The following is a 56,975-nucleotide window of genomic DNA, read 5'->3' as shown; positions in this document are numbered from 1 at the left end:
CCACGAACACCTTCTGGTCGGGCAGCGGCATGAGCTGGTACTGCGACATCGGTACGCCCTCGGCGCGCAGCAGTCGCCGCAGAGCAGAGCGCAGAGCCTGAGGCCGCACCCCGTCCAGACCGAACGCGGCCGGGTCGAACCGGAACCGCAGGATGTGCCAGGCGTGGGTGGTGTCCGGCAGCGCGGTCGGCACCTGCAGGCCGGGCAGCTGCGAGAGCCGCCCGAGGAACTCGGTGACGTTGCGCTGCCGCGCGCGCTCGTACCCGTCGAACCGGGCGAGCTGTGCGTCGGTGAACGCGGCCTGGAGGGCGTTCATCTTGTAGTTCCAGCCCAGACCGTAGGACACGTAGTCGCGCTCGCGACCGCTCTCGATCACCTCGCCGAACTGCCGGCCCCTGCGCATCGCCTCGGCCAGCCCGGCGTCGCGGGTCACCAGCAGGCCGCCTTCACCACAGGTCGGAATGTTCTTGCTGACCTGGAGGCTGAAGGCACCCGCGTCGCCGATCCCGCCGACCGGCCGCCCGCGGTGGGTCGCTCCGGGAGCCTGTGCGGCGTCCTCGATCACCGCGATGCCGTGCTTGCGCGCGATCTCGGTGATCCGGTCCATGTCGGCGGGCGCGCCGTGCAGGTGCACGGGGATGATCGCCTTGGTCCGGTCCGTGATCCGGCGCTCCACGTCGTCCGGATCGATGTTGAAGGTGACCGGGTCGATGTCTGCGAACACGGGAACGGCCATCTGGTGCACCGGTGCGAGCCCGGTGGCGATGAAGCTGAGCGCGGGCACGATCACCTCGTCCCCCGGTCCGACGCCGAGCGCGGCCAGCGCGAGGGCCAGGGCCGCGGTGCCGTTGGACACCGCGACGCAGTGCTCGAAGCCGAAGCGCCGGGCCCAGTTCTCCTCCAGGACGGACACCGGATTCACACCGTCCGTGTCGGACACCAGTCTTGCGCCGTCGAGCGCGTCGAGGACGGCCTTGCGGTCCTCCTCCTCGACCAACGGCCACTGCACACGGCGCCGGTCCCTCGGTACGGTCGCCGTACCGCCGAACGCTGCCAGCTTGCTCATCACTCTCCACTCCACTCCGGTCACGGTGGTCGATGCCTGCGCGGTCACAGCCGCGCCGCCGCCGCGCCGACGGCGTCCACCGCACGCGCGTACGCGCCGCGCAGCAGCGTCGCGTGGTGCGCGATGTCGGGTGCGACCGCGCGCGGGTCCTCGAGCCCGTGCGCACCGGTGAACCGCAGTCCGGTCCACGCGTGCGCGACGGCCTCGACCGCGCGTCCCGCTCCGGCGAGCGCCGGATCGTCCCACTGGCGGCCGCAGCGGCGCAGCAGTTCACCGTGGAGTGACGCCTGCGCCTGCATGCCCCAGCCGAACGGATACAGCTCGCGCAGCGCGCCGGCATCCGAGGCCCGGCACCGGTCGAGGAGTTCCGCGGCGAACTCGTCGTATCCGGCGAGACCGGTACGGGCCGAGCCGGCTGTGGTGAAGCCGTCGACGTCGGTGCGCAGGAAGCCGCCGAGCAGTTCGGGCGTCAGGGGCGCGGGCGGGGCGTCGAGGCGGACGTCGAGACAGCGTCTGCCGATCCGTGCGTCGCTGAAGAACGCGTCCTGGACGTCGGTCGGGTTCGCCGAACCCCAGCTCCGCAGGAACTCCTCGATCGGGACGGCACCGCGGAACGCGGGCGGCATCGCGTCCGAGACGTAGACCACCCCGCGGGTCTCGTCCAGGCCGTAGACCACCACGAGGTGCGCGGCGTGCACGTCCCCGTACGCGGGCCGGAACGGCAGGTGGTAGTTGTCCACGGCGGCGATGACGAGCCGGTCGTCGGCCAGCGTCTCGCGCACCTCCCGCCACACGTCGTCCTCGTCGGCGGGCTGCCACCAGCGCGCGCGCAGTGCGTGGTGCGGGGCCAACGCGGCACCGAGGTCGGCGCCGCCGGACTCGTCCGGGGGGCAGGGGTAGTAGAACTCCTCGGACCTGACGTCGCCCGGCAGGTGCAGGAACCGCCAGCCCGCGCCGAGCACGGACAGCGGGTCGGCGCCCTCCCGTATCAGGAGTGAACCGAACGTGGCCTGGAGGCAGCTGACGAGGTCGCGGTACCACCACTCGGGTTCCGGTCCGGTGATCATGTACGTCCGTGCCGTCACGTCGACGGTCATGTCAGGGCTCCGTCCGCTGGAGGGTGACCGCGAAGACATGCACCGCGACGTTGCGGGGCAGCAGGATGCCGGTCAGGCTGGCGCGCCGGGTGACCGGCACGCGCTGCGCCCACATCACCGCCGGAACGCCTCGTTGCACGTGGTGCGGGTAGTGCATGACGAGGCTCTCGAACGCCTTGACCTCGCCGAACCACGCGGGCGCCGACCAGAAGTCGGAGACTCGCAGCGGTTCCGCGTCGACCGAGCCGTCGGCGAAGTTCAGCTCGACGGTCTCCTCGCAGCGCCGTTCGGACGCCGCCAGGACATGGATCCAGTCGTAGCGGCCCTCGGGGACGCGGATGAACTGTCCGGCACAGCGGACATTGTCCGGTCCGTCGCAGACCGGAGGAAACTCGAAGGGAACACCGTCCACGTGGACGAGGCTCTTGCCTTCGGGCAGGTATTCGGCCGCAAACGAGTTTCCCCACACGTTGAAGGCCCCCGCCTTGGTCTCCGTCGCCGCGGAGATGGCCGTGTTGTTGCGATGGCCGGATATGTCGACCGGATCGCACAGCCGGGTTCTGGCGGAGGACACCGAAATGCCCGTCAAGTGATCCACCTCACTGAAGCGCAGTTTTGCATTTCAAACCTAGACCGCTGGATCTCGCTGTTCGTCCGTCTCGCGATTACCGGGGTACTCGCCGGGTAATCCTGGCGACTATTCCGGGCCGACCGGTCACGGCTTCACGGCTGGAGCGCGACGGCGCGCAGCTTCTCGTAGTACGGCAGGTGATAGTCGCGGTAGGCCCGCAGCACCGGGTCCGCCGCGACCGCCTCGGCTCCGCCGCTCTTGCTCCGCGTGAAGCCGGTGGTCTCACTGGTCGACTTGTGCCACTTGCTGGTCGACTGCCATTCCGACCGCATGCCCGGCTTCCAGCTCAGCGCGTCCGGAACGAAGGGGATGCCCACCGCCGCGCAGTACGCCCGCACGGTCTCGGCCGGCCGGTCGAGCAGGTCGTCGGAGTCGATCACGACCGGCGTGGTGCCGGTGGCGGCCTGTACGGCGGTGAAGATCTCGTACAGCCGGGCGAAGCCGATCTCGTCGCGGCCGAGGTCCGGGTTGAGCGCGTGGTGCGAGGCGATGGCCTCGGCCGGGTCGCGGATGATGAAGGTGTGCGTCGCGGCCGAGAGGAAGGCCTCGTCGGCGAGCAGCGCCGGGTAGTGGAAGTCCGTGGTGTCCTTGAAGAACACCGGCTTGTGCGCCGCGATGGCACGCAGCGCCGCGAGCACGTCCTGCTCGGTGTGCGCGACCCGGTCGCCGACCTCCACCTCACCGAAGTCGACCACCCGGGAGAACGGCTCGTGCACGACGACGCGGTCGTCGCGCTCCGTCATCATCCGCGCGAACGCGGTGGAGCGGCAGCGCGGTGCGCTCCACAAAGCGAGCACCGGTATCCGCTCCGATGTGTGTCCCACGATTTCCCCCTCTTCTTAGGCGACAGTGAACTCTTGTGGCGGGTATTCGAATCCGGTCAAGAGTGACACAGCGGCCGCCGGGGACGGGTAAGCAGGCTTCGCAGTCACCGGGGATGAAAGTCAACACGATGCGTCCCCGGGCATGAACTTGTCGCGGACGCGCACGGTACCGGCGTGCTCGTAGTTTCTTTTTCACGCGGCAGGCCGGTTATGCCGTCCGGCCAATCAGTGCTTCTCATACGGAGGTCACGTGTCAGCGACACCAGAGCGCCCAGGTGACTGCGGGATCGCCATACTCGCCAGCAGGGTCGGTGCGGACGAGAAAAGGCTGTTCGACGCATTCGACCGGCGCGGTGTCCCCTTCGACCACGTCGACACCCGCCGGCAATGGTTCCTGGCCGGTCAGCGTGACCTGCCCTGGAGTCTCGCGCTGAACCGGGAGATCGGCCAGTTCCGCGCGGCGTACGCGGCCCGCTGTCTCACCGCGGCGGGAGTCGAAGTGGTCAACAGCGCGGACGCGACCGAGGTGTGCGGCGACAAGTGGCGCACCACCATGGCCTTGGAGGCGGCCTGGGTGCCGACACCGCGCACCGCGCTCGCCCTCACTCCGCAGGCCGCGCTGGCCGCCCTGGACTCCATCGGCTACCCGGCGCTGATCAAACCGCTGGTCGGCTCGTGGGGCCGGCTGGTGGTTCAACTGCCCGACCGCGCCAGTGCGGAAGGTGTGCTCGAGTACGCCGCCGCGCTGCCCGGCCCGCAGTCGCACCTCGGGTATGTGCAGGAGCTCATCGACAAGCCCGACCGGGACATCAGGGTGATCGTGGTCGGCGGTCAGGTGCTGGGCGCCGTCTACCGGACCGGCGAGTCCTTGCGTACCAATGTGGCGCTCGGCGGGCAGACCCGGCCGTGCGAGGTGACGCCGGAGATCACCAAGCTCTCCCTGGACGCGGCCGCCGCCGTCGGCGCCGACATCGCCGGTGTCGATCTGATCGAGGACCGCGACGGCCGGCTGCTGGTCCTGGAGGTCAATCACCGGGTCGAGTTCACCGGTTTCCAATCCGCACTCGGCGACCGGGTCGATGTCGCGGACCACATCGTCGACCATCTACTGGAACGAGCGCAACGATGAACTGGGCGTTCACTTCGTCGGGCAACGTCACCGAGACGTACGCCGCCGGACTGCTGCGCAAGATGCTGGAGATCCCCTCCTCCTCCTACCAAGAGCGTGCGCTGGCCGACTACTTGGCCGAAGCGATGGCGGACCTGGGCTATCAGGCGCACATCGACGGCGTGGGCAATGTGATCGGCGTGATCGAGCGCGGCGTGGGCCCGACCCTGATGCTGCTGGGGCACATGGACACCGTCTCGGGCCAGTTCCCGGTCCGCTCCGAGGACGGCAAGCTCTACGGCCGCGGCGCGGTCGACGCCAAGGGACCGCTCGCGGCGATGATCTGTGCCGCGGCCGGCGCGGTGGACTTCCCCGGCCGGATCGTGGTGATCGGCGTCGTCGAGGAGGAGACTCCGCGCTCCCGTGGGGCGATGGCGATCCGAGCCACCCATGACCGGCCGGACGCGCTGATCATCGGCGAACCGAGCGGCTGGTCGAGCGTCGTGCTCGGTTACAAGGGCAAGCTCGACCTGCGCTACACCGTCAAGTGTCCTGCCACGCACCCGAGCAACCCGGCGCCGAAGGCGTCCGAACTGGCCGTCGCCTGCTGGGACGCGCTGGTCGATCTGCTCGGGCCGGACGCGAGCCATGGCGTGTTCGACCAGCCGGGCGCGACTTTGTGCCAGCTCAACGCCGATCTGACCACGGCGACGGCGGACCTCAGCGTCCGCATCCCACCGGGGTTCGACGTCGACGAGCTGGTGCGCGGGCTGCGTGAGAGGCTGCCGGCCGGCGACCTCGAAGTGCTGAACTCGGTGGCGGCCTGCCGGGTGGGCCGGGCCGACCCGGCGGTGCGCGCGCTGGTGTCCGGTATCCGGCAACTGCACGCCCGGCCACGGCTGGTGGTGAAGACGGCCACCTCGGACATGAACACCCTCGCCGAGGTCTGGGACATCCCGATGGCGACCTACGGCCCGGGCGACAGCAGTCTCGATCACGCCGACGACGAGCACATCGTGCTGTCGGACTACATGCGTGGCATCGACGTGCTGACCATCGCCATCTCGGAGTTGGCACACCTGCCCGTGCGCTCGGACGAGCGGGTGATCGACGCTCCGCCGCCCGTAAGGAGTCTGAGGTGACCGACATGACCCAGCGCCTCGCCGCGCTGCCCGCGGAGCGCCGCGCGCGGTTCCTCACGCGGCTGAGGGAGCAGGCGGGGGCCGCGGCGAGGCGAGGCCCGACGCCGCGCGGTGACACGGGGCCGGTACCGCTGTCGCACGCGCAGGAGAGCCTGAGGTTCCTCGACCGCCCGGCGCCGGACGGTGCTGTCGCCGGGATGCCGCTGTGCCTGCGCCTGCGGGGCGATCTGGACGCGCACGCGTTGCGCTCGGCGCTGGCCGCGGTCGTGGCCCGGCACGACGCGCTGCGGACCGTGATCGTGGAGCGCGAGGGCGGCCCGATGCAGGTGGTCGTGCCCGAGGTCCCCATCGAGCTGCCGCTGATCGAGGCCGAAGGCGACGACCACGAGCAGCGGCTCGCCGCCGCGCGGGCCCTGGTGGAGAGGCGGAGCGCGGCACCGTTCGACCTGACCAGGACGCCGGTGTGGCGCGCGGCGCTGATCAGGGTGGCGCCGGACGACCATCTCTTCCTGCTCGACGTACCCCACGTCGTGTGCGACGCCTGGTCGCGCAACGTGCTGATCCGTGAACTCGCCGAGTGCTACCGGTCGCTGCGCGACGGCGACGCACCGCGGCTGCCCGGTCTTCCCGTGCAGTACCCGGACTACACGGTGTGGCAACGCCGGCGACTGCGCGGCGGCGACCTGGACAGACTGGCCGCGTACTGGCGGGACAAGCTGGCGGGCGTCGAAGTACTGGAGTTCCCGACCGACCGGCCCCGTGGTGACACACGGACCTTCGCAGGCGGCAGCGGCAGCTTCACCGTCGGGCACCAGGGCCTGAAGCGGGCGGGGGAACTGGCCCGGGAGGAGGGCGCGAGCCCGTTCGACGTCCTCGTTGCCGCGTTCTTCACTCTGCTGCACCGCTACTGCGGCCTGGACGACCTGGTGATCGGCTCGCCGGATGCGAACCGGCGGCACGACGCCGTGTCCTCGGTGATCGGGCTCTTCACCGACATGCGGGTGCTGCGCGCGGACGTCTCCGGCGACCCGACCTTCCGCGAGTTGGTGCAGCGGGTCAGGCGTGTGTCGTCCGAGGCCTGCGAGCAGGGGGGGCTGCCGTTCGACAAGCTGGTCGACGCGGTGGATCCGGTCGTCGACCCCTCACGCTCACCGGTCTTCCAGATCGTGTTCGGCGTGGAGAACGCGGCCACCACGACCGGCTTGCCCGGCATCGCCACCTCGCAGGAGGCCGTCCGGACCGGCACCTCCCGGTTCGACATGAGCTGGAACCTGACGGAGCAGGCGGCTCCCGGCGCCGACGCACGCCTCGCCATCGAGTTCAACACCGACCTGTTCGACGCCGAGAGCATCGCCAGGTTCGCCCGGCACTACGACGGACTGCTCACCACCTTGACGGCCGCCCCCGACGCTCCGTTGTCCGCCGCCGAGGTGCTGAGCCCGGCGGACAAGGAGTTCCTGGCCGAGGTCGGCAAGGGACGGATGCGCCCGATACGCGAATCCACCGTCGTTCAGGAGTTCGAGGCGCGCGTCGAGGAGTCCCCGGACAGCGTGGCGGTCGTCGTCTCCGGCGTCGAGACCAGCTACGCCGAACTCAACGCCCGTGCGAACCGGCTCGCCGCACTGCTGCGCGAGCGCGGCGTCGAGCCGGGCACGCGGATCGGCCTGTGTCTGCGCAGGCACCTGGACCTGACGACCGCGATCCTCGCGGTGCTGAAGACCGGCGCGGCCTATGTGCCGCTCGACACGGCGCATCCCCCCGCGCGGGTCGCGGAGATCGCCGCCGACGCGGGTGTGCGCGCGGTGATCGCACACGCCGAGGCCGGCAAGACCGTGAGCGAGGTCGACGCGCCCGTCGTGACGCTGGACGACGTCCGCGAGGAACTGGCGGCGATGCCCGGCCACAATCCGCCGCTCGCGGCGAAGCCCGGCGACGTCGCGTACGTCATCTACACCTCCGGCAGCACCGGCAAGCCGAAGGGTGTGCTGCTCGAACACCGCGGCGTGGTCAACTTCATCGACTCCACGCGAGACCTGTTCGACCTGACACCGGCCGACCGGGTGCTCGGGTTCGCTTCGGTGACCTTCGACGTCTCCGTGTTCGAGACGTTCTCGGCGCTGCTGACCGGAGCGCGCCTGTGCCTGGCGACCGACGACGAACGGCTGTCCATCGACCGGCTCCAGGCGCTGATGGAACAGGCCGGCATCACCGTGATCGACCTGCCCCCGACCGTGATGCCACTGCTGGCGCCCGAGAAGTTCACCGACCTGCGGATCGCGTTCGTCGGCGGCGAGGCGTTCAGCGGTGAGCTGGTGAACCGGTGGAACCCGGGCAGGCGGCTGTTCAACGGCTACGGACCGACCGAGTGCACGGTGACGATGATCGTGGAGGAGTGTCCCGGCACCTGGGACGCCTCGCCGCCGATCGGCCTGCCCATGGCCAACCACGTGGCGCACGTGCTGGACCGCGACCTGCGCCAGGTGCCGGTCGGTGTGCCGGGTGAACTGGTGATCGGCGGTGGCGGGCTGGCGCGCGGCTACCTCAACCGGGAGGAGCTGACCGCGGAGAAGTTCATCACCGACCCCTTCGGCACCGCGCCCGGTGGACGGCTGTACCGGACCGGAGACCTGGTGAAGCGACTGGCCGACGGACGGCTTGTCTTCCTCGGCCGGATCGACCAGCAGGTCAAGATCCGCGGACTGCGGATCGAACTGGGCGAGGTGGAGTCGGCGTTGACCGGCTTCGACGGAATCGGTCCGGTCAGCGTACAGGCGTGGACCGACGAGAGCGGGGACAAGCACCTCGTCGGCTATCTGACCGGGGTCACCGAACAGCAGGTGCCGGCGGTGCGCGAGCATCTGGGCACGCTCCTGCCGTCGTACATGATCCCGGCGTACTTCGTGGTCCTCGACGAGCTGCCGCTCACCAGCAGCGGCAAGGTCGACTGGCGCAGACTGCCCGCGCCGGACCCGAACCGTGCGGGCGAGGGGTACAGCGACGAGTCGCTCACCGCGACGGAACGGCGGCTGCTGCGCGACGTGCTCGCTCCCCTGCTGCGCGACGACCGGCTCGGCGTGCGCGACGACTTCTTCCTGGCGGGCGGCAACAGCCTCCAGGCCGTTCAGCTGATGTCGGCGATCAACCGCAGGTTCGGGGTGGAGATCGCCCTCGGCGACTTCTTCGTCTCGCCCACCGTCGCACACCTGGCCGCCACCATCGACACCGTCCGCGCCGCACGGCGCGATGACGACGATCCGCTCGACGCGCTGGCGAGCCTGTCCGGGCGGGACCCCGCCCGGACTGCCGCGCCGGGTGAGGACCGGGCACCGGTGGTGATGCGTTCGTCGGGCCCGGCGCAGGTGATCCTGCTGCACCCGTCAGGCGGTGAACTGTTCTGCTACATACCGTTGGCCAGGGCACTGCGCGAGGACATCGGTGTGACCGGTTTCGCCGCCGATCCACGGGACGCCGCCGTGGCCCCGCAGGACGCGATGGCAGCGACCGCCGCCAGGATCGCGCAGGCCCTGACCGAGAGCGGCCTGCCGAAGTCGTGTTGCCTGGCCGGCTGGTCCTACGGCGGTGTGCTCGCCTTCGAGGTCGCCCGGCAGATCGAGCGGAAGACCGGAGAACGGCCGCCGGTGGTTCTGCTGGACGCCGCCTACGACGAGGACACCGTCCCCCTCGACGAGCCGACGGTGCGGCAGCGGTTCGTGCACGACGTCGCCAGGCTGACGGGACGCGACGGCCAGGCGGTGCGCGCGGTCCTTGACGACCCGGCCGCCGGCGTGGCCGACGTCGGGGAAACCCTGACCGGCCTCGGCGTCGAACTGGAGCTCACCGAGGAGGAGTTGGCCTCCCGCTTCGAGACCTTCCGGTCCTCCGCCCTGTCGATGCAGGAGTACCGGCCACCGGGCCCGTACGGCGGACCGGTCACCGTGCTCACCGCCTCGCCGCACATCGCCATGGAAGAGCAGTGGCGGACGGTGTGCACGGGTCCGTTCCGGGCCGAAAGCGTGCCCGGCGACCACTACACCCTGTTCACAGAACCGGCGCTGAGCCGGGTCGTCGCAGCGATCGAAGAGACGCTCGCGTCTTGAGGAGACGTACATGCGGTTCGGATTCACCGAGGAACAACAGCGGTTCCGGGCGGGTGTGCGCGAGACGCTGCGCTCCGCCGAGGTGCGTGCCGCGGCGGCCGAGGCCACGGGCGCGGACGGTGTCGAGCCGGACGCGCGCCCGCTCTACCGTCTGCTCGGAGAGCTGGGACTGCTCGCCGTGCACTGGCCCGTCGAGTTCGGCGGACAAGGGCGCCCGCTCACCGATGCCGCGATCGTCGCCGAGGAACTGGTGCGCGCGGGAGTGCCGGACACCCTGCACGTCAACACCATCCAGATCGTCGGCCAGTTCCTGCTGATGGCGGGCAACGACGAGCAGAAGCGGCGGTACCTGCCCGCGCTGGCCCGCGGTGAGAGTTTCGCCTCGGTGCTCTACACCGAACCGGACGCGGGATCGGATCTCGGTGCGCTGCGGGCCGTGGCCGAGCCGGACGGCGACGGCTACCGGATCACCGGCACGAAGGTGTTCAGCCTCAAGACACGGTTCGTCGACCTCGGACTGTGCGCGGCCCGTACGACGCCGGGTGCCGGAAAGTACCAGGGAATCAGTCTGTTCCTGGTCGACATGGGCGCACCTGGTGTGACGGTGTCGCTGATACCCGGCGTCGGCGACGAGCACTTCCACCGGGTGGACCTCGACTCGGTTCCGGTGCCGGGTGGCGACCTCCTCGGTCCGCGCGACGAGGGGTGGCCGCTGCTCAACGAGGCACTGGCCATCGAACGCACCGGTCTCGACTACTACCTCAAGGCCGAGCACTGGCTCGATGCCGCGCTGGACGCACTCATCGACTGCGACCCGGACTCCCCGCACGACGCCCGCCTCGAGCAGATCGGCCGCTGGCACGGCGCGCTGACGGCCGACCACGTCCTCGCCTGGGAGGTGCTCACCGGCCTTGCGTCGGACCAGGTCGATCAGGTCTCGGCCGCCGTCGCCAAGTACCACAGCAGCGAACTCGCCCAGAGCGTCGCGGCGTGGGCCGCCGGCATCCCCAGCCCCGAGCAGCGGGCGAACCGCACCAGGGCGGCTGTGACCCTGGACTCCGCCTACCGAGAGGCGCCGGGGCTCACGCTGTCGGCAGGGACCTCCGAGGTGATGCTCCAGATCATGGCCGCCGCGTTCGACTCCATCGGACAGGAAGAGCACTGACATGGACCTCACCCCCGATCCGCTCGTCATCGAGCTGCGCAAGGCGTTGCGTACGGGCCTTGCCGGCGTCCCCGCCCGGATGGAGCTGCACGGCGCGCCGGTGGCCGACGGAGCCTTCGGCCCCACCCGGACGGTGCTCGACGAACTGGGCGCGTCCGACTTCGAACGGCCGGCCTCCGTCGGCGGCCTGGACCTGGGCCTGACGGCCGGGGTGCTGGTCAGCGAGGAGCTCGGCCGCGCGGCACGCGGAAACTCCTACCGGGCCGACGCGATGGCGGCCGGCATGGGCGCCCCGGCGGGCGCGGCACTGGCCGGACTGGAAGCGCTGCCGGTCGGCAGCGGGGTCACCGCGACCCCGCGAGCCGGTGGCTGGGAGCTGACCGGCGCGGCCACGGTCGACGACGTGAGCGCCGGGACGCTTCTGGTGGCCACCAGGACAGGCGGCGAGTCGGTGCTCGTCGCGGTGGAGCGCGGGGCGACCGGCCGCATCCGGGAGAGCGGGTGCTGGCCGCCGGTCGTCCGGTTCGAGGCCACGCCGGTCACCGCGGCGGACGTGGTCGGGACTCTGGACGACTCGCCCACCGGCCCGCTCGCCCGGGCGCGGCTGCGACAGGCTGCCTACCTGCTGGGCATCGCCGACGGCGCGCACCAGATCGCGGTGGGATACGCCGGTTTCCGGCGGCAGTCCGGCACCAGGCTGCGTGATCTGCCCGCGGTCTCGTTCCCGTTGGCGCGAGCCATGGTGGCGTTGCGCGCGACCAGGGCGGCGGTGTACCGGGGGGCCTGGCTGGTCGACTCCGAGCCGGACGCCGTCGGCACCGCGCCGGTCATGGCGCTGGCGATGGCCGCCGAGACCGCGCGCGACGTGGTGCGGCTGAGCATGCAGAGCTGCGGGGTTCGCGCGATGACGGCGGAACTGGGCCTGCACCGGTACTTCCGACTGGCCGCGGCCGAGTCCGCCCGGTACGGCGATCCCGCCGCGCTGTGGCGGTTGGTCGGCGCCGACCGCATGCGAACGGCCCGGCGCGCCGCGGCCGGCACGGAGCTTCCGGTCGCGGCGACGGCTCGGCCGTAGGAGGTCAACTCGCGCGCAGGCCCACCGGTGACGGGACCCTCTCGTCGCCGAGGGGCTGTCCGGCCGAGTGGATGAGCCCGGTCCGGTAGGCCAGTGACACGAGCTCGGCGCGGTCGCGGACGCCGAGCTTGGTGCGCACGCGGTAGAGATGGGTACGGACCGTGGCCTCGCCGATGATCAGTTCGCGGGCCACCTCCTCGGTCGACATGCCCTGCGCCACCATCCGGGTCACTTCCCGTTCCCGCGGGGTCAGCTCGGTCACCTCCGGGCACATCGCGGCCTCCTGGGGCTCCGGCTGCGCACGGAACCAAGTGACCAGGCGCTGCGCGATGTTCGGCGCGAGCATGGTCTGCCCGGCGGCTGCCGCCTGGATCGCGGTGATCAGCTCCTGCGGGCTCGCGTCCTTGCCGAGCAGGCAGCTCGCGCCGGCATGCAGCACGTCGCTCACCGTCTTGTCGGCGTCGGACGCGGTGAACACGACCACGTGGGGCGGCTCGTCCTCCTTGCCGAGCCTGCGGATCATCTCAAGGCCGGAGATGGTCTGGAGGTTGAGATCCGTGACCACGACATCGGGCCGCGTGGTGCGCACGAGAACGATGGCTTCCATGCCGTTGTGCGTGGTGCCGATCACGTCGATGTCCGGCACCGCGTCGAGGAGGGTCTTTAGACCGTCCGCGATAACGGGCAGCTGGTCACAGATGAGCACTCGAATGGTCATTGTGTTCCCCCTCGATAAGAATTGGGCAGCAGCCTCGCTGTCCCGAACCGGATCGCGGCGCGCGGAAATCGCGAGGCTCGCCCCGGAAGTCACCCACTGAGCGGGCCGCGACCAGCGGGTGCGGCCCACCTGCTCAGCCGTTGCCGTTGTTGTCACGCAGCCCGGGAACGACCACGTCCGTCGAAGGGGCGAAGGCGACGGTGCGCTGCTGGACCGTCTCCGGCGCGTCAGCGTCAAAGGAGGCAGTGAGTCCCCCCAGAAATGCCCCGAGAGCGATGACGGAGGCGGCGATGGGGATGACGCGCATGAGTGAGCTCCTTTGGAAAGGGAGGCCTTTTCGACTCCGCTGATGCTCCCGATTCGCCTTCCCGGCCCGTTCCCCTCTGGACACCCGCCCGATCCCCGCGCCGCGGGCCGCCCGGCACGCAGGACTCACCGTGCGGTCCCCGGCACTTTCATGAGGGAGAAGAGGTCGTCCGCCGCTGAGCGGTGCTGCCGGGCCATCTGCGGGTGTCCCTGGGCCTCGGCGGTACGGGCAAGGCCCCACAGCGCGCACGCCTCGTCGTAGCGCAACTCCATACGGCAGGCGATCTCGTGGGCCAGAAGCTGCTGAGCCTTCGCCGTGTCCAGGTCCCCCTGCGCGTACCGCACGCGCCCCACCGACAGGTGCACGGTGGCACGGTGGATGTCGTCGGTGCTCCTGGTGGCCTTGGCGAGTGCGTGGCCCGCGCTGTCCGCCGCCTCCTCCAGCTCGCCCATACGCACCAGCACGTCGGCTCTGCGGGCGAGTACGAGCGGCAACACGGAGGGCATGCTCATGCGCTGGCACCGTTCCAGCGCCGCGTCGGCCCAAGCGAGCGCCTCCTCGAAGCGGCCCAGGCCCTCGGCCGCCTGGGAGAGATTGCTCAGCGCGTCCACGGAGAGCTGTATCTCCTGGATCGAGTCGAAGATGGCCACCGCCCGCTCCCCCGACCGAGCCGCCTCCTCGAACCGTCCGAGCCGCACCTGGATCAGGCTCAGCGTGCTCAGCGACGAGCCGTCGAGCCGGGTGAAGCCGAGCTCCTGCGCACGTTCGTTGGCCTCCTGGCACAGGTGCAGCGCGCGCTCCAGCTCCCCCATGCTGTTGCACGCCTGTCCCAGCCGGGCCCGGCACTCCGCCTCGCTGTGCACGTCTTCCATCCGCCGGGACAGGTCCACGGCTTCCTCCAGCCGGGCGACCGCGTCGCGCAACTGCCCCAGCCGCCATTTGCCCATGGCCAGATTCATCAGGTTCAGCCGGGTCAACGGCTGGTCCCCGAGCTGTCGCGACGCGCTGACACCTTTCTCCAGCGCCGCGTTCGCGCTGGCGTCGTAGCCGCGGATGCTGGAGTGGAAGCCCAGCTCACGCGGCAGCCGCGCGGCGTGCCAGAGCAGCCCCCCGTGATACGCGGCGTCCACCGCCGCCAGCAGACTGTCGCGGTGCTGGTCGAGCCACTGGAGCGCCTTGTCCTTGTGGTCGAACTCCTCGCGGGCCCGGCCTCCTTCGTCGCGGTCGCCGAAGCGGCGCCGTCCGGGAAACAGCGTGTCGCACGCGCGTTCCGCCGTGTTCAGGTAGTGATCCAGCAGTCGCCGCACCGCCTGCCCGTCCTCCGGCGCCTGCTGCCCCTGCGCGACCCGTTGCACGAAGCTGCGCACCAGGTCGTGCAGGGCGTAGACCCCCGGTTCCCTGGCCTCCAACAGCCGTACGTCGACCAGTTCTTCCAGCACGTCCTCGGCCGTCAGGACATCGGTGTCCAGCAGCGCGGCGGCTTCTTCGGCGTCCAGATAGCGTCCGGGGTGGTGTCCCAGAAGCCGGAAGGCCGTTCGCTGGTCGTCGGGCATGGACTGGTACGACAGCAGCAGCGCGCCCGCGACCCCCCTGCCCTCGCTGGTGAGTTCGTCCAGGCGCCGGTCGTGGTCCCGCAGCCGTTCGACGAGTCGCTGGACGGTCCAGTGCGGACGGTTCGCCAGCCGGGCGGCGGCGATCCTGACCGCCAGCGGGAGACCTCCGCACAGACGCAGCAGCTCACGGGCCGCGTCCGGCTCCTTCTCGACGCGTTCGGCACCGAGGGTGTTACGCAGGATCTGGTGGCTGTCCTGCTCCGGAAGGGCGCCGACGGAGAGCCACTCGGCTCCGTCCAGTCCGGTCAGCCGCGGGCGGCTGGTGATCAGGACCAGACTGTCGCAGGAGGCGGGGATCAGCGCCCGCACCTGCTCGGACCCGGCGGCGTTGTCCAGGACCAGCAGCATGCGACGGCCCCGCATGTAGGACTGCCATCGCGCGGCACGTCCCGCCGGCACCGTGGGTATCTCGTCGCTGGGGATGCCGGCGGCGGCGAGCAGGTCTCCTTGTGCGTGGAACGCGCTGAGCGGCGTCTGGCCCGGTGTGAAGCCGTGCAGGTCGATGAAGAGACTGCCGTCCGGATACTGCTCGGCCAGTTCGTGGGCGGCGCGGATGGCCAGCGCCGTCTTGCCGCCGCCGCCCATGCCGTCGAGGGCCAGGACCGTCGGTGCCCCGGCCTGGGCACCCCTGGCCGTATCGCAGACCCACTTCAGCTCGGAGCTGCGGCCCGAGAAGTCGGGCACGTCGAACGGCAGCGCGTACGGAGCCTCGGTCACCTGGTGCGGGACACGGGAGGCGGAGCGTTCCGGACGAGTGAGCGACGGGTCCTGGCGCAGGATGCGTTCGTGCAGCCCGGTCAGCTCCGTGCCGGGGTCTATGCCCAGTTCGTCCGCGAGGTGACCTCGGGCACGGGCGAACTCGTCGAGGGCGGCGGCTTGCTGCCCGGAGTGGTAGAGGGCGAGCATCAGCCTGCTGCGCAGCGTCTCGCGCAGCGGATGCTCGTCGACGAGGACACGCAGCTCACCCGTGATCTCGGCGGCCTCGCCCGCGTCGATGCACAGATCGTAGAGCTGCTCGGCAGCGGTGAGCCGCTGCTCCTCCAGAGCCGTCGAGGCGGCGTCGACCACACGGCCGCCGGAACCGGACAGCACCGGCCCTCGCCACAGTGCCAGCGCCTCACGCAATTGTGCGGCGGCCCGCTCCGGCTCCCCCGCGTCCAGTGATTCCCTGGCCTGCCTCAACAGCTTCTGGTGGCGCAGCAGGTCGAGTTGGTCGGTGTCGACGACCGCGCGGTATCCGGGCCCGTCGGTCACGATGATGTCGGGGCCGTGCGGAATGCGGCTGCGCAGTTTGGCAACCGTCTTGCGCACCTGGTGCTCGGCGCTGTCCGGTGGTTCTTCGTTCCATGCGGCCGCCACCAGACGGGAGACGGGCACGACGCGCCCGGCTTCCAGGAGCAGCATCACGAGAACGCGCCGTTGCAGAGCCCCGTTGACCGGTACGAGTTCACCGCCGTTGCGGACTTCCAGAGATCCGAGAACGGCGAATTCCAGTCCGGAACTGGTTTCGTCTTGAATATGCTTCGATGTCGCGGCCCGCACCTTACCCTCCCCCGTCAGCGATGAGATGGGACACACGTCGCCGCGAGAGTAGATCATCTCTCGGAGCACATGCACCAAGCATGCTCGATCCCGCGTCCCGTCCCCCCGTGTCTTCGCCTCGCCCAGAAGGAAAACATAACTACCCGGCGCGCGTCATCGGGTGGCTGGCCGGATATCGGCGACGAGGTCCACTCGCGCCTTGTCGACTCGTTCGCGGGTCAGTTCCGGTGTGTCCCCCTCGACCACCACGTAGGCGCGACGGGCGCGCGGGTCGCCGATGGGCGCGATCCAGTCACCGACGGCGTACGGGAAGCGGGCTCCACGGACCCAGGGGGTCACGGCGATGTCCTCGGTGCCCGTGTACGTCTCCAGCCGCCCCTCGGGGAGCAGGAAGAAACCGACCTCGGCGTACCGGGAGGCGCTCGGCACGACGGGGCGGCCTCCCGAAAGGGCCGTGAAGACCGCCGCCTCCAGGTCGAACCCGCGCGCGATCTCGACGAGCAGGGGGATGCGGTCGGCGCCCAGGTGCGCGCGGCAGGACACGATCCGCGGCCCGTCGGGCAGCAGCGCCACCTGCGTGTGAGCCGGGCCGAAACGGTATCCGCTCGCCGTCAGCCGCTCCTCGACCGCCGCCCCGATGATCTTTCGTTCGTCGTCGGTCAACGGCGCCGGATGGAGGTAGCCCGTCACGAGGAAGTCCGGCGGCCCCGTGGTGCGTTGAGCCGTCATCCCCACGACGTGGTGGGTCCCGTTCACGGTCAGCGTCTCGACACTCACCCGGGGAGCCTCGGCAGGGGCCCGGTCGTCCTCTTCGCAGACCTGGAGCCGTTCGTACACCGCCGGGGGGTTCGGAGACAGGCCCAGCCGCCAGGCCTCCCGGACCACCGGCAGGACGGAGTCGCCGTGTCCGCAGTGCAGCACGGCGTCGATGTCATGGCGCCGCGCGGTCCGCGCGATGACCTCGCGCAGCCCGCTCTCGTCGGTGAAATCCGTGAGCAGCAGCTCCTCGGAGACCTCCTCGACGCGCGGCGCCAAGTCGGCCTCCAGCTGTGACGGATCCCATACCGACCAGATGCGAAACCCCAACTCGGCACCTCTTCGCACGAGTTGGTGACTCGGCATCACCAGGAGCAGCCTCGACTGCGAGCTTCTCGGGGAGTGTGTACACATACACGCCACTGTGTACTGCCACCTTCCCGCCCTGTTCCCCTTCCCTTCCCCACCGGAGGGAGGCCGGGCCGCCACCGGAACATCGAGTGCGGCCGCAGCTGCTCTGCGCGCGACGAGCGGTGGGCGGACCCACGCCTACGACAGCGCGGGTCGGCTCGTCTCCGAGACGGACTTCGACGGTCGCGCGCTCCGCTACGCCCACGACCCGGCCGGCCGCCTGGTCGGCAAGGAGAACGGCCTCGGACAGCTGATCCGTTTCGAGTACGACGTCCTCGGCCAGGTGGTCCGCAAGGACGCCGACGGGCGCACCCCGCTGGCCGGAACGGTCAGCACCTACGCCTACGACGCCGCCCACAATCCCGTCGGACTGACCCTGGCGGGCCGGGTGATCGGCAGCCGCCACTTCGATCTGGACGCCGCGGGACGGGTCACGGGCGTCACCGCGCGGGGTGGACCGAGAGCTACGCCTACGACGGCGCCGGTAACCAGACGAGCGCCGAGTGGCCCTCCGCCCACCCGGGCCACGAGGCCAGGGCCGCATCAGTACCGCGGGGCGAGGTCTGCCCGCACCTCTGGAGGTGCGCCTCCAGCATCGGCGCCGTCCCTCCGGACCTCGCGGTTCGTACAGCGTGATCCGGTCGCCCGGGGCGAGGGGCCTCCACCGAGTCGGCGTCAGGGTCAGGGTCAGGAGGCGCACTGGAGCCCGAGCCCGCCCCGGTACCCCTACGTAGCAGGCACGAACGCCGTCTGCATGATCTCGCGGCAGCGGTCCCGCACCTCGGGGACAAGGTGGCCGTAGATGCCGACCGTGGTCTTGATGGGCTTGTGGCCGAGACAGCGCGACCTCGTGGACCGGGATCGGCGGCCAAAGCTCCTCCTGCTCGTCGATCTCTTAGCAGGTGAAGGGCGCGGCTGGCACGTCGCGGTGCTTGAGCGGCACGAGTCGCGTCTTGCGGTCCTCGCGGTGCGCCTTCGAGCTGATCTGCCGGCGACTGCGGTCCCGTACCCGCAGCGAGAAAGGCATCCGCCGGGGCGGAAGCCCTCTCAAGATCCCGGCCTCACGCAGCCCCAGCGACCTATGCGGTCACAGCACCAGCTCGCAGTTGACGAAGACGGATGCTAACTGGTCCGCATGGCGGCGGCGATCCGCTCAACGATCTCCTCGATCTGAACCAGACACTCGTGTACTTGTGGTGGAGGTACGCCAAGAGGGTCGTTCACGTCTACGTCACCCATGCGTGTCGACACGGCACCACGGCGAGCGGCCGCCCCCTGGACGAGGGTCATAAACCGTGCGGCCGGATCCACCACGCCTGCGGCGTCCTCTGAACGCACCAACCGGGCGAACTCACGGAAGGTGAATGCACGGGACAGCGCACGCACAGGGGACAGCCGCACAGCGGCCTCACGATGCTCCGTCGCAGCGCCCAGTACCAGGTCCGCGTCTTCGACCATCTCCTTGGTCAGTCGGCAGGAGCCCATCCCGCAGGGCTGCACGCCACGTCCGAGGAGGAAGGAGGCGACAACAGCCGCCATTGGCATACCCGCGACGGCCCGGGTGCCGGCACTGCTCAGATGGATCATTTGCCGATACTCGAGCAGTTGGTGCCTGAGCAGGCACTCGGCAAGCGGAGAGCGATAGACGTTGCCGGTGCACACCACAAGTACGCGGAACGGGGGCACGCACCCTCCAGGAGGGGAAGAAAAGGAGACCAAGACGTGCGGCGCGATGTCAGTATTCATCCGACATCTCCACCGGGTGAGGACTTCAAAGAGCGTTTCTTCCCGGCTGTGGTGTTCGGGCCGAGTTTCAGGATCGCGCCATCCGGTCAAGCAGCGGTCGTCGGGTGAGCGTCGCAGCCCGGGTGCCTGCGGTACACCAGCGCCTCTGAAAGAGCGCGGAATCACTGGTCAGGGCAGTCGCCACGAGGCGGACCAACCGCATGGCACACATCGGGCGCCTTCGCTCCTCGCATCCGGGAACTAGCGGCCAATCCAGTGATCTGCATACGCCATACAGCGCTTTTCCTCCCGAAAGTGCTTAACATGCGCTATTTGGCGCTATCTATGCACATACAGTACTCGCGGGCCGGACCATGACGTCGCCCGATTCCATTTGAGGAGTGTGAATGCGATGACGGCCTCATCGAAGTGTCGTGCCGCCTTCGCGGCCACAGCAGCTTCCGCTGCCCTGGCCGCAGTCCCAGTCGTAGGGGCCCAACCTGCCCACTCCCAGCCGTATCCACCCGATGCCCCGAGCCTGACCCTCAGCGCCACCACCGTTGACGCAGGAGACGACCTCGCCTTCACAGGGACCGGGTTCACTCCGAACGAGGGGGTGGACGCATTGCTCTTCTCGAAGCCGGTCAAGCTGGGCCACTTCACCGCCGACGCAAACGGCACGGTGGAGGGTACCGTCACCATCCCCAAATGGACCGATCCGGGCAAGCACATCTTCCTTCTCAAGGGAGAGAAATCGAAACTGAAGCTCTCGGCCAAGATCACCGTAAACTCGCACAAGCCTCACCTCGCCGACACCGGTGAGGACCAGACGCCCGTTCTGTTGGGCGGAGCCGCAGGGCTGCTGGCGCTCGGAGCAGGCACGGTGATGGCCGTCCGTCGGCGGAAGCAGAACTGACCGCCCCGCTCCATCGGGCAGCTGCGAAGCCTCAGCAGTACCGGCGGCCGACAGCGGATCTCCCGACGTATGACGTCACGTCGTCGTCGGGGTACCCGCTGTCGGCCGCTGCCGCCATGACCGCCTGAACAAGCCCAACCTCGACGTAGGCGACGCGCACATGCTCGCGGCAGCGGCATACCGTGAACGGAGTCCGTCAGTGCCGCAGCGTGCCGGACTCGAGATTGTCCACGTACCAGGCGTACGTCCGGGCGATTCCTTCCCGCAGGCCGATACGGGGCGCCCAGCCGAGCGCGATGAGCCGGGACACGTCAAGGAGCTTGCGTGGGGTGCCGTCCGGCTGCTTCGTGTCCCACTCGACGCTCCCGCGGTACCCGACGACGTCCGCGACGAGTTCCGACAGTTCCCGGATGGTCAGGTCCGTGCCGGTGCCGACGTTGACCGGACTGTCCCCGTCGTAGTGCTCGATCAGATGCAGGCACGCCCGTGCCAGATCGTCCACATGGAGGAACTCCCGACGTGGCGCGCCACTGCCCCAGTTCACCACCCGCCGCGCACCCGACTCCTTCGCCTCGTGGAAGCGCCGCATCAGGGACGGCAGCACATGAGAGCGGTCGAGGTGGAAGTTGTCGCCCGGCCCGTACAGATTGGTCGGCATGGCGGAGATCCAGGGCAGGCCGTACTGGCGTCGTACCGCCCGCACGTTCAAAATGCCGGCGATCTTGGCGATCGCGTAGGCGTCGTTGGTCGGCTCCAAAGGACCCGTCAGCAGCGCCTCCTCGTGGATGGGCTGCTCGGCGAACTTCGGGTAGATGCAACTGGAACCCAGGAACAGCAGCCGCTCCACCCCGTGCCCCAGGGCCGCGTCCAGCACGTTGACCTGAATGCGCAGGTTGTCGGAGAGGAACTCGGCGGGCCGGGTGGTATTCGCCTTGATCCCGCCCACTCGTGCCGCGGCCAGCACCACCACGTCCGGGCGCACGGCCGCGAACCAGTCGAACACCGCCTGCCGCTCCCTCAGGTCCAGCTCCGCCGAGCCGGGCGCGACCACATCAGTGAACCCTTCACGGCGAAGCTCCCTGCGCACCGCCGAACCGACCAGCCCCGAGCCCCCGGCCACGAACACGCGCGCCGAGCGGTCGAGGGGGCGGTGCACCCTGTCGTCGCGCACCGCGGCAGGGGCGTTCACCGCCGAGGCGACCGGGGCTGTGGCACCGGCATCAGTACAGGCGGCCATGGACCTCGACGTCCTCCTTCACTGACATGCAATCCTCGAAAAGCGACACAACGCCATGATACGGACGATAGCGCTGATATCCGTATTCTTAACGGGTGCCCAGGTTCCGGAGGTGCCGGAGGTGCTGGAGTTCGGGGTCGCATCCGGTCCGTCCTGACAGCTCGGCCGAAACAGAAGGCGCGTGGCCGTCGAGTCGGGCAGCGCCGCACGACACGTGGCCAAGAGGAAGCAGCATGCTGAAGACGAAGATCGCCGACCCCACGAGGCCCGGCTCCCTTGCCCACTCGGCTCGCGCCAAGCGCTGGGACGAACTGCTGCGGCGCTTTCCCGACCTGGCCGAGATGCACGTTCTCGACCTCGGCGGCACCCCGACCTCCTGGCGTGGCGCACCTGTCCGGCCGGCGCACGTGGTGACCGTCAATCTCGACCCGCGCACCGCCCGGCATGCCGAGTCCGGGATCACGCCGGTCGTCGCGGACGCGTGCAGCCTTTCGCTGCCGACGCACATGGTCACCCGGCGATTCGACCTCGTGTACTCGAACTCCGTCCTGGAGCACGTGGGAGGGCACTACCGGCGGCAGCAGTTCGCCGACGCGGTGCACAGCCACGCGGACCACCACTGGGTGCAGACCCCCTACCGCTACTTCCCCGTCGAACCCCACTGGCTGTTCCCAGGACTGCAATGGCTCCCGTTCCGGGCTCGCGTCGCCGTCTCCCGGCGCTGGCCGCACGGACACGTCCCACGCGCGGGCCGTGCGCAGGCCACCCGCGACGTCCAGGAGGTCGAGCTGCTGTCCGCGGCCGAGATGCGGTCCTACTTCCCTGCTTCCACCATCTGGTTCGAACGCTTCGCCGGACTTCCCAAGTCACTGGTCGCAAGGAAATGAGCCGTGCCCGCCACCCTCCCCGCTCAGGTGCGTTCTCCACCCCTCACAGCCCAGCAAAGGGAATCCTCATGACGGACAAGACCGCGCTCATCACCGGCATCACCGGCCAGGACGGCTCCTACCTCGCAGAACTGCTGCTGCAGAAGGGATACGTGGTGCACGGAATCGTCCGCCGCGCCTCGACCTTCAACACGCAACGCATCGAGCATCTCTACCGGGATCCGCACGACCCCGAGGCGCGCCTCTTCCTGCACTACGGCGACCTGACCGACGGAACCCGGATCGCGGGGCTGCTCGAGCGGCTGCGGCCCGACGAGGTCTACCACCTGGCCGCCCAGTCCCACGTACGGGTGTCGTTCGACGAGCCGGAGTTCACCGGGGACTCCACCGGGCTGGGCACCACGCGGTTGCTCGAGGCCATCAGGACGACGGGCCTGCCCTGCCGGTTCTACCAGGCGTCCAGTTCGGAGATGTTCGGCGCCTCCCCGCCGCCTCAGCACGAGGGCACCCCGTTCCACCCGCGCTCCCCGTACGGGGTCGCCAAGGTGTACGCGTACTGGGCGACGCGCAACTACCGGGAGGCGTACGGGATGTACGCGGTCAACGGCATCCTGTTCAACCACGAGTCCCCTCGCCGTGGCCCGACCTTCGTCACCCGCAAGGTGGCCACGGCGGCCGCACGCATCAAGGCCGGCCTCGAGGACGTCGTCTACCTGGGCAATCTCGACGCCCGACGGGACTGGGGATACGCGGCGGAATACGTCGAGGCCATGTGGCGGATGCTGCAACAGGACGAACCGGACGACTACGTGGTCGCCACCGGCGTCAGCTACAGCGTGCGCGACTTCGTCGAGCAGTGTTTCGCCCATGTCGGCCTCGACTGGCGCGACCACGTGCGGTTCGACGAGCGATACCTGAGACCGACCGAGGTGGACGACCTCGTCGGAGACGCCTCCAAGGCCGAGCGGCTCCTGGGTTGGCGCCCGAAGGTGCGAGCCCCGGAACTGGCCCGCCTCATGGTCGACGCCGAGATCGCGGCCCTGTCCCCGGCGCCTGCCGTTTCCCTCGGTGCGCAACCCTCTGTTCCGACAACGCTGGAGCTGATCAGGTAGGAAGCGGCGACGTGTCCGGATGCCACTGGGCGGCCGCAATGGCCCGGTGGCACCGGACAGACCGGTAGGCGGCGGCGCGGCTCGCGTCGACCATCCCTCCGCCACCGGAGGCACTTATTGTCGAGAGTTTGACACGATCAGACAAAACCAGAGAATTACGCGGCGCGTGCAACAGAACAGTGGCGCGGCACATGACACACTGAACGCGCAAAATTCAAGTACAGAAGGAGATGCACGTGTCAAGTGCAATCGAATCTCAGCGCAGCGCCACCGCGGAGATCTGCGACAAGCGGGATGACTGGTCTTTTCACGTCACCAGGGATCCACTGACACGGTTCCTTCGGGATCGACGCCTTCAGATTTCCCTGGATATGCTCAGCGCACGTAATCTCCTGAATCCTGCTCAGCAGAGTGCCCTGGTTGTGTGCGGCGGCGTCGGAGGGGAGGGGATCTTCCTGCGTCGCGCCGGCTTCACAGACGTGACCGTTACCGATCTGTCAGAAGAAGCCCTCGCGGTGTGTCGTCGTTTGGACCCAAACCTGCGAACCATGCCACTCAATGCGGAGAACATGGCCGGAATTCCTGACTCTAGTTACGATCTGGTCTTCGTGCAGGACGGATTGCACCACTTGCCCCGCCCTGCACTCGGTTTCACAGAGATGCTCCGGGTGGCTCGCACCGCGGCCATCGTGATCGAGCCCTACGAGAGTTTGGTCGGCAGGCTCATCGGTACCGAATGGGAGGTACAGGGCAAGGCCGTCAACTACGTTTTCCGCTGGAACCACTCGATGTTGAAACAGATGACGCTGAGCTATCTCCTGTCGGCGGAATCAGTCGTTCTGACTCGTCGGCTGTGGGATCACAACCTTTCGGTAGGAAAGGTGGCGCGCCGTTTTCCGGAACGTTGCCGGCTCCTGGCGGCCAAGTGCGTCTACGCGGCACTGACGCCCGTGAACTCGCTCGGCAACATGATGGTAGGGGTCGTCGTGAAGCCCGGGAAGACGGCAGGGTAATCATTCACGGAAGGAAACTACGTCGCACTGATACATTTGACCGGTCCGCGGATCGGTAAAACCAGGCAGGACGTATGCAGGGGTGAATCCCCACTCCCCCACCCAATCAAGAGCCTCCCGATAAAGCATGCCTCCCTCGTAGAGCGGCAGGAACGAAATCTCCAACTGCACTCCAACGCATTGCGAGAGACGCTCCCCCGCACCCACTAGCGCTTGTTTCTCGCCTCCCTGTACATCGAGTTTCAGGAATACTCGGTCACCCTGGCTCACGACTTCCGGCCACAGGGAATTCAGGGTTCGCTGCGGAACCCTTTCGCTTGCGATGTACTGAGAGCTGGGGACGGCCTCGGCATGACGCGGCAGCATCCCCAGTACGGAACTACTCGCGGCCTGATTCCCGGCCACGTGGATCTCCACTGTTCCTTCGACGTCGCCGATGGCAAAGGGCATGACGGTCCACAGCGGATCGTGAGCCGCCTTCACCCTCAGGTGCGTGAACGGCTCTCGGACCGGTTCGAACGATACGATTCGCCCGCGGTAACCATTCCTGCGCAACATCGTAGAATAGCCGCCGTTATTGGCGCCCACGTCAAGAACAAGGTCGACGCCGTACCGACGGAGGAGTTGGGTCGCCCGGTACTCGGGGGTCGCTTTCGGATAGCGGGAGACGTCCACGCCCAGGCATCTTCCCAAGCGTCTGGCAGCATGAAGGATTGTCACGGATCCATTGTCGTGAGCTGTGCCGCAAAGGCCCGCCGGACACGCCCGTACGGGACCGGTCCTGGTCAGGCAAGGTGCGCGCGGCGCAGGCTCGTCAGAGGCTGCAGCGGCGGTGCCATTTCGGGGCCGGCCAGGACGATGCACCCTCTCCTGGCTCCTGTTTCCTCGGCCGAGGGAGCCGCAGGATAGAACGCCTGCCAACTGGGCAGTTCCGGCAGGTACATGATGTCGAGCGGCGAACCGTCATAACTGGTGAACGCGTAGCCGGGATCGTCCGGCACCTTGAAGTCGTCGATCACGACGACAGCATGGGACCATCGCTTTGTGATGATCTCGAGTTCCTCATATCGAGGAACGTCTGCCTGCCAGTGGGCGTCGAGATAGAAGAGAAGTCTCGGACTCCCTTCACGTGCAGACAGAGCCCTCAGCATCTCTCGGGAGTCCCCGTGATACAAGCGGATCCCGGGGTACGGTCGACACAGCGCTGCCGAGTACCTGAAGAATCGCTCCTCGATCTCCGCGGAGTGCACCGGAAGCGCGGAGACATGATGGAGGAATCTCGTGGTGGTACTTCGGTAGGTGCCCGTTTCCACAACCTCGTCGAAGTTTCCGACGGTGATCAGGTCACGGATCATCTGCCATCTCTTGCGTTGCCCGTTCATGGGGCCGCCCCAGGAATTGGCGAGGGATGGCCGGAGCAGATCCACCCGGAATGCGATGCTGGGGGGAATGCGTTCGTTGATCTCCCAGGCGGCACGCTTGAGGAGGTTCACACGCGTCATCTCCTTGATCTACGCCTGGGGCCACGCAGGCATTTCCATCAGTCCTCATCCAGCGCGGCGTCGACGCTGTGATTGGTCGATGAGAAGCTCCCTCGGAGCAGCTTCCCATTTGGATGCAGGACTCCTCGGGCGACACGCTACCCCGTTCGAGTGACGAAACCGACAATCTGCGGTACTGCACAGCGAATTGTACCGGCCCGCTCCGCGCATCAGTGTTTACTCTCTGCACGTGACCGCAGCCTCGCGCAACAGTCAATTGTTTGGCGTTATGCATTGTTTCAAGCAGGAGGATGCCATGCCGGTAGAAGTCCGCCCGCTCCCGACCGTGCGGTGACACTCCCGGATCCTCCGAGGGCGGAGGGCCGGTCACAACGGCCGACTGTTCGGGGGCCCGTCACGGCGGAGCGGAGCCGTCTTCGCCCTGTCGCCTGGTCGTTGGGGGCGAAGGCAGCGACAGTGCCCGTGACCGCAGCCGTGGCACTGCTGACCACACGTATGGTGGTAGATGCCGTCGGGGTATCGGGGTACGCGCTCTACGCACTGATCATCACGCTGCCCGCGGTCATGCCGCTCGGTGACCTCGGTATCGGAGCGGCCATCGTGCAGGCCGTGGCGCAGAGTCGCGGTGGCGATCCGCAGATTCTGCTCCGTGCCGTCACTTCTGCGGCACGCACCCTGCTGGTCGTGGGTCTGCTGATCGCCTGTGCAGGCGTCGTGCCGGCCTGCTTCGGACTGTGGCAATCCCTGCTCGGTCACGCCGCCGGGCCGGAGGCCGACGCCGCAGTCGCCGTTGCCTTGACGCTCTTCGGCTGCAGTACGTTCCTCAGTCTGGGCAGAACTGTTCTCTTCGCGCTCGATCGGATGCATCTCACCCTGCTGCTGCAAGGCGCGGGCAGTTTGCTGGCACTCCTCCTCGTGCTCCTGGCCGTGAACGTGGACGCTCCGGTCGCAGTTCTCGTGGCACCGGGTTTCCTGACGCAGTGTGCTGTGGGAGCGGCGTGCCTCGTCTGGGCCGGGCGACTGTTCCACATTCCGCTATGGAAAGTCGTTGCAGAGTGTGTCCAGCCGCGGCAGGCGGGTGTGCGCATCCGTCACTTGGCCGCACCCATGGCGGTCATCGGTATCGGCACAGCCTTGACCTATTCCACCGACCGCCTGGTCCTCAGTCATGTGACGGATCACGTGGCGGTGGCTACCTACTCGGCAGCGGCGCAGTTGTTCACACCTGCAGCAGGTCTGCTGAGCGCTGCGGCAATGCCGTTGTGGGTCATCTTCGCTCGCCAGCGTCAGTCAGCCGACGAGCAACCAGACCGACGTGCCCTTGTGCGGCTGATGGGCTACTTCGCCATCGGCGGCATCACCATCGCCCTGGGCCTTCTTCTGCTCGGGCCGACAGTCGCCTCCTGGATGACACACGGCCGGATCCCGGTGGGGACGACTCTGATGTCCGCGTTCGCGGCCCTGCTGTTGGTGCAGGCCGTGTATTACCCGGTCGGCATGTGGCTGACCGACGCTCCAGGGCTGCGTTTTCAGGCGATCACGGTCACGCTGATGACAGCCGTGAACCTCGTTCTTTCCGTCCTCCTTGCGGACCTTGTCGGTACACCGGGGCCCGTGATCGCCTCTGTGCTTTCCTTCACCGCGGTCGTGCTTGTTCCCAACGCGCGAAGGGCCTTGTCCCATGCATGACCTCAGCTCGTTCCCAGCGGGCTCCAGGCGCGTGGCACCATCCCTCGGTTCGGCCACCGCGAAGCGCGAGGACCAGGGTCGTGAACCACCATCGGCCCGTCCGGGCGGCGGTAATGCGCTCATCGCCACGACGGCCGCCGTCATCGGCATGGGCACCGCGTGGTCCCTATACCCCCGCGGTGGTCTGACACTCGGTCACGCCGTCCTCGCGATCATCAGTCCTGTCGTCCTGGCTGCCGCGTGGCGTTGGAGAACAGGGCGGGCCTGCCTGGTTTTCGTCGCTCTCTGGCTGGGGGCCGCGGGGGTCACCGAAGTGGTGACCGAGGACAGCATGCGAGATGCCGCGTACGCGCTGTCCCGTCCGCTCACGGTCGGACTGAGCTTCTGCGGTGCGCTGTGGATCTTCGAGCACGGCTGGACTGCGATTCGGGTGTACGTGGTCTCGTTGGTCACGGGACTGTTCGCAGCCGTGGCCTTCACACCGTGGTCAGCGAATACGGCAGTCGATCCGTGGAAATATGGTTACGGCGCCCTCGTCAGCGTCGCGGTCGTCCTGCTCTCGGCCGCTCTCTTCGGACGCGGCAGATCAGTTGCGGCTGTCCTGCTGATCGCAGCCACCTGCGTGGTGAATCTCGTTCTGGGGTTCCGCTCCGAGTTTCTCGTCGTCTCGGTCACCGCGGCCATGGGTCTACTCGCCGCACGTCACACGGAGCGGAAGTCATGGAAGCGTGTGGTGATGGTCTGCGCGAGCCTGTGCGGGATCGTCTCTGCCGTATACGTCGGTTACGGGCACTTGGCGGCCAACGGGCATCTCGACGCGGAGCAGGAGATGAAGTGGGCTCGTCAAAGCGGCGTCCACGGTGGGTTGCTGGTGGGAGGTCGCCCTGAGATCGCGGCTTCCGTCGTGATCATCCAGGACTCTCCTCTCATGGGCAGAGGCATCGCCTCCGAGGTCGACTCCGACCTTCGAGCGGCTTTTCTGGACCGGCTGCGCACTGTTGGTGTGTCCCCTCATGAGGGGCACGTCTCCTATTACTTCGGTCGCGGTTTGTACGTTCATTCGGTGCTGTTCCAACTGTGGGCGGAAACGGGCATTCTGGTCCTTCCAGGCCTACTCACCCCTTTGTTCCTCGTCCTGTCAGCGCTGGTGGTCGCCATCCGCAACGGAGCAGGCCCACCGGTGCTCGTCTTTTCCCTTCTTTCTGCGCGGTTGGGCTGGGACCTGGTGTTTTCGCCGTGGCCACGCCTCCACGGAATCCTCCTCGGAACCGCTGCCGCGGCAGCCGTGGTCTACCTGAGCCGCCACCGTCGTGCCATGCAAAACAGAACCGTAGAAGCGCCAGGAGGAACCCCATGATGCCGGTGGGAATGGTGGTACCGACGCTCGGCAGCCGGCCGCACATGCTGGCCGAGTGTCTGCGTTCACTTGCCGATCAGTCCGGAGTGCGGCTCGAGACGGTCCTGGTGACCACCGAGCAGAGCGTTGACCGTCTCACGCAGCAGTGCCGGCCCTGGCCGGTCATCCCTCAGCGAGGCACAGGAATCGCGGCGGCAGTGACGACGGGGTGGCAGTACCTGGGCGACCGGGTGGAGGCTGTTGCCTGGCTGGGAGACGACGATCGTCTGCGCCCGGGTGCGCTGCTAGCGGCGGCGGCCGCACTGGAAGGGCATCCCGAGGCCGTCATGGTGTACGGCAGAACCCGGTACATGGCAACCGAGGGGCGTGCGGGCTGGGAGCTGCGCCCCGGCCTGATGGGTCCGTGCATGCTGCGGATGGGTCACAACCTGATGCTGCAGCCGGGTTGTCTGTACCGGCGCACGGCCGTTGAGGCGATCGGAGGGCTGGACCACACCGTCCGGCTTGCCTTTGACGTCGATCTGCATCGTCGGTTGCTGAAGCATGGGAAGGCGCACTACGTACCGATGGTGCTGGGTGAAGTACGCCCCCACGCCGATTCACTGACCGTCCGCCAGCGAAGCCAGTCGGTCGAGGAAGCCGACATGGTTCTCATCCGCCAGATGCCCGCCTGGGCCCGTCGGACTCGGCCGGTGTGGTTCCCGGCTTCCCGTCTGCTCATGCGTATGACGGCCAAACTCGGCAGTCGTTGACCGACCGCCGACCGCGTGGCATGGCTACGGTCACAAACCATCCGAGGGTGAACGAAAGATCCACCAGCCCCAGAACGCAGACGGACGAGCGACCGCACACACCGCCCAGAACCAGGCGTAGCAGGCCACGGCAGCTCCTCCCGACGCGGCGCGGCGCGTCGGACCATGTGTCCCCCGTCACCATGCGAGCGGTCACTGCCATGATGCGGCCGGCCCGATAAGCCCGCCGCACGACATAGGACACGGCCAGGCGCTCCGGATCAGGCGTCTCCACTGCCTCGGCCGCGCCTGCCCACACCAGCGTGGCACCCCGTTGTGCGAGCTGTCCGAAGAAGACGGTGTCCTCACCGCCGATGGTGTCGAGGGCAGGATCGAAACGCGCTCCCAGGCGGCGCACGGTCGACATGCGAATCAACGTGTTGCCGGAGTTTGCGCTTCCGCGCAGCGGGCCGTCGGGCTGACTGCGTCGGGGGCGCAGTGCTGCCCCCTCGGCAAGCCATCGCGGGGCTGAGGGCGGAAGCATCAGCGGGACGGGCCCCACCACGACGTCGGCCCGATGGGATTCGGCGCTTGTGACGAGCGCCTCCAGCCAGCCGCGGCAGGGCAGCTCGTCATCGTCGATGAAGACGAGAGCATCGAACTGGCCTGCCGCGTCGAGTGCGGCGTTGCGCACCTGGGAGAAGCCCCGGGCAGTGACATGGCGGTAGTGCACGCCCAGCGCAGCGGCTGCCGCTCGAAGAGAAGGCGGAAGTCCCGAGGAGTTGTCCAGGAGTACGACCGCACCGGCGTAGCCTCGCCGTCGCACGGCCCGCACCTCCTGGACGAGTCGTTCCAGGAGGGGAAGCAGCGGGCGCTTCCCCAAGGTCGGTACTGCCACCAGGAGCGAGTGGAGGGCGTCCGCGCGCTGCTGACCGCTGTCGGCGGCGGGAGCGCCTGCGACCGCCGCCTCAGCGTGGGCATCCTCCCGAGGTGGCCCGGGCACCGCCTCAACCATGCCTTCACCAGCCAAGAGCCTGCTCGATGGCTTGGCTGCCCCCATCCATGACACCTCTCGTTGAAGAATCGAGCACCAGCACAGCATCGAGCGGTCACGTCACCTGCAGCCACAGGCTCCCGGGCGTCTGCTCGGCGGCCTGAGGAAGCGCGGCCCGTACCAGCCCCGGCTCGTTCTGCCAGAGCCAGGAGTTGAACAGCAACACACGCATGGTGCTGTTGTGGGCAAGGTAGGCGCGCATCATGTAGAGCTCATTCCATGCGCGCCCCTCATTCAGCCAGGATTCCGGATACTCGAAAGGCCAGAAGATGTCGTGCACGTGCACGACCACACCCGGTGCCAGGGTGGGAAGGACGCGGAACAACAGCCAGTTGACATCACTGCCGGCCTTGGCGACATGTGTGGAGTCGATGAACAACACGTCGCCTGCCGCGAGTTGTGCGTACACCTCCAGCGGCACGTCCTGCACTCCGCGGCGGATCAGTGTGGCCCGACGCAGGTCGTCGTCGCGCAACACTCCGAGGAGCCGCTCCGGATAGGGCTCAATGAAGGTGCACTCCAGGTCGGGCAGATAGCGATCCGCCGTATCCAGCACCATGGCCGAAGAGAAGCCGGAACCCACTTCGATATACCGCTCGGGCTGTACATGCCTCAGCATGGAGTGCAGAACGGCGGCGTCCGAGAGAACGAACATCGAGTTGTCCGGTCGGTAGCGCCAGTCCCGCCGATGGCCGAGGGGAACGTCGCGCCACATCTCGGCCAGCTCACCGCCCAGCTTCCGCTGATCCGATTCGGCCAGGTCCAGATCAGGGGTGGTGGTGGGCATCCGGCTGAGTTGGAGAGCCCGTTTGCAGTCCTCTGGGCTCGGAATCGGCGAGTAGAAGTGTCCCGGGGGAACGAATCGAGGCCGGCGCAACGCCGTCAGAGCACCGCTGCACCTGCGCCATGCGGAACGTACAGCACCCACCGGACCTCCTTTGCTGGGCATGCGTCGTCGATGGACAGAACTGCTTCACTGGCGCCCTCGGTCATGCATGGCCCTCTGTCCTTGTCCACGCCTCACCGCTCGGGCAGTACGAGAGCTCCGGCGCGACGCACTTCGGGGAGCTCGGACACCTGCTGTGCGACGCCCGGGGCGGCCAGCACCACGCAACCGCGGCGGCGCCCGCTCTCCATGCCGGACGGGCAGTTCGGCCAGAACGTTTCGTAGGGCGCGACGGTCCCTCCCAGATACTCCATCGACAGCTGCAGGTCGCCGTAGGTGTCGAATTCGTAACCGTCGTCGTCGGGAACCTTGAAGTCGTCGATGACGATGACCGAGTCCGTCCACGCCTTCGTGATGGTGTCGACTTCCTCCCGGAGGGGAAGGTCCTTTTCCCAGTGGGCGTCCAGGTAGAACAGGACCCTCGATCGGGGAAACCGGGTGTCGTCGCGCAGCGTCCGCAGAGCGTCCCGGGAATCCTCGTTGAGCACCCGGACGTCTGGATTTCCGCGGAAACGCCTCTTGGCGCAGCGCGCGAATCCGCGATTCTTTTCGACGGTGAACACGGGGGCGCCGGACAGGTGCCACAGGAACTGCGTCGACCCTCCGCAGTACGTGCCGGATTCGAAGATCGCCCGGGGCTGGAGTTCGCGGACCAGGGAGCGGAACAGGTTCTGACGGAATCGCTGCCCGTTGAGGGCGGCGGGCCATGGCCCGTAGAGCCATGGCCGCATGATGCGGACGGGCTTGGTGATCGAGCGTCGGAGCCGAACGGGCAGGACGCCGTATGCAGGCGGCTTCGTCCGTCTGTCCGCCGGCCTTGGAACAGTCATTTCACTGACACCCTTCATGGAATCGGCTCGCCGGTCTACGGAATTCCTCAGGTCGGCTCACACGCTTCTCCCGAGCATATGCAGCAAGCCGTCGCAGAAACGCTGTGCCATGCCGTCCGCCGTATAGTCGGCGGCGTCCTTGCGGCACGCTTCGCGTAGGGATTCCAGGCGGGAGCGGTCGTTCAGGACCTGCTGCACCGCCACCGCGTAGGCCTCCGGATCGTCTCGGCTGACGACTGCGTTCCGTCCGTGCTCCAGGTATTCGAACTCGGGCGCGTGCCATGGCCAGTCGGTGGTGACGATGGGTGTCCGGAGGGCGAACGAGTCCACCGCGCACAGTCCCACCCGCCCGGGCATCAGCATGACGTCCGATACCGCTCCGAGCACCGCGACGTCCTGTCCGGCGCGGTGGCCGAGAGCCACCACCGGGCTGTCCGGGGCGGAGGCCATGGATTCCACCAGGGGCCGGTCGACACCGTCTCCGGCCACCAGCAGCTTGAAGCCCGGCAGGCCGGTCGCCAGACGTCGCGCGCATTGGAGCAGGAAGGGAATCCGCTTCGGGGCGTCAAGTCCCCCTACGTACAGGGCGGTTCGTCCCGGTACGAGGTGGTGGCGTTCGCGCAGCTCGGCGGCTGCGGCATGTTCGGGCGTGCCGTGGATGTCCGCGCGGTCACGCGCGACGGTCAGCTCCGTGGTGTCCACGGAGTTGCGCAGGACGGTGATCCTTTCGCGGGGGAAACCCCGCGAGGCGACGTATGAGGCTCCCCCCTCGGTGTAGGCGAAGAACCAGGCGGCCTGCCGCGTGAGGACGTTCTTGGCAGCTGCTTGGAGCTGGCTCGTCTTCTTGGTGTAGGTGCGGCCGTGGCCCCAGAACGCGACCCGCGGAGGGCGCCCGCCGGCCCGCCGGATCAGCTGACGCAACAACAGCGGATACGCCTCAAGGTTTCGCAGTGCCTGCTCCAGTACCACCGCATCGGCGGAAGCCGCCCGGTCCGTCACCTGACGCCAGAGAAGGGACCGGCCTCCAGGGGCGGGCAGCCGTCGCGAGGGTACCTGTACCGCGCAGGCGCAGGGAGCGGCGTCGCGTCGGGCCGCCTGCTGCGGTGGTACGAGCCCGTACAGCACTTCCAGGTCGACACCCGCGGAGTTCAGCCGGTCCTGCAGGTGACTGAAGAACGACGTCCGATAACCGGGGACGTAAGGCTGAACCACGACGACGCGCCGCCGGGTCTCTGGAGGCCTCGCCGGAGTGATCGTCATGGCCGTACCTCAGGAACGACGTCGGGATTTTCCCGGCCCTGGCCGACGAGTCGGCCCGAATTCAGGCGATCGGATGCCGCGTGCACCGCACCGCTGTCCGCTCGCACCGGGCGTGTCACCTGGCGCACCACCCCGTGGACGAAGCGCGCGTTGCCGAACAGGTACCGGCGCCACAGGCGGCGGGGTTCGCAGCCGAGCCGGAACAGCCACTCCAGTCCGTTGTGCCGCATCCAGTGCGGTGCCTGCGGCTTGTTACCGGCGACGAAGTCGAAGGCCGCGCCCACGGCCACGGCCACCACGGGCAGCGCGTCGCGCAGTTCGGCGGCCCAGCGGTCCTGCTTGGGCGTGCCGAGTCCGACCCAGACGATGTCCGCCGCAGCGGAACGGATTTCCTCCACCTGCTGCCGCCGTTCGTCGACGGTCAGGGGCCTGAAGGGCGGGGAGCAGGTGCCGACGATCCGCGCCCCGGGATAGCGCCGCCGCAGCTCCCGGTGCAGCGCGTCGAGCACCTGGGGCGTGGAGCCGAGAAGGTAGTGGTTCAGTTCGGTGTGCTGGCTCAGGGCGAAGACGTCCAGCAGGAGGTCGGGGCCGTAGACACGGGTGTCCGGCAGTGCGGCGCTGCGGTGGAGCAGTCGGTTGGCCCACACGACGGGCTGCCCGTCGGGGAGGTTGAGGGAGGCCGAGCGGAGGATGCCGCGCAGCTCGGGATCCCGGTCGGCCAGGGCGAGCGTGTAGGCGTTGGACAGGTGTACGTCACTGCCGCGCTGGATGCCGGTGGCGCCGGGTCCGTCGGTGAGCCTATGGCGTGCCTCGCGCATCCGACCGGCCAGGTGCACGACATGGCGGGCCGCACTGTCGCGGGTGTGCGCGGTGATGGGCACACCGAGGCACTCGACCACGGGAGCCGCCGTCACCGATGTCGTCCGACTGCTCGGAGGGGCGGTCATGAGCGGGCGGCTTCACAGCTCGGCGTGGACCCGGCGGGCCGCGTGCCGCTCCCGGCGATCTCCCCGGGGGGCAGACGCCGGCGGAAGTCCGTGATGGTGTCGCACAGGCCGCGTTCCACGGGAGTCGTGGGCTCCCAGTTCAGCAGCTCGCGGGCCAGGGTGATGTCCGGACGCCGTCGCTCGGGGTCGTCCTGGGGACGGGGGGTGAGCGTGATCTCGGAGCGGGACCGGGTGAGTTTGCCGATCCACTGCGCCAGCTCCAGCATGGAGACCTCGTGGGGATTGCCCAGGTTGACGGGTCCGCAGTGGTCGACGGCCAGCATGCGCAGCAGGCCTTCGACCACATCGTCGACGTAGCACAGGGACCTGGTCTGGCTGCCGTCACCGCTGACCGTGATCGGGTCCCCGCTCAGCGCCTGGCGGATGAAGGTGGGGATCGCCCGTCCGTCGTCCGGGCGCATCCGCGGCCCGAAGGTGTTGAAGATGCGCACGATCTTGGCGTCCACACCGCGACTCCTGCGGTACGCCATCGTCAGTGCCTCACCGAAGCGCTTCGCCTCGTCGTACACCGAACGCGGGCCCACGGGGTTCACATGTCCCCAGTAGCTCTCCGGCTGAGGATGGACCAGGGGGTCGCCGTACGACTCGGAGGTGGAGGTCAGCAGGAAGCGGGCGCCCTTTGCGGCGGCCAGGTCCAAGGCGTGCCAGGTGCCGGCCGAGCCCACTCGGAGTGTCTCCAGAGGCAGTCTCAGGTAGTCCGCGGGCGAAGCTGGTGAAGCCATGTGAATGACGGCGTCCACCGGCCCCGGCTCGTCCACGCCCTGAGTGATGTCCCAGTGGCGGAACTGGAAGTGCCGGTCGCCCATGAGGTGCTCGATGTTCTCGGGGCTGGAAGTCAGGAAGTTGTCCACGCAGACCACCTCGTGGTCCGCCTGAAGCAGCCGCTCGCACAGATGGGAGCCGATGAAACCGGCCCCACCCGTCACTACTGCACGCATGCAGGTCCTCTCGGCCGCCCCGCCCAGGCTGGTGGACGAGGGCGAGCTTCGGTGTCATTGCCGAAGCTCAGATCGATGTCGTGTTTCTATTCATTAGTCAGAAATGATCCGATTGAGACGTCGTGCGGGTCGAAATTCCTCTAGCCAGGGCAGGTTTCACCCGTTCTGCCGCAGAAGGTGAAGGGATGCGGAATGCCGGTATCCACTGCGAAGACGGCTCATCACCGGCCGGCTCCCTGTCGGCGGGCGCACTGGGGAGTCCGGGCGGCCAAGCGGTCCATCGACTGTGTGGGAGCTGCCGTCCTGCTCCTGTTGGTGGCTCCGGTGCTCCTCGCCGCCGCCGTCGCGGTGAAGCTCGACACTCCGGGCCCGCTGCTGTTCCGCCAGCGCCGCACCGGCTGGCGGGGCAAGGAGTTCCACGTCCTCAAGTTGCGGACGATGCGCGTGGGTTCGGAGCGGTTGCGCGCGGCCATGGAGGGGCGCAACGAGACGGACGGGCACCTCTTCAAGATCCGCGAGGACCCGCGGGTGACCGCGGTCGGGCGGTGGTTGCGCCGTTACTCCCTGGACGAGTTGCCGCAGCTGGTCAATGTGCTGCGGGGGCAGATGTCCCTGGTAGGTCCCCGTCCGCTGCCGGTCGTGGACTCGGCGTTCACCGGGGAGGCCCGCCGCCGCCTGCTGGTCCGGCCTGGGATCACCGGACTGTGGCAGGTGAGCGGACGGTCCGACCTCGCCTGGGAGGACGCCCTGCGCCTGGATCTGGAGTACGTCGACACCTGGTCGATCAGGCTGGACCTGACGATCCTCTGGCGGACCCTCCCCGCCGTGCTGCGCGGTGACGGCGCCTACTGAGCCGGCGCCCGCGCGTCGCACGGAGGGACCCGCCTCCGCGCCCGGCGCCCCCGCAGGGCGTTGCGGGGGCCACGGGACCCAGCGAACGAGATCAGCCAGGGAGTGACACCAGATGTCCGAGACTCGTCGTGGTACGTCGCGTGTGCAGGACCCCCCGCCCAGTGCGGAGCGGGCCTGGCGGATTCCGCGCCGGTGGAAGGAGCAGGTGCTGCCCGTCGTCATCGTCCGTCGGCTGCGCGACCGTCGCGTCAGGATGCCGCTGTACGCCGCGGCCGGACTGCTCCTGGCCGGTGCCGCCTGGATCGCGGTCACCGGAGTGCTCGCCCGCAATGAACTGCTGGCCGCCCAGCGGAGTCTGGAGGCGCTGAGGCGGCAGCACGTCGCGCAGCCCGCAGCGGCCCCGGCCACCGCGGCCGGCCCGCCGGCGACGCGGACCGCAACAGCGCAGGACGCGGTGCGCAGCGCCGCCGGCCATGCCACCCGGGCGCATCGGCTCACCACCGGCCCCGCCTGGTTCCCGGCGGCCCACCTGCCCGTTCTCGGCGGCCCCTTCCGTACCGTACGCGGTATCGCGGAGGCCTCCGACCGGCTGACCCACGACGTGCTGTCTCCCTTGGCGCGCACCGTCGCGGAGCTCGAATCCAGTGGGACGGACGACGGCCGGCACCTGAACCTCTCCGCGCTGCGCCGTGTGGCTCCCCTTCTCGAACAGGCCTCGCGCAGCGCGTCGGGGGTACGCACCGATGTCGACGCCCTCCCGCACGGCACCTGGCTGCCGGCCACCGACCGGGCGCGCACCCAACTCGCCCGACAGCTCGATCGGATCGCCCCTCTCACCCACGATGCCGCCGCGGCGGCCAGGTTGATGCCCTCGATGCTCGGAGCGGACGGACCGCGGCGGTACCTGGCGGTGTTCGAGAACACCGCCGAGGCTCGTGGAACGGGCGGGCTGCCCGGAGCCTTCGCGGTGCTCAGGGCGGACCGGGGCCGACTGAGCTTCGAGTACTTCGGGAACGACATCGAACTGAGCAAGGCGTATGCGGACGTCGACCTGGGAGCGGAGTTCGACGGGCTCTACGGCCCCAGCGCCCCGACCCGGACCTGGGTGAACTCCAACATGAGCCCGCACTTCCCGTACGCGGCGCGGATCTGGGCCGCGGCGTGGCAGCGGCACAGTGGCCAGCGTGTGGACGGTGCCTTCGGTCTGGACCCCGGTGCGGTCTCCGGGCTGCTCGCCGCCTCCGGCCCTGCCCGGCTGTCCGACGGGAGCGCCGTCACCGCCCGCAACGTCGTGGATCTCAGCGAGCGCGCCAGCTACGCGCTCCACCCGGACTTCAAGCGGCGCAAGGCCTACTTCCTCGACGTGGCGCGCGCGGTGGCCATCCGGCTGCTCGGTGCCTCGACCGACCCCGCGCGCCGGACCGCCCTCTTCTCTGCGCTGCACCGGCAGCTGGGAGAGGGACGGATCAAGGTGTGGAGTGGGCACTCGGCGGAGCAGCGCGAGCTCCTGGCCCGGTCGTTCGGCGGAGCGCTGCCCGAAGGATCCGCTCCGCTGGCCGGACTGGTCGTCAACAACGCGGCGGGTACGAAGCTCGACTACTACCTCGACCGCCAACTCGTGTGGGCACCGGGCCGGTGCGTAGACGGCCAACGCGAGGTCACCGTGACCGTCCGCCTGACCAACCGGGCTCCGGTGCGGGGACTCCCGCCGTACGTCGTCCAGCGGGTGGACGCCCCCCGCTATGACACCCGTCCAGGTGACAACCGCCTGTTGGTGTCCTACTACGCCAGTGCGGAGGCCACCCTGTCCCGTGCCACCCTGGACGGCCGCCCCACTCAAGTCAGCCACGGCGCCGAGCGGGGCCATCCGGTCTTCACCCTCGATGTCGAGCTGCCCGCGCGCGGCACGCGCACCCTCGTACTCCACTTGCTGGAGCGGCCCGGTGACCGTCCTCCCTTCGTGCTGCGTCAGCCGCTGGTGCATCCCCTGCGGGCCACGGTGCTCCCGAACGGTCCGTGCGTCGGCTGATCCCCCTCCCCAGCGGCATGGACATTGACGTCATGTCGGATATCTAAGCTCCCGTACCGCTTCGTAGGGATGAGCCTGCTTCAGGTGTTCCGCGCGCTCGTCGTGTGCACCGCGACCTGTACCGCTCGGCGCTCGCCGAGTGCTCGCCGAGGCCACGGCCGGCCGTGACGCGGGAGCCGATCCAGGTCGGCAGCGCCGGAACGCACGCCGTGCCGGGCAGGTCGACGGCGGCCGCGGCCGGCTCCATTCCGATACTGGGCGCCGCGGCGTAACACCGCGAGGCGGACGTACGGCTGCCCCCAGTGCGGGCGCTGTCGCGCGCTTCACGCTGCCCGAATTCGCCCGGCCGCTGCGGGTCGAGGACGCAGGGGACGCGACGGATCCCACCGGCCGACTCACCGCACTCATCCGGGGATCGGCCGCCCGGCGCGGCGTCGAGCGGGCGCAGGGCGATGACGGCGACGCGGCCGGGCAGCCCCCGCCCCCGGCAGGCATGGCAGCGCGCGCTGCGCGTCGAGGAGTCGGTGGAGAGGATCGCCGCCGCCGTGCGGACCAGCCGACCCTCCATCGCCGTCGGCACGCCACAACATGGCCGACGGAACCCGTGCGTTCGGTGACGGGTGAACGATCACCGAAACGCGCACGCAAAAGATGGCTGTACACGGCTCCGGTCACCTCAGCGGAAGGCCGTCACTCCTGCGCGTTTTCACCGAATGTCACGGATATGATCACTAAGTTAGTGAATGCCCCATATTGCTGCCTACTTGCACACCTGGGATGGATACCTTGGATCTGTCCGATTACCTTCGATTCCTGGTCAGGCGTTGGCGCGCCATCGCGGCGCTGGGCCTGCTGGGAACAGCGGTCGGCGTGTTCGTCACCAACGCCACCACACCGCAGTACCGGGCCACCTCGACGCTCTTCGTGTCTCTTCAGGACTGGGACGACACGGTCAAGCTCAATCAGGGCAACAGCTTCGCCCAGGCTCGCGTCCGCTCCTACGCGGAAGTGGTCACCAGCCCCTACGTAACCAAGCCGGTCACCAAGGTTCTGCGCCTGGACATGACGCCCTCACAACTGGCCCGAAAGATCACCACGGAGGTACCCCTCGAAACGGTACTTCTCAAGATCACCGTCACGGACACCCAACCGTCCCGGGCGGCCCGGATCAGCAACGCGATCGCCCACCGCTTCGCCGAGATCATCGCCGACATCGAGCGACCGGAGGGCTCCCGGCTCTCGCCCGTCCGGCTGAGCATCACCGAGCCCGCCAACACCCCTAACGCGCCGACTTCCCCGAACCTGATGCTCAACCTCGCGCTCGGGCTCGTCGCCGGCCTGACCCTCGGTACCGGCCTGGCGGCCGCGCGGGAGTCACTGGACACCTCGGTGCGCAGCCGCAGCGACCTGACCCGGTGTCTCGCCGCCGCCGGCGGACCGGCCGTACTCGGCAGCGTCGTCCTCGACCAGCGCGTCTCCCGACACCCGGTGGCCACGGACGACGACGCGTTCGGTCGGCGGGCGGAGGACTTCAGACGGCTGCGCACCAGCCTCCAATTCGTGGACATCGACGCCCCGCCCAAGGTCATCGCGGTCACCAGTGCGGTGCCCGGCGAGGGGAAGACGAGCATCTCGATCAACCTGGCGTCCGCCCTGGCCGAGTTCGGCTCCTCGGTCTGCCTGGTCGACGCGGACCTGCGGCGCCCCAGCGTGGCCCATACGCTCGGCCTGGTACAGGACGCCGGACTGACCACCGTGATGATCGGCCAGGCGGACACCGGGGACGTGATGCAGTCGGCGGGTTCCTTCTCGGTGCTGGCCAGCGGGGTGATGCCGCCGAACCCGGCGGAGATGCTGGGCTCGGCCCAGTTCCGCACCGTGGTGCGCTCGCTCGCCGACAGGTTCGACCACGTGGTGATCGACACCGCGCCGGTACTCCCGGTGGCGGACACACCGGCGATGGCCTCGGCGGTCGACGGCTACCTGCTGGTGGCCCGGTACGCGAAGAGCACCCGGGGCCAGCTCACCGACGCCGTGCGCGCCCTGCACGACGTCGGCACGACTGTGCTCGGCAGCGTCCTCAACATGATGCCCGCCAAGCGCGACAGCGAGCAGTACGGCTACGGGTACGAGTACCGGCCCAGGACGTCGGGGCGCCGGGACTGGCTCCGGCTCCGGCTCCGCCGCCGCCTCCGCCGCCGCGACAGGCCCGCGACGATCGGTACCTTCCCCGCGCCGACCACGCCGGCGGGGAAGGACACCGCCCCGGCGGCTGCCAAGGACGGCGGAGAGCATCACTGAGCGAACGGGGGATGCCACCGACGCAGAGGACCGTATGGCCGATCCGGGCGTCGGCATCCGGCAGGCGTCGCGCCACCGGCCCGGCGTCCGCGGGCGCCGGGGATCCGGAGCGACGGTTCGCGTCTCCCGGCCGATGCCCTGTTCCGCGCGGATGCGTGCGCTCCTGGCGCGCCGGGCCATCGCGGCCGCGGCCCTGGCGGGCGCGATACTGCTCACCTCGTGTGAGGCTGACGGCCGCTCACCGGTGCGAGCGCAGGCCGCGGCCGGGTCTGCCGCGGGGCGGGTCGAGCAACTCGGGGTCAGGGTCCTCGACGTCCTGCCCCACGACCCGAAGGCCTACACGCAGGGCCTGGAGATGGCCGGGCGAACGCTCTACGAGGGGACGGGCATGGCCGGCGAGTCGTCGATCCGTCGGGGCCCGCCCGGCCGGCCTCCCACCGTCCGCGCCGACCTGCCGGCACCGCTGTTCGGAGAGGGGATCACCGTCCTCGGACCGACGCTGTGGCAGTTGACCTGGCGGAACCACATCGCGATCGAACGGGACGCCGGAACTTTGGCCGAGCTGCGTCGTCTTCCCTACGCGCAGGAGGGTTGGGGGGTGTGCCACCAGCCGGGGCGCGGGCGGCTGGTCACCAGTGACGGTTCCGCCCGGCTGACCTTCCGGGACCCGCGGACGCTGGAACCGACCGGTGAACTCGTCGTCACCCTCCATGGCCGTCCGGTGCCGCAGCTCAACGAGCTGGAATGCGTGGGCGACAGTGTGTACGCCAATGTCTGGCCCTCCCACCGGATCGTGCGCGTCGACGCGGGCACCGGCGCGGTGACCGCGTCGATCGATGCCTCAGGTCTGTTGACCTCGAAGGAGCAGCAGCACGCCGAGGTGCTGAACGGCATCGCCGCCGTCCCCGGCACCGATGAGTTCCTGCTCACCGGCAAATGGTGGCCGAAGATGTTCCGAGTGGTCTTCGTCGCCAGGTGATCCGGCCTCCGGTCCGGTCGGCAGGAACGCGGACGGGCCGAGGACGGATCAGCGCCGGGGCGACCGGAGCCCAGGGACTGGCAGGCGCGCATCCCGCCGGCGATGCCCTTCCCCGCCACGGAAGCCGCCGCAGCGCGCACAGCGACCGTTGCCCCCTCGCCCGGGGACGGCTGTGTCGGCCTCGGCGGAGCCGGCCAACCCTCCGCCACCTGGTCGAGGAGCTGTGCCGTTGACATGAAGGCGCCGATCAGGAAGTAGGTGAACCACTGTCAGCCTCCGAGAACGTCGAGTCAACCCAGATCCCCCCCCCCGGCGGGAAAGACAGTCCGAGCGCGGAACTGCGACCTACGAAGACGCCGCCCCGAAACAGCCGTCTCAGCCTGGGGGCGGCATCCCGAGACGCCCACATGGCGCGAGCGATCAGTAGTGGTAACGCGCCGCAAGGATCACGATCTCCTTGCCCGTCACCAGGTAGACAAGGCGGTGCTCATCGTCGATCCGCCTCGACCACGCACCAGGCAAGTGGTACTTGAGCGGCTCGGGCTTGCCGATCCCCGTGAAGGGGTCACGCCTGACGTCCTCGATGAGCTTGTTGATCCGAGCGAGCATCTTGCGGTCGTTCTTGAGCCAGGACGTGTAGTCCTCCCAGCCCTGATCCTCGAAGACGAGCCTCACACAGCACCCTCACGTGCCGCATCCGGCGAGTCAGGGTCGATCAGCTCTCGCTCAGACACGTTGATGTTGGCCAGGGCGTTCTCGTACGCCTTGAGCAACCGACGAGCGTTCGCCGGAGAGCGCAGCAGATACGAGCCCTCCCGCAGAGCCGCGTAGTCCTCGGCCGAGACGAGTACGGCGTTGCCGTGCTTGGAGACGATCTCGATGGCCTCGTGATCGTCGTTGACCTTCTTGATCAGTGGAAAGAGAGCCTTGCGGGCTTCGCTCGCGGTTATGGACATGGGCTGACTCCCTACATCAAGTGGTACCTAATAACGTACCACTCTCAGCCGCCTACACGAGAACCAGTTGCGTGACGACTCATCAGAAAACCCAGCACCATCCCAGCATGGGAAACAGGAAGGGGTCGGCTCCCGGAAGAGCCGACCCCGTCCGACCTGCGAATTTGCCAGGCTGCCAACGTGGTGTTATTGCACTCGCTCACACATTGAACCGGAACTCCACGACGTCCCCGTCCTGCATCACATAGTCCTTGCCCTCCATGCGGGCCTTGCCCTTCGCACGGGACTCCGCCACCGAACCCGTCTCCACCAGGTCGTCGAAGGAGATGACCTCCGCCTTGATGAAGCCCTTCTGGAAGTCGGTGTGGATGACGCCGGCCGCCTCGGGGGCCGTGGCGCCCTTCTTGATGGTCCAGGCGCGGGATTCCTTGGGGCCGGCCGTGAGGTAGGTCTGGAGGCCGAGGGTGCGGAAGCCGACGTGGGCGAGGGTGGCGAGGCCGGGCTCTTCCTGGCCGACGGACTGGAGGAGTTCGAGGGCCTCGTCATCGTCGAGCTCCGCGAGGTCCGCCTCCAGCTTGGCGTTGAGGAAGATCGCCTCGGCGGGGGCGACCAGGGCGCGCTGCTCGTCCTTGAAGTCCTCGTCGACCAGCTCGTCCTCGTCGACGTTGAAGACGTAGAGGAAGGGCTTGGTCGTGAGCAGGTGCAGGTCGTGGAGGGGCTCGGCGCGCTCGCTGCCCTGGACGATGCCGTGCGCGAAGAGCGTGTCGCCCTTCTCCAGGATCTCCTTGGCCTCCTCGACCGCCTTGACCTTGGGCGCCACGTCCTTCTTGATCCGCGATTCCTTCTGGAGCCGGGGAAGGACCTTCTCGATCGTCTGGAGGTCGGCCAGGATCAGCTCGGTGTTGATCGTCTCGATGTCGTCCTTGGGCGAGACCTTGCCGTCGACGTGCACGACGTTCTCGTCCTTGAAGGCACGGATGACCTGACAGATCGCGTCGGACTCGCGGATGTTCGCGAGGAACTTGTTGCCCAGGCCCTCACCCTCGGACGCACCGCGCACGATGCCCGCGATGTCGACGAAGTCGACCGTGGCCGGGAGGACCCGCTGCGAGGAGAAGATCTCCGCCAGCTTGGTCAGGCGGGGGTCGGGGACACCGACGACGCCGACGTTGGGCTCGATCGTGGCGAACGGGTAGTTGGCCGCCAGCACGTCGTTCTTGGTCAGGGCGTTGAACAGGGTCGACTTGCCGACATTCGGCAGACCGACGATTCCGATCGTGAGCGACACGTTGCGACTTCCCGTGAGTGGAGAGGGCCAGGGGGCCAGGGGACCGGCCGATCCACCAGTCTACGGCGTACCCACAACCGCCCCGGCGGCGTATCGAACGCTTGGCCAAGCCTCGGCCCACGGCGTGTCTGAAGGCCTATTCGGCATATTGAACGACCTAAGTTGGTGCAGTGGAGCAATACAGGACGCGACCTGCCCAGTACGGACCGCGACGTGACCGGCCGAGATCGTCCCTGCCGCCGCAGGCGGGACGAGGAGCGGGCGGCGGGGCGGTGCGAGCGGTCCGGCAGCCGGGACCGCAGCGCCGCCCGGCGGCGGTCCGTCGGCCGGCCCCCGCGCCGGCGCCCGCCGCGGCGAGGATGCCGAACCCCCGGCTGACCGGACTGGGCAGCGGCTTGTTCTGCGCGCTGGTGATGTTCCTGCTCGGCGGGCTCTGCGCGGTGCTGTTCGGGGCGTCGCTGACGGCGTACGGGGTGCTGTTCCTGCCGGTGTGCGTGCTGACCGCCGTCTGGGTGCGCCGCGGGGATCTGATGACCGCGCCCGTCGTCGTGCCGATCGCGTTCGCCGTGGGGCTGCTGCCGGTGGCGGACGGCGACGGTGGGACCGAGGGCAAGCTGATGGGGCTGGTGACGGCGCTCGCCACGCAGGCCGGGTGGCTGTACGGCGGCACGCTCATCACCGGGCTGATCGTGATCGCCCGGCGGATCCGGCTGGTGCACCGGCGACGGACGGCGGCCGGGGCCCGTCCGCCGGTGTGACAGCCGGGCCCCGCCCGGCTGTGCCCTAGTGTCCCGCCGCCCGCATCGCCGCCCCCACGATCCCCGCGTTGTTCTGCAGCTGCGCCGGGACGATCTCCGCCTTGATGCCCTCGATGTGGGGCAGGAACTTCTGTGACTTGCGGCTGACGCCGCCGCCGATGATGAACAGCTCCGGCGAGAACAGCATCTCGACGTGGGCGAGGTACTTGCGCACGCGGTGCACCGCCCAGTACTCCCACGTCATGTCGTGGTCCTCCCGGGCCTTGCTGGAGGCCCGCTTCTCCGCGTCGTGCCCGTCGAGCTCCAGGTGGCCCAGCTCCGTGTTGGGGACCAGGACGCCGTCGACGAAGACCGCGCTGCCGATGCCCGTGCCGAAGGTGAGCACGATCACCGTGCCCCGGCGGCCGCGGCCGGCGCCGAAGTGCATCTCGGCGACGCCCGCCGCGTCCGCGTCGTTCACCACCGTCACCGGCAGTCCGCCCAGCCGCTCGCCGAGCAGCACGCGCGCGTCGGTGTCGATCCAGCTGTCGTCGACGTTCGCCGCTGTCCGGATCGTGGCCGCGTCGGTGACCACGCCCGGGAACGTGACCCCGACCGGGCCCGTCCATCCGAAGTGGTCGACGACCTGCTTGACGCCGTCGGCCACCCCGTCGGGCGTGGCCGGTTGCGGGGTGAGGACCTTGTGGCGCTCCTGCGCCAGGTCGCCCTTGTCCAGGTCCACCGGGGCACCCTTGATCCCGGAACCGCCGATGTCCACGCCGAAGATCTGCATGGCCCTACGTTACGACGAGGGACTGACAGTCACTGGCCGGATGGCGATCCCCGCCCGGTGGCTCCCCGATCACTCCCCGGAACCCTCACCGGATCCGGCGCCGCGGCGCTCGGCGACCAGCGCCGTCGCCTCCTCGCGCAGGTCGCGGCGCAGCTCCTTGGGCAGCGAGAAGGTGATGGACTCCTCGGCCGCCTTGACGATCTCGACGTCCTCGAAGCCGCGCTGGGAGAGCCATTCCAGCACCTGCTCGACCAGGACCTCCGGGACGGAGGCGCCCGAGGTGACGCCGACCGTGGTGACACCCTCCAGCCAGGCCTCGTCGATCTCGTCGGCGAAGTCCACGAGGTACGCCGCGCGCGCCCCCGCGATCTTGGCGACCTCCACGAGCCGCTTGGAGTTGGAGGAGTTGCGGGAGCCGACCACGAGGACCAGGTCCGACTCGGCGCCCATCTGCTTCACGGCCAGCTGGCGGTTCTGCGTGGCGTAGCAGATGTCGTCGCTGGGCGGGGAGATGAGCTGCGGGAACTTCTCCTTCAGGGCGTCGACGGTCTCCATGGTCTCGTCGACGGACAGCGTGGTCTGGGAGAGCCAGACGACCTTGGACGGGTCGCGGACCTCGACCTTCTCGACATCGCCCGGGCCGTCGACGAGCTGGATGTGGTCGGGGGCCTCGCCGGAGGTGCCGATGACCTCCTCGTGGCCCTCGTGGCCGATCAGGAGGATGTCGTAGTCCTCGCCCGCGAAGCGGACGGCTTCCTTGTGGACCTTGGTGACCAGCGGGCAGGTGGCGTCGATGGTGGCGAGGCGGCCCTGCTCGGCCTCCTCGTGGACGACGGGGGCCACCCCGTGCGCGGAGAACATGACGATGTTGCCGGGCGGGACCTCCTCCGTCCGTTCGACGAAGATCGCGCCCTTCTTCTCCAGGGTCTGCACGACGTACTTGTTGTGGACGATCTCGTGCCGGACGTAGACCGGAGCGCCGTACTGCTCCAGCGCTTTCTCGACGGCGATCACGGCGCGGTCCACACCCGCGCAGTAGCCACGGGGGGCGGCGAGCAGGACACGGCGGCCAGGCGAAGCAGACATGCGTCCCATCGTAAGGCCGCGCCCGGCGGGTCGAAGATCGCGTCCGTGTGGAGTCCCCGGGAAGACTGGCGGGGCGCGATGTGAGTGACGGGTGCGAAGGCGGAGCACTGGGCCGAACGGCCAGGCCGGCGCCCGGGCCGGGTCCGGCAACCGGGAAACGGCGTCGCCGGGCGGTCGGCCGCGTTGTCGGCGGTGGCCACTACGCTCGCGGGCATGGCTGTGAACACGTCTCCGCAATCCCCGCTCCCCGTCGGTGAGGTGTCGCGGCTCATCGGGGGATGGATCGACCGGCTCGGGGCGGTGTGGGTCGAGGGACAGATCACGCAGTTGTCGCGGCGGCCGGGCGCCGGTGTGGTGTTCCTGACGCTGCGGGATCCCTCGTACGACATCTCCGTCAGCGTCACCTGCTACCGGCAGGTGTTCGACGCCGTCGCGGACGTGGTGAGCGAGGGCGCCCGGGTCGTCGTCCTGGCGAAGCCCGAGTGGTACGCCCCGCGGGGGCAGCTGTCGCTGCGGGCCGCCGAGATAAGGCCCGTCGGGGTCGGTGAGCTGCTGGCGCGGCTGGAGCAGCTGAAGAAGGCCCTCACGCGCGAGGGGCTCTTCGCGCCGGAGCGCAAGAAGCCGCTGCCCTTCCTGCCGCAGCTGATCGGGCTGGTCTGCGGACGGGCCTCGGCCGCCGAGCGGGACGTCCTGGAGAACGCCCGGCACCGCTGGCCCGCGGTGCGCTTCGAGGTGCGCAACGTCGCCGTGCAGGGAGTGCACGCCGTGCCGCAGGTCGTGCAGGCCGTGAAGGAGCTGGACGCGATCGAGGGCGTGGACGTGATCATCGTCGCGCGCGGTGGTGGCAGTGTGGAGGACCTGCTGCCGTTCTCCGACGAGCAGCTGATCCGGACGGTGGCCGAGTGCCGTACGCCCGTGGTGTCCGCGATCGGGCACGAGCCCGACAATCCCCTCCTCGACCACGTCGCCGACCTGCGCGCCTCCACCCCGACCGATGCCGCGAAGAAGGTCGTGCCGGACGTCGGCGAGGAGTACGAGCGCGTGCGGCTGCTGCGGGACCGGGCGCGGCGGTGCGTGGCGGCGCTGGTGGAGCGGGAGGAGCGCGGGCTGGCCCACGCGCTCGCGCGGCCGTCGATAGAGGATCCGCACCGGATGATCGACGAGCGCGCCGACCATGTGGCGGACCTGCTCGACCGGGGCCGGCGCTGTCTGCGGCACCAGCTCGACCGGGCCGACTCGGAGCTGACGCACACGCACGCGCGCGTGGTGGCCCTCTCCCCCGCCGCGACCCTGAAGCGCGGGTACGCCGTGCTCCAGAAGGCGGACGGGCACGCCGTCCGCGACCCCGGCGAGGTGACGGCCGGCGAGGCCCTGCGCGCGCGGGTCTCCGAGGGTGAGTTCTCCGTACGAGTGGACACATAGGGTGGGTGGATGACCAGCGAGGTTGACGAGACACCGGGCATGACCGAGGCGCTCGGGTACGAGCAGGCGCGGGACGAGCTGATCGAGGTCGTCCGCCGTCTGGAGGCGGGCGGTACGACGCTGGAGGAGTCCCTCGCGCTCTGGGAGCGCGGCGAGGAGCTGGCCAAGGTGTGCCGGCGCTGGCTGGAGGGGGCGCGGGCGCGCCTGGACGCGGCACTGGCGGAGGAGTCCGCGGACGAGGCGGACGCGGAGTAGCACGGGCCGTTCACTGTGAGGTGAGGCACGACACTCCGGATTTGGTTGAACGTTGAACTTTACTCGCGTACGGTCGGAGACATCAGACGTACCCGCTCAAGAAGGTTCAGAAGGTTCATCCATGTCTCTCGCCCTTGACCCCGCCGCGCAGGACCTGCTGTTCCGCGAGGCCCGCACCGCCAACACCTTCACCGACGAGCCGGTGACCGACGAGCAGGTGCAGGCGATCTACGACCTGGTCAAGTACGGCCCGACCGCCTTCAACCAGACCCCGCTGCGCATCACCCTGGTCCGCTCCCCCGAGGCCCGCGAGCGCCTGGTGCGGCACATGGCCGAGGGCAACCGGCCCAAGACGGCCGCCGCCCCGCTGGTCGCGATCCTCTCCGCGGACAACGAGTTCCACGAGGAGCTGCCGCACCTGTTCCCGGCCATGCCGCAGGTGAAGGACCTCTTCTTCGCCGAGCGCCCGGTCCGCGAGAACGCCGCCACACTGAACGCCGCCCTCCAGGCCGCGTACTTCATCGTCGGCGTCCGCGCCGCCGGTCTCGCCGCCGGCCCGATGACCGGCTTCGACTTCGAGGGCGTGCGCAAGGAGTTCCTGGACGACGACCACACCCCGCTGATGGTCGTCAACATCGGCCGGCCGGGCCCGGACGCCTGGTACCCGCGCTCCCCGCGCCTGGAGTTCGACCAGGTCGTCACGACCGTCTGACCGACGGACACGAGAAAGGCCCCCGGTACGCGCCGGGGGCCTTCTCCGTGTGCACTCCGCGTGCACGAAGCCTCACTCGGTCTTCAGTGCGTCCGCCATCTTCGTCAGTTGCGCGAACGACGCGGTGCCCGTCACGACCGTCGTCGAGCCCTTGGTGCCCTCCAGGACCAGCGCGTCGTACCGGCCGCCCTCGTAGCGGGTCCAGGTCCGGCCGTCGATCTTCTCGGTCTTCCCGGTCTCCCGTGCGCCCTGGGTCGTCTCGTCGACGAAGACGGGGCGCCGCTGCGTGGACTGCTCGACGGCCACGTACTCCCCCTCGGGGTCGTGGAAGCCGAGGTGCCAGGCGTCGAACTCGTCGCCCTGGAAACGGACGGAGGTCGCCTTCCACGCGTCGGGCAGGCCCTGGGGCGCGGCCACGGGGTACGAGGCGGCGCGGCGTGCCGTGAGCAGTTCGACCCGGTAATCGACGCGCTTGATGTCGGGCGCGCTGTCGTCGTGCGGGATGAAGAGGTATATGACGCCCGCCACGAGGACGATGACCCCCATGGAGAGGATCATGTCCCGCACCGTCTTCTGCTTGCCGTTCGTGCCTGCCACGCCCCCTATCGTCGCAGGTCTCCGGTGCGCTCATCCGTGGGGTCCCCTGCTCATTTTGCTGGCTCGGCGATAGAGTCGGGCGACAACACCCTCATCCGGCCGTCGTCGTACAGAAAGGTGCGCTCCGATGACCGAGAATCATCACTTGCCGTCCGAACTCGATGTGCCCTCCGAGGCCCCCGACCGCAACCTCGCCCTGGAGCTGGTCCGGGTGACCGAGGCGGCGGCGATGGCCGCGGGCCGTTGGGTCGGACGGGGTGACAAGAACGGCGCCGACGGTGCCGCGGTGCGTGCCATGCGGACCCTCGTCTCCACCGTCTCGATGAACGGCGTCGTCGTCATCGGCGAGGGCGAGAAGGACGAGGCCCCGATGCTCTTCAACGGAGAGCGCGTGGGCGACGGGACGGGACCCGAGTGCGACATCGCCGTCGACCCGATCGACGGCACCACGCTGACCGCGAAGGGCATGACGAACGCGATCGCGGTGCTGGCCGCGGCCGAGCGCGGGTCCATGTTCGACCCGTCCGCCGTCTTCTACATGGACAAGCTCGTCACCGGGCCCGAGGCGGCCGACTTCGTCGACATCAACGCGCCGGTGTCGGTGAACATCCGCCGGGTCGCCAAGGCCAAGCGGTCCGCGCCCGAGGACGTGACGGTGGTGATCCTCGACCGGCCGCGGCACGAGGGCATCATCAACGAGATCCGGGACACCGGTGCGCGCATCAAGCTGATCTCCGACGGCGACGTGGCCGGCTCGATCCTGGCGCTGCGGGAGGGCACCGGGGTGGATCTGCTGCTCGGCATCGGCGGTACGCCGGAGGGCATCATCTCGGCCTGTGCGGTGAAGTGCCTGGGCGGCACGATCCAGGGCAAGCTGTGGCCCAAGGACGACGAGGAGCGGCAGCGGGCGATCGACGCGGGGCACGATCTCGACCGGGTGCTGACGACCGAGGACCTGGTCACCGGGGAGAACGTGTTCTTCGTGGCGACCGGGATCACCGACGGGGAGCTGCTGCGGGGGGTTCGCTACCGGGCCGAGACCGCCACGACCGACTCGATCGTGATGCGGTCGCGGTCGGGGACGGTGCGGAGGATCAATTCCGAGCACCGGCTGAGCAAGCTGCGGGCCTACAGCGCGATCGACTTCGACAAGGGGAAGTAGCGCGTATCGGGGTGGGGGCTGCGGGGTGTTGGCGGCTGCGGGTCGTATGCGGCTTGTCGCGCCGTCCCCCGCGCCCCCGACTTGGGCAGCCAGCCCAGCGATGAAAGGGCGCCCCCGGTGCGGTGGGGGCGCCCTTTTCGTCGTGTGTGTCGGTCAGCCTGCCGCGGCTATCGTGCTCGCCGAGCGGGCCGCCTTCTTCAGTTCCAGGTCGCGGCGGCGGCGCCGGGCCAGGACCACGCGGCGTTCGGCGGCGGTGAGGCCGCCCCAGACGCCGTAGGGCTCGGGCTGGAGCAGGGCGTGCTCGCGGCATTCGACCATCACCGGGCAGCGGGCGCAGACCCGCTTCGCCGCCTCCTCCCGGGAGAGCCGGGCGGCGGTGGGCTCCTTGGATGGGGCGAAGAACAGCCCCGCCTCGTCACGCCGGCACACCGCCTCGGTGTGCCACGGGGCGTCTTGATCCCTGTCTCGCGCTGGCACCCGCGGGGCCGGAACGGCAGCTACCAGGGACGAATGCGGCGGTTGCAGCACGGTCTACTCCTGACGACGGCTTCGCGAGCGAGAGACGATGCAGCAAGGCCTACCCGCTGTGCGCGCGCCTATGCACTGAGTTCCGAAGCGCTGGTTTCGCCCCCGTTTTCGGGTTCCATGGAGCGGCGTCACCGGTGGACCGATTTGCTCCGGATCCCGATCGATTCGCGACTGTCAATGGTTCAGGTGTTTGCGCAAACTCTTGTCGACCTTGCGCTGCACCCGGTCGAGGATGTCCGCGACGACCTTGCCGCGCCGGGGCCTGGCCTCGATGCTGCCCAGGACGGCCCAGCCGTCGACGTAGACGATCGGGGCCTGAGGTTCGCCCGAGTCGAGCGTGTCCACCTCGAAGCTGCCGAGCACGCCGCCGCCCATGCCGCGCAGCGACACGTTCTCCGGGACGCGGATCTCGACACTGCCGAAGATCGAGAACGACTTGATCATGACCTGCTGGTGGTCGAAGAGCGCCTCGCTGAGGTCTATCTCGACACTGCCGAAGATCGCGTACGCGTGGATACGGCGGCCCGCGCGCCAGCGGCCCTTGCGGACGGCGCTGCTGAAGATCGCGACCACGTTGTCGTCCGGGTCGATCGGGATGGCGCCGGCGGTGGGGCGGTACGGGGCCGGGGCCGGCGAGGTGCCGGGGCTCTGGCGGTGGGCGGCGGGCAGGTCCCGTATGAAGACGTCCAGTTCGCCGACCGTCTTGGCGCGCAGTACCCCCTCGACGCGCTCCGCGTGCTCGTCCGCGGTGAGACGGCCCTCGGCGAGGGCGTCGTGCAGGATGTCGGCGATGCGGTCGCGCTCGGCGTCGGAGGCGCGGAGCTCGGAGACGGCGGGCGCGGTCTGCTTCTGAAGGTCCACGGCAGCAGCGTACCCAAACACGATAGATCGCGACACCCCCTGTGTCACGGCCGGGTGTGACGAACTGAGCCTTACCTCCGGCGAACTGAGCCTTACCTCACAAGCTCGCTGTCGGAGGCAGGTTCTACGCTGGTTGGCGCTCGCCAAAGGAGGCGGGCCGCCGTCTGTCGAGTGAGGAATGGGCGAGATGCCTGAGTTCGCGTACACCGATCTGCTCCCCCAGGGAGAGGACACCACGCCGTACCGGCTGGTGACGTCCGAGGGTGTCTCCACGGTCGAGGGGCCGGACGGGCGGACCTTCCTCAAGGTGGAGCCGGAGGCGCTGCGCAAGCTCGCCGAAGAGGCCATCCACGACATCCAGCACTACCTGCGCCCCGCCCACCTCGCGCAGCTGCGCCGCATCATCGACGACCCCGAGGCGTCCGGCAACGACAAGTTCGTGGCGCTGGACCTGCTGAAGAACGCGAACATCGCGGCGGCGGGCGTGCTGCCGATGTGCCAGGACACGGGCACGGCGATCGTGATGGGCAAGCGCGGGCAGAACGTGCTGACGGAGGGCCGCGACGAAGAGGCCCTGTCCCGCGGCATCTACGACGCGTACCAGAACCTCAACCTGCGCTACTCGCAGATGGCTCCGCTCACCATGTGGGAGGAGAAGAACACCGGCTCCAACCTTCCCGCGCAGATCGAGCTGTACGCGACCGACGGCGGCGCCTACAAGTTCCTGTTCATGGCGAAGGGCGGCGGCTCGGCCAACAAGTCGTTCCTGTACCAGGAGACGAAGGCTGTCCTGAACGAGTCCTCCATGATGAAGTTCCTGGAGGAGAAGATCCGTTCGCTGGGTACGGCGGCCTGCCCGCCGTACCACCTGGCGATCGTGGTCGGCGGTACGAGCGCCGAGTACGCGCTGAAGACCGCGAAGTACGCCTCCGCGCACTACCTGGACGAGATCCCGGCGGAGGGGTCGGCGCTCGGGCACGGCTTCCGGGACAAGGAGCTGGAGCAGAAGGTCTTCGAGCTGACGCAGGGGATCGGGATCGGGGCGCAGTTCGGCGGGAAGTACTTCTGCCACGACGTGCGCGTGGTGCGGTTGCCGCGGCACGGGGCGTCCTGCCCGGTCGCCATCGCGGTGTCCTGCTCCGCCGACCGTCAGGCCGTCGCGAGGATCACGGCCGAGGGTGTCTTCCTGGAGCAGCTGGAGACGGACCCGGCGCGGTTCCTGCCGGAGACGACGGACGAGCAGCTGGACGAGGCCGGTGACGTCGTGAAGATCGACCTGAACCAGCCGATGGAGACGATCCTGGCGGAGCTCACCAAGTACCCGGTGAAGACCCGGCTCTCCCTCACCGGTCCGCTCGTCGTCGCGCGTGACATCGCGCACGCCAAGATCAAGGAGCGGCTGGACGCGGGCGAGGAGATGCCGCAGTACCTGAAGGACCACCCGGTGTACTACGCGGGTCCGGCCAAGACGCCCGAGGGATACGCGTCGGGCTCCTTCGGTCCGACGACGGCCGGGCGGATGGACTCCTACGTCGAGCAGTTCCAGGCGGCGGGCGGGTCCAAGGTGATGCTGGCGAAGGGCAACCGCAGCAAGCAGGTCACGGACGCGTGCGCGTCGCACGGCGGCTTCTACCTGGGCTCCATCGGCGGACCGGCGGCCCGTCTCGCCCAGGACTGCATCAAGAAGGTCGAGGTCGTCGAGTACGAGGAGCTCGGCATGGAGGCCGTCTGGAAGATCGAGGTCGAGGACTTCCCGGCATTCATCGTCGTCGACGACAAGGGCAACGACTTCTTCCAGGATCCGGCGCCGGCGCCGACGTTCACGAGCATTCCGGTGCGGGGGCCGGGGCTGGCGTAGTGCCCGGGGTGCGGCGGGGGTGGTTTTCGCCCCCGCCGCCCCTACCCGTCCCATCCCAGGGGCTCCGCCCCTTCGACCCCGCCAGGGGGCTCCGCCCCCTGGGCCCCCGGCCTTTGCCCACCCACCGCCCGACACGGTCGGACAAGAGCCCCGGGCCCCGGCGGGGACTGCGTCCCCTGCACCCCTCATCGGCCCCACGTCCGTCGCGGGTCTCGGCGCCCCGCGCCCTTATGGGGTCCCCCGCGGCCTCATGGGTCTTCAGGCCCCCCGCCCTCATGGGGTCCTCGGCGCCCCATGGGTCTTCAGGCCCCCGCGCCCTCATGGGGCCCCCGGTACCCCCATGGGTCTTCAGGCCGCCCCCTCACGGAGCCCCCGGCACCCCCATGAGCCTTCAGGCCCCACCCCCACCCCCATGTGTCTTCCGGCCCCGCCGCCTCATGGGACTTCAGGGCCGCCCCGGCCCAGCGGCTCGGCGCCCCGGGCAGTCGGGCGCCTCATCGGCCGTCAGCCCCCCATTCGCCCCACCCAGGAACATCACCGCCCCCTCGATCGCTATAGCCGGTATGAGCGACGAATACCGCATCGAGCACGACTCCATGGGCGAAGTACGTGTCCCCGCCGACGCCAAGTGGCGGGCTCAGACGCAACGTGCTGTCGAGAACTTCCCGATTTCCGGGCAGCGGATCGAGCGGGCGCACATCGAGGCCCTGGCCCGCATCAAGGGGGCCGCGGCGCAGGTGAACGCGCGGCTCGGGGTGCTCGACGAGGACATCGCCGGGGCGATCCAGGAGGCGGCAGGAGAGGTCGCGGAGGGGAAGTGGGACGCGCATTTTCCCGTCGACGTGTTCCAGACCGGGTCCGGGACCTCGTCCAACATGAACACCAACGAGGTCATCGCCACCCTCGCCACCGAGCGGCTGGGCAAGAGCGTTCACCCGAACGACCACGTCAACGCCTCCCAGTCGTCCAACGACGTGTTTCCGTCCTCCATTCACATCGCCGCCACCGCCGCCGTCACCCGTGATCTGATTCCCGCCCTGGACCACCTCGCCGCCTCCCTGGAGCGCAAGGCCGAGGAGTTCTCCGATGTCGTGAAGTCGGGGCGGACCCACCTCATGGACGCCACGCCCGTGACGCTGGGGCAGGAGTTCGGCGGGTACGCCGCACAGGTGCGGTACGGGATCGAGCGGCTGGAGGCGTCCCTGCCCCGGCTCGCCGAACTGCCCCTCGGCGGCACGGCCGTAGGCACCGGTATCAACACCCCGCCCGGTTTCTCCGCCGCCGTGATCGAGGAGGTCGCCCATGCGACCGGGCTTCCCCTCACCGAGGCCCGGAACCACTTCGAGGCGCAGGGCGCCCGGGACGGCATCGTCGAGACCAGCGGGCAGCTGCGGACCATCGCGGTCGGGCTGACGAAGATCGCCAACGACCTGCGGTGGATGTCCTCCGGGCCGCGCACCGGCCTCGCCGAGATCGCCCTGCCCGACCTCCAGCCCGGCTCCTCGATCATGCCGGGCAAGGTGAATCCGGTCATTCCGGAGGCCGTGCTCATGGTGTGTGCGCAAGTCATCGGCAACGACGCCACCGTCGCCACCGCCGGCGCCGCCGGGAACTTCGAGCTCAACGTCATGCTGCCCGTTATCGCGAAGAACGTGCTGGAGTCGATCCGGCTGCTCGCAGGCGCCACGCGGCTGCTCGCCGACCGGACCGTCGACGGCATCACCGCCAACCGCGAACGGGCGCGGGAGTACGCCGAGTCCTCGCCCTCCGTCGTCACGCCGCTCAACAAGTACATCGGCTACGAGGAGGCCGCCAAGGTCGCCAAGAAGGCACTGGCCGAGCGGAAGACCATCCGTCAGGTCGTGCTGGACAGCGGGTACGTGGAGCGCGGGGACCTGACCCTGGAACAGCTCGACGAGGCCCTGGATGTCCTGCGGATGACGCACCCGTGACGGTTCGTCGAGCGAGTACGCCCGGCGCGTGAACCGTGACACGCGCCGCAGCGTCGTATGCCTATGGCACCTAATATCTGTGCATGGCAGACGGTGGAGCGGTGAGACGCGTGGAAACGGGTGGTGCGGCAGGCTTCTGGGAGCCCGGGAGCGAGATCCTGTGGCGGTACCGGGAGAACGGCGGCGCGCGTTTCCACATCGCGCGTCCCGTCACCGTCGTACGGGACGACGCGGAGCTGCTCGCCGTGTGGCTGGCGCCCGGCACGGAGTGCGTGCGGCCCGTGCTCGCCGACGGCACCCCCGTGCACCTGGAGCCGCTGGAATCCCGCTACACCAAGCCGCGGACCGTGCAGCGCGACCGCTGGTTCGGCACGGGCGTGCTGAAGCTGGCCCGGCCCGGCGAGCCCTGGTCGGTGTGGCTGTTCTGGGAGCCGGGCTGGCGGTTCAAGAACTGGTACGTGAACCTGGAGGAGCCGCTGGCCCGTTGGGAGGGCGGTGTGGACTCCGTCGACCACTTCCTGGACATCTCCGTGCACCCGGACCGCACTTGGCACTGGCGCGACGAGGACGAGTTCGCCCAGGCTCTGCGGGACGGGCTGATGGACGACCAGCAGGCCGAAAAGGTACGGGCGGCCGGGCGCGCCGCCGTGGAGGTGATCCGCGCCTGGGGGCCGCCGTTCTCGGAAGGCTGGCAGCACTGGCGCCCGGATCCGTCCTGGGCGGTACCGTCACTGCCGGAGGACTGGGATCGTACGTCCGTGCATGTGTCCTCATGAGACCCTTGCTGCGCCCCCGGGCAAGAAACGTAGGATCGTCCTCCGCAAGGGCGGGCGCGGTGGCAACTACGGGAG

Annotated in this window: 51 protein-coding genes (1 of these 51 running past the window's edge); 25 read left to right on the top strand and 26 right to left on the bottom strand. The window is 69.0% G+C overall.

Features of this window, described 5'->3' with window-relative positions; translation table 11 throughout:
• From ACIBNA_RS02400 to ACIBNA_RS02385, 4 genes are all read right to left on the bottom strand, one after another.
• A protein-coding gene (locus ACIBNA_RS02400; protein WP_399163406.1) for a DegT/DnrJ/EryC1/StrS family aminotransferase crosses the window boundary here: on the bottom strand, positions 1 to 1,066 show its 5' portion. Its footprint begins 230 nt before the window's first position; only the first 1,066 of its 1,296 coding nucleotides appear in the window; its start codon is at positions 1,064 to 1,066; its stop codon lies off the left edge, out of view.
• Between the two features lie 44 nt (positions 1,067 to 1,110).
• On the bottom strand, positions 1,111 to 2,163 hold the full coding sequence (locus ACIBNA_RS02395; RefSeq protein ID WP_399163405.1) for a BtrH N-terminal domain-containing protein: 1,053 nt from the start codon (positions 2,161 to 2,163) through the stop codon (positions 1,111 to 1,113).
• Between the two features lies 1 nt (position 2,164).
• Positions 2,165 to 2,761 (bottom strand): hypothetical protein, encoded by a 597-nt coding sequence (locus ACIBNA_RS02390; RefSeq protein ID WP_399163404.1) that lies wholly within the window; start codon positions 2,759 to 2,761, stop codon positions 2,165 to 2,167.
• Positions 2,762 to 2,886: 125 nt separating this feature from the next.
• On the bottom strand, positions 2,887 to 3,618 hold the full coding sequence (locus ACIBNA_RS02385) for a sulfotransferase family protein (RefSeq protein WP_399163403.1): 732 nt from the start codon (positions 3,616 to 3,618) through the stop codon (positions 2,887 to 2,889).
• Between the two features lie 250 nt (positions 3,619 to 3,868).
• Between ACIBNA_RS02385 and lysX the strand changes: the two genes are divergently transcribed.
• The 5 genes from lysX to ACIBNA_RS02360 are packed head-to-tail and all read left to right on the top strand — an operon-like array spanning position 3,869 to position 12,205.
• Positions 3,869 to 4,747: a lysine biosynthesis protein LysX gene (gene lysX, locus ACIBNA_RS02380; RefSeq protein ID WP_399163402.1), complete on the top strand. Its 879-nt coding sequence runs from the start codon at positions 3,869 to 3,871 to the stop codon at positions 4,745 to 4,747.
• Positions 4,744 to 5,868 (top strand): M20/M25/M40 family metallo-hydrolase, encoded by a 1,125-nt coding sequence (locus ACIBNA_RS02375; RefSeq protein WP_399163401.1) that lies wholly within the window; start codon positions 4,744 to 4,746, stop codon positions 5,866 to 5,868. Before lysX ends, ACIBNA_RS02375 begins: the two co-directional genes overlap by 4 nt.
• A 5-nt stretch (positions 5,869 to 5,873) precedes the next feature.
• Positions 5,874 to 9,965 (top strand): amino acid adenylation domain-containing protein, encoded by a 4,092-nt coding sequence (locus ACIBNA_RS02370; protein WP_399163496.1) that lies wholly within the window; start codon positions 5,874 to 5,876, stop codon positions 9,963 to 9,965.
• Between the two features lie 10 nt (positions 9,966 to 9,975).
• Complete coding sequence (locus ACIBNA_RS02365; RefSeq protein WP_399163400.1) at positions 9,976 to 11,130, top strand: acyl-CoA dehydrogenase family protein; 1,155 nt, start codon at positions 9,976 to 9,978, stop codon at positions 11,128 to 11,130.
• Position 11,131: 1 nt separating this feature from the next.
• Positions 11,132 to 12,205, top strand: coding sequence for an acyl-CoA dehydrogenase family protein (locus tag ACIBNA_RS02360; protein ID WP_399163399.1), 1,074 nt, complete (start codon positions 11,132 to 11,134; stop codon positions 12,203 to 12,205).
• A 4-nt stretch (positions 12,206 to 12,209) separates the two neighbouring features.
• On the opposite strand, the gene ACIBNA_RS02355 is transcribed toward ACIBNA_RS02360, so the two are convergent.
• From ACIBNA_RS02355 to ACIBNA_RS02340, 4 genes are all read right to left on the bottom strand, one after another.
• The gene (locus ACIBNA_RS02355) at positions 12,210 to 12,923 is read right to left on the bottom strand and encodes a response regulator (protein WP_399163398.1); all 714 of its coding nucleotides are present in this window, start codon (positions 12,921 to 12,923) and stop codon (positions 12,210 to 12,212) included.
• 133 nt (positions 12,924 to 13,056) lie between these two features.
• Entirely contained in the window at positions 13,057 to 13,230 is a 174-nt protein-coding gene (locus ACIBNA_RS02350) for a hypothetical protein (RefSeq protein WP_399163397.1), read from the bottom strand.
• A gap of 125 nt (positions 13,231 to 13,355) precedes the next feature.
• Positions 13,356 to 16,385: a BTAD domain-containing putative transcriptional regulator gene (locus ACIBNA_RS02345; protein WP_399163396.1), complete on the bottom strand. Its 3,030-nt coding sequence runs from the start codon at positions 16,383 to 16,385 to the stop codon at positions 13,356 to 13,358.
• Between the two features lie 153 nt (positions 16,386 to 16,538).
• Positions 16,539 to 17,471, bottom strand: a complete 933-nt coding sequence (locus ACIBNA_RS02340; RefSeq protein WP_399163395.1) for a phosphoribosylglycinamide synthetase — start codon at positions 17,469 to 17,471, stop codon at positions 16,539 to 16,541.
• 94 nt (positions 17,472 to 17,565) lie between these two features.
• Here ACIBNA_RS02340 and ACIBNA_RS02335 point away from each other — a divergent pair, with 94 nt between their 5' ends.
• Complete coding sequence (locus ACIBNA_RS02335) at positions 17,566 to 18,354, top strand: hypothetical protein (protein ID WP_399163394.1); 789 nt, start codon at positions 17,566 to 17,568, stop codon at positions 18,352 to 18,354.
• A 320-nt stretch (positions 18,355 to 18,674) separates the two neighbouring features.
• Here the strand turns inward: ACIBNA_RS02335 and ACIBNA_RS02330 are convergent, their stop codons facing one another.
• On the bottom strand, positions 18,675 to 19,298 hold the full coding sequence (locus ACIBNA_RS02330) for a low molecular weight phosphatase family protein (RefSeq protein WP_399163393.1): 624 nt from the start codon (positions 19,296 to 19,298) through the stop codon (positions 18,675 to 18,677).
• Between the two features lie 595 nt (positions 19,299 to 19,893).
• On the opposite strand from ACIBNA_RS02330, the gene ACIBNA_RS02325 reads away from it, so the two are divergent.
• Positions 19,894 to 20,193, top strand: a complete 300-nt coding sequence (locus ACIBNA_RS02325) for an LAETG motif-containing sortase-dependent surface protein (RefSeq protein ID WP_399163392.1) — start codon at positions 19,894 to 19,896, stop codon at positions 20,191 to 20,193.
• Between the two features lie 196 nt (positions 20,194 to 20,389).
• On the opposite strand, the gene ACIBNA_RS02320 is transcribed toward ACIBNA_RS02325, so the two are convergent.
• Positions 20,390 to 21,430 carry a GDP-L-fucose synthase family protein gene (locus ACIBNA_RS02320; protein WP_399163391.1) on the bottom strand — a complete coding sequence of 347 codons (1,041 nt, stop codon included), beginning with the start codon at positions 21,428 to 21,430 and terminating at the stop codon, positions 20,390 to 20,392.
• 233 nt (positions 21,431 to 21,663) lie between these two features.
• On the opposite strand from ACIBNA_RS02320, the gene ACIBNA_RS02315 reads away from it, so the two are divergent.
• The 3 genes from ACIBNA_RS02315 to ACIBNA_RS02305 all read left to right on the top strand — a co-directional run bounded on the left by ACIBNA_RS02315 (position 21,664) and on the right by ACIBNA_RS02305 (position 24,442).
• A complete protein-coding gene (locus ACIBNA_RS02315; RefSeq protein ID WP_399163390.1) occupies positions 21,664 to 22,317 on the top strand; it encodes a class I SAM-dependent methyltransferase in 654 nt (217 codons plus the stop codon).
• Positions 22,318 to 22,385: 68 nt separating this feature from the next.
• Positions 22,386 to 23,429, top strand: coding sequence for a GDP-mannose 4,6-dehydratase (gene gmd / locus ACIBNA_RS02310; protein ID WP_399163389.1), 1,044 nt, complete (start codon positions 22,386 to 22,388; stop codon positions 23,427 to 23,429).
• 236 nt (positions 23,430 to 23,665) lie between these two features.
• A complete protein-coding gene (locus ACIBNA_RS02305) occupies positions 23,666 to 24,442 on the top strand; it encodes a class I SAM-dependent methyltransferase (RefSeq protein WP_399163388.1) in 777 nt (258 codons plus the stop codon).
• On the opposite strand, the gene ACIBNA_RS02300 is transcribed toward ACIBNA_RS02305, so the two are convergent.
• Together ACIBNA_RS02300 and ACIBNA_RS02295 are read right to left on the bottom strand one after the other, a co-directional pair.
• Positions 24,443 to 25,117, bottom strand: coding sequence for an FkbM family methyltransferase (locus ACIBNA_RS02300; RefSeq protein WP_399163387.1), 675 nt, complete (start codon positions 25,115 to 25,117; stop codon positions 24,443 to 24,445). It abuts the gene before it with no gap.
• A gap of 110 nt (positions 25,118 to 25,227) precedes the next feature.
• Entirely contained in the window at positions 25,228 to 25,935 is a 708-nt protein-coding gene (locus ACIBNA_RS02295) for a hypothetical protein (protein WP_399163386.1), read from the bottom strand.
• A 471-nt stretch (positions 25,936 to 26,406) separates the two neighbouring features.
• On the opposite strand from ACIBNA_RS02295, the gene ACIBNA_RS02290 reads away from it, so the two are divergent.
• The 3 genes from ACIBNA_RS02290 to ACIBNA_RS02280 are packed head-to-tail and all read left to right on the top strand — an operon-like array spanning position 26,407 to position 29,742.
• Positions 26,407 to 27,633, top strand: coding sequence for a lipopolysaccharide biosynthesis protein (locus ACIBNA_RS02290; protein WP_399163385.1), 1,227 nt, complete (start codon positions 26,407 to 26,409; stop codon positions 27,631 to 27,633).
• Positions 27,626 to 28,990 (top strand): hypothetical protein, encoded by a 1,365-nt coding sequence (locus ACIBNA_RS02285; RefSeq protein WP_399163384.1) that lies wholly within the window; start codon positions 27,626 to 27,628, stop codon positions 28,988 to 28,990. The genes ACIBNA_RS02290 and ACIBNA_RS02285 overlap by 8 nt, the downstream gene beginning before the upstream one ends.
• Complete coding sequence (locus tag ACIBNA_RS02280; RefSeq protein WP_399163383.1) at positions 28,987 to 29,742, top strand: glycosyltransferase; 756 nt, start codon at positions 28,987 to 28,989, stop codon at positions 29,740 to 29,742. Before ACIBNA_RS02285 ends, ACIBNA_RS02280 begins: the two co-directional genes overlap by 4 nt.
• Here ACIBNA_RS02280 and ACIBNA_RS02275 read toward each other — a convergent pair.
• From ACIBNA_RS02275 to ACIBNA_RS02250, 6 genes are all read right to left on the bottom strand, one after another.
• Positions 29,708 to 30,736 carry a glycosyltransferase family 2 protein gene (locus tag ACIBNA_RS02275; RefSeq protein ID WP_399163495.1) on the bottom strand — a complete coding sequence of 343 codons (1,029 nt, stop codon included), beginning with the start codon at positions 30,734 to 30,736 and terminating at the stop codon, positions 29,708 to 29,710. The two genes, ACIBNA_RS02280 and ACIBNA_RS02275, sit on opposite strands and share 35 nt — an antisense overlap.
• A gap of 94 nt (positions 30,737 to 30,830) precedes the next feature.
• The gene (locus tag ACIBNA_RS02270; protein ID WP_399163382.1) at positions 30,831 to 31,562 is read right to left on the bottom strand and encodes a class I SAM-dependent methyltransferase; all 732 of its coding nucleotides are present in this window, start codon (positions 31,560 to 31,562) and stop codon (positions 30,831 to 30,833) included.
• A gap of 233 nt (positions 31,563 to 31,795) precedes the next feature.
• Positions 31,796 to 32,452, bottom strand: coding sequence for a hypothetical protein (locus tag ACIBNA_RS02265; protein WP_399163381.1), 657 nt, complete (start codon positions 32,450 to 32,452; stop codon positions 31,796 to 31,798).
• A 156-nt stretch (positions 32,453 to 32,608) separates the two neighbouring features.
• Positions 32,609 to 33,811: a glycosyltransferase family 4 protein gene (locus ACIBNA_RS02260; RefSeq protein ID WP_399163380.1), complete on the bottom strand. Its 1,203-nt coding sequence runs from the start codon at positions 33,809 to 33,811 to the stop codon at positions 32,609 to 32,611.
• Positions 33,808 to 34,758 (bottom strand): WecB/TagA/CpsF family glycosyltransferase, encoded by a 951-nt coding sequence (locus tag ACIBNA_RS02255; protein WP_399163379.1) that lies wholly within the window; start codon positions 34,756 to 34,758, stop codon positions 33,808 to 33,810. Before ACIBNA_RS02255 ends, ACIBNA_RS02260 begins: the two co-directional genes overlap by 4 nt.
• Positions 34,755 to 35,756, bottom strand: a complete 1,002-nt coding sequence (locus ACIBNA_RS02250; RefSeq protein ID WP_399163378.1) for a UDP-glucuronic acid decarboxylase family protein — start codon at positions 35,754 to 35,756, stop codon at positions 34,755 to 34,757. The genes ACIBNA_RS02255 and ACIBNA_RS02250 overlap by 4 nt, the downstream gene beginning before the upstream one ends.
• 192 nt (positions 35,757 to 35,948) lie before the next feature.
• On the opposite strand from ACIBNA_RS02250, the gene ACIBNA_RS02245 reads away from it, so the two are divergent.
• The 4 genes from ACIBNA_RS02245 (at position 35,949) to ACIBNA_RS02230 (ending at position 41,917) form a co-directional block, all read left to right on the top strand.
• Positions 35,949 to 36,608 carry a sugar transferase gene (locus tag ACIBNA_RS02245; protein ID WP_399163377.1) on the top strand — a complete coding sequence of 220 codons (660 nt, stop codon included), beginning with the start codon at positions 35,949 to 35,951 and terminating at the stop codon, positions 36,606 to 36,608.
• A 112-nt stretch (positions 36,609 to 36,720) separates the two neighbouring features.
• Positions 36,721 to 38,637, top strand: coding sequence for a DUF4012 domain-containing protein (locus ACIBNA_RS02240; protein ID WP_399163376.1), 1,917 nt, complete (start codon positions 36,721 to 36,723; stop codon positions 38,635 to 38,637).
• Positions 38,638 to 39,423: 786 nt separating this feature from the next.
• Positions 39,424 to 40,938, top strand: coding sequence for a polysaccharide biosynthesis tyrosine autokinase (locus ACIBNA_RS02235; RefSeq protein ID WP_399163375.1), 1,515 nt, complete (start codon positions 39,424 to 39,426; stop codon positions 40,936 to 40,938).
• 151 nt (positions 40,939 to 41,089) lie between these two features.
• A complete protein-coding gene (locus tag ACIBNA_RS02230) occupies positions 41,090 to 41,917 on the top strand; it encodes a glutaminyl-peptide cyclotransferase (protein WP_399163374.1) in 828 nt (275 codons plus the stop codon).
• A 420-nt stretch (positions 41,918 to 42,337) separates the two neighbouring features.
• On the opposite strand, the gene ACIBNA_RS02225 is transcribed toward ACIBNA_RS02230, so the two are convergent.
• The 3 genes from ACIBNA_RS02225 to ychF all read right to left on the bottom strand — a co-directional run bounded on the left by ACIBNA_RS02225 (position 42,338) and on the right by ychF (position 44,161).
• Positions 42,338 to 42,592, bottom strand: coding sequence for a Txe/YoeB family addiction module toxin (locus ACIBNA_RS02225; RefSeq protein ID WP_399163373.1), 255 nt, complete (start codon positions 42,590 to 42,592; stop codon positions 42,338 to 42,340).
• Positions 42,589 to 42,873: a type II toxin-antitoxin system Phd/YefM family antitoxin gene (locus ACIBNA_RS02220; protein ID WP_399163372.1), complete on the bottom strand. Its 285-nt coding sequence runs from the start codon at positions 42,871 to 42,873 to the stop codon at positions 42,589 to 42,591. The genes ACIBNA_RS02225 and ACIBNA_RS02220 overlap by 4 nt, the downstream gene beginning before the upstream one ends.
• Before the next feature lie 199 nt (positions 42,874 to 43,072).
• Complete coding sequence (ychF, locus tag ACIBNA_RS02215) at positions 43,073 to 44,161, bottom strand: redox-regulated ATPase YchF (protein WP_399163371.1); 1,089 nt, start codon at positions 44,159 to 44,161, stop codon at positions 43,073 to 43,075.
• Between the two features lie 170 nt (positions 44,162 to 44,331).
• Between ychF and ACIBNA_RS02210 the strand changes: the two genes are divergently transcribed.
• On the top strand, positions 44,332 to 44,919 hold the full coding sequence (locus tag ACIBNA_RS02210) for a DUF6542 domain-containing protein (protein ID WP_399163370.1): 588 nt from the start codon (positions 44,332 to 44,334) through the stop codon (positions 44,917 to 44,919).
• A gap of 25 nt (positions 44,920 to 44,944) precedes the next feature.
• On the opposite strand, the gene ppgK is transcribed toward ACIBNA_RS02210, so the two are convergent.
• Together ppgK and ACIBNA_RS02200 are read right to left on the bottom strand one after the other, a co-directional pair.
• The gene (gene ppgK, locus ACIBNA_RS02205; RefSeq protein ID WP_399163369.1) at positions 44,945 to 45,691 is read right to left on the bottom strand and encodes a polyphosphate--glucose phosphotransferase; all 747 of its coding nucleotides are present in this window, start codon (positions 45,689 to 45,691) and stop codon (positions 44,945 to 44,947) included.
• A gap of 69 nt (positions 45,692 to 45,760) precedes the next feature.
• Entirely contained in the window at positions 45,761 to 46,786 is a 1,026-nt protein-coding gene (locus ACIBNA_RS02200; protein ID WP_399163368.1) for a 4-hydroxy-3-methylbut-2-enyl diphosphate reductase, read from the bottom strand.
• A 204-nt stretch (positions 46,787 to 46,990) separates the two neighbouring features.
• Here ACIBNA_RS02200 and xseA point away from each other — a divergent pair, with 204 nt between their 5' ends.
• The 3 genes from xseA to ACIBNA_RS02185 all read left to right on the top strand — a co-directional run bounded on the left by xseA (position 46,991) and on the right by ACIBNA_RS02185 (position 49,166).
• A complete protein-coding gene (gene xseA / locus ACIBNA_RS02195; RefSeq protein ID WP_399163367.1) occupies positions 46,991 to 48,199 on the top strand; it encodes an exodeoxyribonuclease VII large subunit in 1,209 nt (402 codons plus the stop codon).
• Positions 48,200 to 48,208: 9 nt separating this feature from the next.
• A complete protein-coding gene (locus ACIBNA_RS02190) occupies positions 48,209 to 48,454 on the top strand; it encodes an exodeoxyribonuclease VII small subunit (protein WP_399163366.1) in 246 nt (81 codons plus the stop codon).
• A gap of 121 nt (positions 48,455 to 48,575) precedes the next feature.
• On the top strand, positions 48,576 to 49,166 hold the full coding sequence (locus tag ACIBNA_RS02185; protein WP_086561484.1) for a malonic semialdehyde reductase: 591 nt from the start codon (positions 48,576 to 48,578) through the stop codon (positions 49,164 to 49,166).
• A gap of 72 nt (positions 49,167 to 49,238) precedes the next feature.
• Here the strand turns inward: ACIBNA_RS02185 and ACIBNA_RS02180 are convergent, their stop codons facing one another.
• Positions 49,239 to 49,763 (bottom strand): DUF4245 domain-containing protein, encoded by a 525-nt coding sequence (locus ACIBNA_RS02180; protein ID WP_399163365.1) that lies wholly within the window; start codon positions 49,761 to 49,763, stop codon positions 49,239 to 49,241.
• Between the two features lie 127 nt (positions 49,764 to 49,890).
• Between ACIBNA_RS02180 and glpX the strand changes: the two genes are divergently transcribed.
• The gene (gene glpX, locus ACIBNA_RS02175; protein WP_399163364.1) at positions 49,891 to 50,925 is read left to right on the top strand and encodes a class II fructose-bisphosphatase; all 1,035 of its coding nucleotides are present in this window, start codon (positions 49,891 to 49,893) and stop codon (positions 50,923 to 50,925) included.
• Between the two features lie 153 nt (positions 50,926 to 51,078).
• Here the strand turns inward: glpX and ACIBNA_RS02170 are convergent, their stop codons facing one another.
• Complete coding sequence (locus ACIBNA_RS02170) at positions 51,079 to 51,453, bottom strand: WhiB family transcriptional regulator (RefSeq protein WP_078945338.1); 375 nt, start codon at positions 51,451 to 51,453, stop codon at positions 51,079 to 51,081.
• Positions 51,454 to 51,627: 174 nt separating this feature from the next.
• On the bottom strand, positions 51,628 to 52,314 hold the full coding sequence (locus tag ACIBNA_RS02165) for a DUF1707 domain-containing protein (protein WP_399163363.1): 687 nt from the start codon (positions 52,312 to 52,314) through the stop codon (positions 51,628 to 51,630).
• A 178-nt stretch (positions 52,315 to 52,492) separates the two neighbouring features.
• Here ACIBNA_RS02165 and ACIBNA_RS02160 point away from each other — a divergent pair, with 178 nt between their 5' ends.
• The 3 genes from ACIBNA_RS02160 (at position 52,493) to ACIBNA_RS02150 (ending at position 56,900) form a co-directional block, all read left to right on the top strand.
• A complete protein-coding gene (locus ACIBNA_RS02160) occupies positions 52,493 to 54,172 on the top strand; it encodes a fumarate hydratase (protein WP_399163362.1) in 1,680 nt (559 codons plus the stop codon).
• A gap of 563 nt (positions 54,173 to 54,735) precedes the next feature.
• Positions 54,736 to 56,124 (top strand): class II fumarate hydratase, encoded by a 1,389-nt coding sequence (locus ACIBNA_RS02155; protein WP_399163361.1) that lies wholly within the window; start codon positions 54,736 to 54,738, stop codon positions 56,122 to 56,124.
• An 83-nt stretch (positions 56,125 to 56,207) separates the two neighbouring features.
• Positions 56,208 to 56,900 (top strand): DUF402 domain-containing protein, encoded by a 693-nt coding sequence (locus ACIBNA_RS02150; RefSeq protein ID WP_399163360.1) that lies wholly within the window; start codon positions 56,208 to 56,210, stop codon positions 56,898 to 56,900.
• Positions 56,901 to 56,975: the final 75 nt, after the last annotated feature.

The sequence above is a fragment of the Streptomyces sp. NPDC050164 genome (assembly GCF_044459945.1).
GTDB lineage: Bacteria > Actinomycetota > Actinomycetes > Streptomycetales > Streptomycetaceae > Streptomyces > Streptomyces coeruleorubidus_A.
The sequence above is the reverse complement of the archived record's forward strand: the minus strand, read 5'-3'. Positions and strand labels throughout refer to the sequence as shown.

Coding starts and splice junctions, on each gene's coding strand:
- ACIBNA_RS02395 (WP_399163405.1), bottom strand. CDS start 2,163: ATGACCGTCGACGTGACGGCACGGACGTACATGATCACCGGACCGGAA.
- ACIBNA_RS02375 (WP_399163401.1), top strand. CDS start 4,744: ATGAACTGGGCGTTCACTTCGTCGGGCAACGTCACCGAGACGTACGCC.
- ACIBNA_RS02370 (WP_399163496.1), top strand. CDS start 5,874: ATGACCCAGCGCCTCGCCGCGCTGCCCGCGGAGCGCCGCGCGCGGTTC.
- ACIBNA_RS02365 (WP_399163400.1), top strand. CDS start 9,976: ATGCGGTTCGGATTCACCGAGGAACAACAGCGGTTCCGGGCGGGTGTG.
- ACIBNA_RS02360 (WP_399163399.1), top strand. CDS start 11,132: ATGGACCTCACCCCCGATCCGCTCGTCATCGAGCTGCGCAAGGCGTTG.
- ACIBNA_RS02355 (WP_399163398.1), bottom strand. CDS start 12,923: ATGACCATTCGAGTGCTCATCTGTGACCAGCTGCCCGTTATCGCGGAC.
- ACIBNA_RS02350 (WP_399163397.1), bottom strand. CDS start 13,230: ATGCGCGTCATCCCCATCGCCGCCTCCGTCATCGCTCTCGGGGCATTT.
- ACIBNA_RS02330 (WP_399163393.1), bottom strand. CDS start 19,298: ATGAATACTGACATCGCGCCGCACGTCTTGGTCTCCTTTTCTTCCCCT.
- ACIBNA_RS02320 (WP_399163391.1), bottom strand. CDS start 21,430: ATGGCCGCCTGTACTGATGCCGGTGCCACAGCCCCGGTCGCCTCGGCG.
- ACIBNA_RS02315 (WP_399163390.1), top strand. CDS start 21,664: ATGCTGAAGACGAAGATCGCCGACCCCACGAGGCCCGGCTCCCTTGCC.
- gmd (WP_399163389.1), top strand. CDS start 22,386: ATGACGGACAAGACCGCGCTCATCACCGGCATCACCGGCCAGGACGGC.
- ACIBNA_RS02285 (WP_399163384.1), top strand. CDS start 27,626: ATGCATGACCTCAGCTCGTTCCCAGCGGGCTCCAGGCGCGTGGCACCA.
- ACIBNA_RS02280 (WP_399163383.1), top strand. CDS start 28,987: ATGATGCCGGTGGGAATGGTGGTACCGACGCTCGGCAGCCGGCCGCAC.
- ACIBNA_RS02275 (WP_399163495.1), bottom strand. CDS start 30,736: ATGGTTGAGGCGGTGCCCGGGCCACCTCGGGAGGATGCCCACGCTGAG.
- ACIBNA_RS02270 (WP_399163382.1), bottom strand. CDS start 31,562: ATGCCCACCACCACCCCTGATCTGGACCTGGCCGAATCGGATCAGCGG.
- ACIBNA_RS02265 (WP_399163381.1), bottom strand. CDS start 32,452: ATGCGGCCATGGCTCTACGGGCCATGGCCCGCCGCCCTCAACGGGCAG.
- ACIBNA_RS02260 (WP_399163380.1), bottom strand. CDS start 33,811: ATGACGATCACTCCGGCGAGGCCTCCAGAGACCCGGCGGCGCGTCGTC.
- ACIBNA_RS02255 (WP_399163379.1), bottom strand. CDS start 34,758: ATGACCGCCCCTCCGAGCAGTCGGACGACATCGGTGACGGCGGCTCCC.
- ACIBNA_RS02250 (WP_399163378.1), bottom strand. CDS start 35,756: ATGCGTGCAGTAGTGACGGGTGGGGCCGGTTTCATCGGCTCCCATCTG.
- ACIBNA_RS02245 (WP_399163377.1), top strand. CDS start 35,949: ATGCCGGTATCCACTGCGAAGACGGCTCATCACCGGCCGGCTCCCTGT.
- ACIBNA_RS02240 (WP_399163376.1), top strand. CDS start 36,721: ATGTCCGAGACTCGTCGTGGTACGTCGCGTGTGCAGGACCCCCCGCCC.
- ACIBNA_RS02230 (WP_399163374.1), top strand. CDS start 41,090: ATGCGTGCGCTCCTGGCGCGCCGGGCCATCGCGGCCGCGGCCCTGGCG.
- ACIBNA_RS02220 (WP_399163372.1), bottom strand. CDS start 42,873: ATGTCCATAACCGCGAGCGAAGCCCGCAAGGCTCTCTTTCCACTGATC.
- ppgK (WP_399163369.1), bottom strand. CDS start 45,691: ATGCAGATCTTCGGCGTGGACATCGGCGGTTCCGGGATCAAGGGTGCC.
- ACIBNA_RS02200 (WP_399163368.1), bottom strand. CDS start 46,786: ATGGGACGCATGTCTGCTTCGCCTGGCCGCCGTGTCCTGCTCGCCGCC.
- xseA (WP_399163367.1), top strand. CDS start 46,991: ATGGCTGTGAACACGTCTCCGCAATCCCCGCTCCCCGTCGGTGAGGTG.
- ACIBNA_RS02190 (WP_399163366.1), top strand. CDS start 48,209: ATGACCAGCGAGGTTGACGAGACACCGGGCATGACCGAGGCGCTCGGG.
- ACIBNA_RS02185 (WP_086561484.1), top strand. CDS start 48,576: ATGTCTCTCGCCCTTGACCCCGCCGCGCAGGACCTGCTGTTCCGCGAG.
- glpX (WP_399163364.1), top strand. CDS start 49,891: ATGACCGAGAATCATCACTTGCCGTCCGAACTCGATGTGCCCTCCGAG.
- ACIBNA_RS02160 (WP_399163362.1), top strand. CDS start 52,493: ATGGGCGAGATGCCTGAGTTCGCGTACACCGATCTGCTCCCCCAGGGA.
- ACIBNA_RS02155 (WP_399163361.1), top strand. CDS start 54,736: ATGAGCGACGAATACCGCATCGAGCACGACTCCATGGGCGAAGTACGT.
- ACIBNA_RS02150 (WP_399163360.1), top strand. CDS start 56,208: ATGGCAGACGGTGGAGCGGTGAGACGCGTGGAAACGGGTGGTGCGGCA.